Here is a 57671-nt window from a genome sequence, read left to right as displayed (position 1 = left end):
CCCAGCCGGGACCCTCCGCCCCCGCGCGACCAGCAGGAAGTCACTCCGGCTCGCCACGGCGCCGAGGGCCAGGCTCCCGACGCCCGCCGCCCTGAGGACACCGGGCGACAGCTCCAGGCCGGGGCGTGCACGCGCCCCGGGAGTCACGGCGGGCCCGGGCTGTCAGCCCTGGCCGGGCTTCCGGTCCCGCAGCAGGACCAGGGTCGTGGCGCCGATGCCGACCAGGCCGAGGGCGAGGACCGTGATCATCGGGGTGATGCCGGAGCCGCCCGTCTCCGCGAGGTTCGTGTCGACGGTGGTGCCGCCCACCGTGGCGGGGCTCGGTTCGCTGAGCGTCTGCGTCACGGCACCGCCCGCGTCGCTCTGCGTCCGGCAGTCGAGGACCCCGGTGAATCTCTTCTCGTAACCGTTCGGCGCCGTGATCGTGAAGTCGTACGCCTGGTCCTCCTGGAGCGGGACCGTCACCGTCGCGGACTTCCCGGCGTCGATGCCGTGCTCGACGCCCATCAGCTCGAAGGTGAACGTCGCGTCGCCCTGATTGGTCGCGGTGATGTCCACCGCGCCCTCGGCACAGTTCTTCTGCGCCGACAGTGCCGGTATCGCACCGGTCTCCGCCCAGTTCGCGCTCGCGGCCGCGGCGACCGTCGACTCGCTGGAACCGGCGAGGATCTGCGTCTGGCTTCTGCTCTCGGAGGTGAAGGCCCGGCCGACCGGCACGGTGGTGGAGGCCTGCACGGTCAGGTCGGCGGACCCGGCCCCCGCGTCCTCGGGCACGTCGAAGAAGACCTGGCTGCCGTCCGCCGCCGACGTGACGACCTTGCCGTCCTTGTCGACGATCCGGACCTTGGTCGTGGCGGCGTTCGCGGGCGGTGTCACCGTCACCGCGGTCGCATTGGTGTGCACGGTCACCGGGCCGAGCCGCTCACCGGGGTGACCGGACACGGCGGGCGGGTCGAGGGCCAGCGAGGCCTTCGGCTCCGCCACGTTCCGCGCGCTCTTCTCCAGGTAGTCCGCGAGCTTCTCCGCCTGCGGGTCGACCGCGTCGACGTCGGCACCGTCCGAGTAACGCCAGATGGCCACCTGGGTACCGGCCGCCGCGTCGCTCTCGGTCAGGCCCTTGGTGCCGGCCTTCGCGGAGAGCGCCGCGAGGTCGTTCACCTGCGGGTAGGAGTGCTGGAGGATCCAACTGATCCTGCCCGCGCTCTTGTTGGCGCCCAGCGAGGTGCCGCTCCACGCGGTCTCGTGGTACTTGGCGTCCCGCTGGGTGGGGTTGCGGAGATCGACGCAGTACGTCTGGAGGGTGCCGCCGCCGTCCACGGACATCTCGAACAGGCCCGCGGAGACCTGCTGGTCGCCGGTGTCCCCGTGGATCACGGCGGTGCCGTACGTCTTGAGCCCGCCTATCGTCGCCGTCGCCCCGCCCTGGGTCTGCGGTGTCTCGTCGGCGACGGCCGGGCCGGCACCGGCCAGCACTCCGGCGGCGACGAGTCCGCACGCCCAGGTCGCGGCGACGAAGCGCACGGCGCCCCGGCCGCGCAGGGACAGCGCGGAGAACACAGACAACGCAGGTGACACGGAATTCCCCTTCGAGCAGGACCCGTCGGCGTGGGAGCGCGGTCCCACCAGCAGAATCAGAGCACCGGGAACTGTGCCCGAGCTATGCCCGGCATCCTAGGGACGCGGGCGCACCGCCTTCTCCAGTCGGGTCATCGGATAACCGATCCGACTCGGAATCGTTATCCCCAAGATCGCCTGCGAGCAGGGCTTATCGACAAATCCACCGGGTCTTTCGGAGCGCATTCATCGATAAGCCGCAGTTCGATCAGCCGGGGGCATTCGCTGACATCACGTCACCACGAGGCTGTCCGCGAGCTGTTGATCGGGAAGCCGCCCGTCGACGGAGACAGCGTCCTCGACGGAATCGGCGGTCGAGTCGGTCGCATCGTCCGAATCCCCCGCCGGTGTCTCCCAGTTGGGCTCGGGACGGGGCGGAGAGGCCGCCGACTCCTGCCTGTTGGCCCGGCGGAAGGCCGAGGTGCCGCGCGCCAGGTCGTGGCCGATGGCGACGGCGTCGATGTCCGCCGAGGCCCGGTTCGACTGCCCCTCGCGCACTTCCGTCCGCACCTTCAGCCGGCCCTGGACGACGACGGGGTCGCCGACCGACAGCGACGCCGCCACGTTCGTGGCCAGTTGGCGGTTGGCCCACACCGTGAAGAAGCTGGTGTGTCCGTCCGTCCACACGCTCTTCTCGCGGTCGAAGTAGCGCGCGGTCACCGCCAGCCGGAACCGGGCCGACGGTCCCGCCGGCAGGTCCCGGTACATCGGCTGGGTCGCCACATTCCCGACCGCGCAGATCGTGGTGTCGTTCATCGCTCGTCCCTCCCTGACCCGGCCCCGCGGGGCCGAGCTGAAACGCGTACGGGCCCGTCCCGTACGGCTGCGGTCAGACTGCCTCCGCCGAGCCGGGCCCGCCGATCGCTGTGGACCACCGCCCACCTGTGGAAAACATCGTCACCCGCACGAGGGAACGACGTTCGGACCTCGGTTCACCCGGCCCCGATGCCCGCCCCCGTGACCCGCGCGTACTGCTCCCGCACCTCCCGGTACCGCAGCAGCTCCGCGGCCAGCGGGTCGAGCACCCGCGCCCGTCCGCATCCCGCCGCCGCCTCCCTCAATCGGCGTTCCGCGTCGAGGCCGTAGCGACGGGCGGGGCCGCGGGCCGCCATCCGACAGCTCCACTCGACGAGCGGGCCGCCGATGATGCCGGCCACCATCAGCAGCACCGGCACGCCCAGGTTCGGTGCCATGAAGCCGATGATCTGGCCCACCAGCCAGAGCCCGCCGACGACTTGGAGGATCGTCATGGACGCCTGCGCGAGGACCGCCGCCGGCCACCAGCCCGGCCGCGGCGGCCGCCCCACAGGCAGCCCGGCCCGCGCCGCCAACTCGTCCAGCGCCTCGGGCAACCCCTGGGACCCGCGTACGGCCGCCTCGCGCACCGCCTGCGCCCACGGCGCCGGGAGCCCGCCGGAGGCCCGGTCGGCGACCGTACGGACCGCCTGTTCGACGCGTTGGCGTGCCGTGGCCTCCTCGTCCGCCTGCGCGCTGATCGGCAGTCGGCCGGTGGTGGGTTCGCGCCGGTCGTTGTACCAGCGCCACAGCCGCAGCCAGGGTGTGCCGCAGGCGCGGTTGGCGTTGCGCAGCCAGGCGCGTTCGGCGGCCTCGCCCGCCGCGGTGGCGCCCACCGAGTCCGCGAGCCGCGCGGCGAACTCGTCCCGCGCCTCCTCGCTGAGCCCGGTGCGCCGCCCGGTGGCGTAGACGGGCCGCAGTCGCCACGCGGCGGCGTCCACATCGGCCGAGATCCGCCGTGCCGCGGCCCCGCGGTCCCCCACGAACTGGCCGAGAACCTCGCGCAGTTCGGGGATGCCGTCCCCGGTGAGCGCGGACAGGGAGAGCACGGTCGCGCCGGGTTCGCCGTACTCCCCCAGGGCGATCCCGTCCTCGTCCAGGAGTCGCCGCAGGTCGTCGAGGACCTGGTCGGCGGCTTCTCCGGGGAGGCGGTCGATCTGGTTGAGGACGACGAACATGACCTCCGCGTGGCCCGCCATCGGCCGCAGATAGCGCTCATGGAGGATCGCGTCGGCGTACTTCTCCGGGTCGACGACCCAGATGACCGCGTCCACGAGCGCGAGCACCCGGTCCACCTGTTCGCGGTGCGCGACGGCCGCCGAGTCGTGGTCGGGCAGGTCCACCAGGACGAGGCCGCGCAACTGGGCCTCCATCTCGGCGCTCTGGAGGGGGCGTCGGCGCAGCCGTCCCGGGATGCCGAGCCGGTCGATGAGGGTGGCCGCGCCGTCGCTCCAACTGCACGCGATGGGCGCGGCGGTGGTGGGCCGTCGTACGCCCGTCTCCGAAATGGCCACTCCGGCGAGCGCGTTGAAGAGCTGCGACTTGCCGCTGCCGGTGGCGCCCGCGATGGCGACAACGGTGTGCTGCCCGGAGAGCCTGCGTCGCGCGGCGGCCTCGTCGAGCACCCGCCCCGCCTCCGCGAGGGTGCCGCTGTCGAGCCGGGTGCGGGAGAGCCCCACGAGTTCGCGCAGCGCGTCGAGACGGGACCGTAGCGGCCCGTCGTACGCCAACGGGGCCGGGACGTGCGCGGCCTGCGCGGCGTGCGCGCTGTGCGCGGCCTGCGCGCGGGAGGCCCTGATCTCCACGGCGGCGGCCTGCTGCGCGGCGGTGGTCTCGTTGACCCGCCGCGCGATCAGCCCGTCGTCCCAGGAGCCGGTCGATTCCTCGGGGTCCGTCGGGTCCGCGGACGCCTTGGACTCCGTACGACCCGAGGTGTCGGCGTCGGCCCGCACACGCGCGTGGTCGTCGGCGTCCTCCGGGGCACCCGTCTCCTCCGCGGCCTCTACAGGGAGGCCGTTCGCGGGAGTCGCCTCGGAATCGCCCTCTACGGGTGAGGCGTTCTCGGGGTGCTCGTCCTGGGCGGCGACCGCGTCCCCGGCGTGCGTGACGTGGTCCATCTCGTCCGTGTGGTCCTGGTCAGTGACGGCAGTCACCGGTCACCTCTCCTTCTGCAGTACGGACAGCGCGGCGATGAGTTCGGCCTGGGGTTCGGGGTGCACCTCAAGGGCGTCGAGCGGGGCTAGCCGCCGTTCGCGCTCGGTGTGCACGACCCGGTCCAGATGGTCGTTGAGCAGCCGCCCGGCCCGGTCGCGCAGCCGCAACGCGCCGTGGGCGCCGATCCGTTCGGCGAGCCCCTCGCCTGCGGACCGCGCCCTGCGGCCGCCCAGCAGCGCGGTGGCGACCAGGGCGGCGACCACCTCGGGATCGGGCGCGATGCTCCGGTCGAGGTCGGCCACCTCCTCCTCGGCGTACTCCTCCAGCTCGCGCCGCCACCGTCGTACGGCCATCCCGATGCGGTGCTCGGCGCTCTCCAGCGACGGATCGCGCCCGGTGAGTTCTGGGGCGCCCGCGGCCGGTTCGCGGCGCCAGGCGTCGTCGACGCGCTCGTCGGCGGCCGTGACGGCGCACAGCAGCAGTGCGGCGAGGCTCTCCGCGAGGGCGTCGAGCAGTTCACCGGCGGAGCAGTCGAGCGGGAAGGCGCGCCAGCGCTTCAGCGCGTCCCCGGCGAGCACGGCCCCGGCCTGCAACCGCCCCCGCACGCGCGCGTGCTCGCTGTCGTACGCCCCGTCGACGGCGGCCGTGAGCCGGAGCGCGGCGGCGTACTGGGCGGCGGCGGCGCTGGCCAGTTCGGGCATCCGGGACTTGAGCGAGTCGAGGACGCCGTAGGCCGTGCGGGCCATCGCCTGGTGCCGGGCGCCCGGGTCCTGGGTCTGCTGCACGAGCCAACTCCGCAGGGTCGCCACGGCACTGGCCGGAAGCAGCCCCCCGCCCCAGGCGGACTCGGGCAGTTCGGGCACCGTGAAGCGGGGTACGTCGCCGAGGCCGGCCTTGGCGAGCAGGGCGCCGTACTGCCGTGACACCTCGGACACCACCTGGTGGGGCACCCGGTCGAGGACGGTGACCAGGGTCGCGTTGTGCTCCTTGGCGGTGCGCAGCAGATGCCAGGGCACGGCGTCGGCGTAGCGGGCGGCCGTGGTGACCATGACCCAGATGTCGGCCGCGCAGATCAACTCGGCGGCCAGCACCCGGTTGTCGGCCACCAGGGAGTCGATGTCGGGCGCGTCCAGGAGGGCGACTCCGCGCGGAAGGGTGTCGGCGGTCTCGATCCGCAGCACGCGCATACCGTCCTCACCGGGGAGGAGCAACTCGTCCCCCGGGTCCTGATGGGGCACCCACACGCGCGTGAGGTCGGGCAGCACCCGCATGCCGCTGAACCAGTGATGGTCCTCCGGGTGGCAGACGAGCACCGGTGTGCGGGTCGTCGGCCGCAGCACACCGGCCTCGCTGACCCGGCGCCCGACAAGGGAGTTGACGAGCGTCGACTTCCCCGCACCGGTGGAGCCGCCGACCACCGCCAGCAGCGGTGCTTCGGGTTCTTTCAGGCGGGGCACCAGATAGTCGTCGAGCTGGGCGAGCAGTTCATCGCGATTGGCACGCGCGCGTGGAGCCCCCGCCAGGGGCAGCGGGAAGCGTGCGGCGGCGACACGGTCGCGCAGGGCGGAGAGTGCGTCGAGCAGCTGAGGCCGTACGTCCAAGGTCACCACATGTGAAGAATGCCCAATTTTGGGGGAATTCTGAAGCATATGAGCATGTCTGCGCGCCGACGGAACACAACGGACGGAAGGGATGACTGGGGCATGGGCACAGTCCAGGCATAACGAGTGCACAACACCCGTGGCGCGGGGCACCAAAAGCGATGCACGATTCGTACCTGCCTGCGATTATCAGGACCGCTTCACTGAACCTCCACATCGAGCCACGGAGGTGAAGCAACAGGGACAAGGACCCGGGAGCCCTATCCTTGTCCCCGGCAACGTCACGGACCGGCCCACACCCGGGCACACCACGACCGAGGCCACACACCCGGCCCCCGTAGCTCAGTGGATAGAGCAGGCGCCTTCTAAGCGCTTGGCCGCAGGTTCGAGTCCTGCCGGGGGCGCTCTGCGTACATCCCGCGTCCGCCCTCCCCCCGGGAGGGCGTTTTTGCTGGTCAGGGGCATGATAGCGAGCGCAGGGTAGCGGTGACGTAAGGCCGGACCGACCCCCAGGTCACGAGGTCGGCAGTCCGGCCGGGAGCAGTTCCAACACAGTCCCTCCGCGCCCCACACGGCCCCGCACCCTTCTGGAGCAGGGCAAAACGGCATTCAGGCCGTCGGGGGCCCGTAGAGGTGCACGGGCCGCTCCGACCTTCGCCCAGGTCGCCGGGCGGATCGGGACAATGCTCCGGAACCGGGTCCTGGTCGCACACAACACCCGGTCCGACCACGACTTCCTGGCCTACGAGTTCACCCGCGCGCGGATGCGGCCGCCGATGCCCCGGCGGCTCCGCACTTTGGCTTTAAATCGTCAGGCGGACCCACCCACGAACGCCATGAAGTCGGGCACACCGGCCGCCCACCACGGCGTACCGCAACAGCGCGCGCACGGCTCGACCTGCCGTTGGCCGCAGGCGAGTTGCCCACCCCGCACTGAGTCGCAGTTCACGCCGAAGCCGCCCACACCCGGGCGGAGTCGACCGCCCGCGCCGCGAGCCGACACCCCGGTCCACAAAGGCCCGCCGCGCGACCACCGAAGGCGTACCGATCATCGACGAGCCCACGTTCCTAGGGCTGTTGGCGGACATACAGGGCGGAACGACGCATGAGGAGATGACGCCGTCCGCCTCAATCACGCGGCCAACGAAGGGAGTTCGGACCACCGAGCCCGAACCCACACCGGCACCTCCCACCCCGCCACTGCCCGTTCCCGCCAACGCATCGCCCCCGCGCACGACTTGACCGGCGGTCAGCCTGTCCACCAGCGTCACCGACACAGTCGTCCTGGCCGACAGCGAGCAGGACCGCCGTATGAGCCGCATCACGGCCCTTCAACTCCCCGTGCACAACGCGGATTGGCTCACTTCCCCGACGGCCACCACCCTGGGCACAACACCGGTCCGGCCGAAGGAACCGCACGTGATGCCAAGGAACGGCGTCACCGACCTGCCCACGCCATCCGGCACACCCGTACCGACGCCCGCACATACGGCGTCGACATCACCGACTGAGCCACGACACCGAAGGTGGAGCCCACGCGGAACAGAAAGCCCACCAGGGCGGGCCCGGCGAGGAAGTCGGCAAGGAAACCGATCTGCGCGTCCACTCCTCCCCGCCCCCTGTTTCCACCCGTGTTTCATCCCGGTTTCCGATACGCCCGGATGGATACGCAATGGTCAAGAATTGCCACCGAACGCTTGTGGGATTTCACAAGGGCGGCGGATCATTGGCCGAATCCCGCCCCTCCCCATCCCCGTCTTCGCCTCATCCCCACCCCCGTCCCCGTTAGTTTCTCCTCCCTCCGAACCCGCAGGAGCCCCGGTGGCCGCAGGTCAGATCGACTCCGAGCCGGCCGGCGCGCCGGCCGCAGCGCAGGTGGAGCGGCAGAAGCTGCGCAAGCACTTCGGCCGTTTCGACATCCTCTTCTTCCTCCTCTGCACGATCGTCGGCGTGGACACCATCGGCACGGTCGCCTCGTCCGGCGCCGAGGCCTTCACCTGGCTCATCATCCTGGCCGCGGTGTTCTTCATCCCCTCCGCGCTGCTGATCGCGGAGCTCGGCGCCGCGTTCCCCGAGGAGGGCGGCCCCTACATCTGGACCAGCCGGGCCTTCGGCCGCCTCGCGGGCGCGGTGAACAACTTCCTGTACTGGATCACCAACCCGGTATGGCTCGGCGGCACCCTCGCCGTCTCGGCCGTCACGGCGTACACGACCTTCTTCAACGACGGCAAGGACCTGAGCACCCCCGCCTTCTACGTCTTCGCCCTCGTCTTCATCTGGGTGGGCGTCCTCGCCGCGATCCTCTCCTTCGACGTCGGCAAGTGGATCCCCACCATCGGCGCCTGGAGCCGCTTCGTCCTCCTGGGCCTGTTCACGATCACGGTCGTCGTCTACGGCATCCAGCACGGCCTGCACGGTTTCGGCCCCGGCGACTTCTCCCCGACGTACGCGGGCTTCGTCGGCCTGGTCCCCGTCCTGATGTTCAACTACGTCGGCTTCGAACTGCCCAACACCGCCGGCGACGAGATGACCGACGCCCAGAAGGACGTCCCCTTCGCGATCTTCCGCAGCGCCGGCCTCGCCGTGCTCCTCTACGCCCTCCCCATCCTCGGCATCCTGCTCGTCCTCCCGGTCAAGGCCATCACCGGTCTCGGCGGCTTCCTCGACGCGATCCGCCAGGTCTTCACCGTCTACGGCGGTGACGTGGCCGCCGACGGCACCGTCACCAGCAGCGGCGCCGGCACGGTCCTCGGGGACATCGCCGCGGTCCTGTTCATCCTCACGGTGCTGTCCTCCGGCGTCACCTGGGTGATGGGCTCCGACCGCGCACTCGCCGTCTCCGGCTACGACGGCGCCGCGCCCCGCTTCCTCGGCGTCATCTCCAGCCGCTTCGGCACACCGGTCCGGGTCAACATCCTCAGCGGCCTGGTCTCCACCCTGGTCCTGGTCCTGGCCCACCAGCTCACCAACGGCAGCGCGGCGAAACTCTTCGGCGCCGTCCTCGGTCTCGCCGTGTCCACCACGCTGGTCAGCTACCTGGGCATCTTCCCGGCCCTGGCGGTACTCCGCCGCAAGGCCCCGGACGTCCCCCGCCCGTACAGGGCGCCCTTCCCCCGCACCATCAGCACGGTCCTCACCGTGCTCATCCTGTTCGCCAGCATCCAGCTGATCGCCCCCGGACTCGGCGACCACTGGTTCGGCGCCGACTACCTCCCGGACGGCTGGACCCACGCCGAACGCTGGAAGTACCTGCTGACGGAGCTCGTACCGCTCCTCGTCTTCATGCTCCTCGGCGTCCTCTTCTGGGCCCTGGGCAAGCCGACCCGCACGGCGGCCGCGGCCGGCCCGACCCTCGCCAAGAAGTAGTCCGCCCCGGGGGCGACCCGCCCTCACAGGTCGACCGGCGAGCCGTCCCCACCGTCCGCCGGTCGCACCCGGGTCAGCAACCGCTCCTCCATAACCGTCGCGTAGATCGCGGCACGGGTGGCGGCCGGATGGCCCGGTGGCCAGATGCCGCGGCGGAACACGCAGCGCCGCCCGCGGAAGCGCAGCACCGTCGTGGCGGCGACGGCCCCGCCCGGGTCACCCGGCACGGCCTCGCAGGTGAGCGACTCCAGGACAGCGCCCCGCCGCTCGCACAGATCCCGGACGGCCCGGAGGGCGAACCGCAGGAACACGTCCGTGTACTCCCGCGGCCCGCCCCGGTCGGCGTGGTCGTCAGTCACCGCAGTTGTGCGTCGCGGAGTCCGTCGAGGCCAGGACGACGTCACCGGCACCGGCGGGGAGGACCAGGTGCACGCCGTTGACCTTGAGTCCGGCGTCGGCGCCGGTCGCGGGAAGCTGTTCGTTCACGATGAGCCGGCCACCTCCGACGAGCGGGATCTCCGTGTTCGGGTCGCTCGACACGGTAACCGGAACTCCCGCGATCCTCAGGGTCAGCGTGGTGCCTCCCTCGGCCCTGCCGCACCGGCTCGTGGAGGTCGCGGTGAGGCCGGACACCTCGATGAGCGGCACCCCGGGCAGTCCGACGCGTGCCTGCGCCACGGTCGAGGACGCCGTGACCGTGCCGGGCGCGAGCGTCGTGGTGACCTTGGGGCAGAGCTTCCGCACCGACACCAGGAGCGAGGTGTACGAGGCCGAGCACGGGGTGTCGGTGGTGATCGCGTCCGCCGTACGGACGGTCCCGGTGTCGGGCTGCGGCGTGACGTCCAGCAGCGGTACGCCGACAAGGTCGACGTGCGCCGAGACGCCGTAGGAACGGCCCGTCGCGTACTGGAGCTTCAACTGGGCGGAGGTGTCCGACGCCAGGTAGCCGGCGTCCCCGGCGAAGGAGGCGCGCAGCGCGACGGTGGCGGAGGCGTTCAGCGGCTGGTCGACCGGGTCGACGGTGCAGGTCGCGATGCCCGTGTCGCTCGTGGTGCCGGTGCACGTCTGCTGGTCGTCACCCGTGCCGAGGACGAAGCCGACACTCCGGCCCGGTACCGCGTCGCCGGCGAAGTCGGTGAGTCTCGCGGCCAGCCGGGCCGCAGTTCCGTTGGCGAGCCGCTGTACGCCGGTGTAGTCGAGCTCGGTCGGTGAGGTGAGGCCGAGGCCGGCGGAGGTGCTGGACGGGTTGTAGTCGTCGTCACCGGCGAAGGAGGCCGTCACGGGCGCCGTGTTCGCCGTGCCCTGCGGCTGGTCGACGGGGTCGATCGCGCAGGTGGCCGTGCCCGACGCGGCGGTGGTGCCGGTGCAGGTCTGCTGCGTACCGCCCGTGCCCAGGGCGAACCGTACGGAACGGCCGCCCACCGGCGTTCCGAAGTCGTTGGTCAGCTTCGCCGAGAGACTCACCGGCGATCCGTTCACGGCCGTGCCGGTACCGGTGTAGGTGAGGCTCGTGTCCACCTTGTGGGGCTGCTCGGGTCCGGTGCAGTCCGCCGCCCGGAAACAGGGAAGGAAGTAGTAGGCGGTGATGATGCCGAACGGCCTTCCGTCGCCCGAGCGCGGATCGTTCCGGGTGACGTAGACGACGACCAGGCTGGCCTCGTCGTTGGTGCAGATCACCCGGTCGTCCGGCGCGGGCACGCAGAAGCCCGCGGTGCCGACCGTCTCCTGGATGTCCTCGTGATCGGGCACGACACCGTGCTGGAGGATGTGACGCCTGCCGAAGCCGTCCACCGGAGGGTTGCCCTGCGGGTAGTCGTCCTGGCCCTCGCGTAACGGGATGTCGTTGCCCAACGCCCCCTGGAAGGTGTCCACAACAGTCCAGTCGATCATGTTCGGATTCGGATCGCCCGGGTCGGCGGACGCGGTGACGGGTACCGCGAGAGCCCCCAACAGGCCCAGAACCAGGGCGAGTACGGCGGACGCCAGGCGTCTGCGTGTCCGGCTTCCGGTGCGGACGGGCGCGGTTGGGTGGTCATGAAGGACTGGCACGAACATCCCCTTCCTCGTGACAGGACCGGACCACCCACCCTGCCGCCCGATAAGGGGCATGACAAACCATCGACACCCGGCGGCGTGTCACGACGTAAGGTCGATCCCCTCCACCGGGCAGGCCCAGGCAGCCCCCCGGCAGACACCGGAAGGAACTTCCGTGCCCCTGCGCTGCGTTGTCCTGGACGACTATCAGAACGTGGCGACCGACTTCGCCGACTGGTCGCCGCTCAAGGACACCGTGGAGGTCGTGAGCCTGCGCGAACACCTCGACGACGAGGGTGAGTTGGCCGCCGCCCTCGCCACCGCCGACATCGTCGTCACCCTGCGCGAACGCGTCCCCTTCCCCGCCTCGCTCCTCGCCCGGCTCCCCCGCCTGAAGCTGCTCATCGCCTCCGGCATGCGCAACACGGTCATCGACTACGCCGCCGCGAAGGCGCACGGCGTCACCGTGTGCGGTACGGCCAGTTCCCCGACCCCGCCCGTCGAACTGACCTGGGCCCTGCTGCTGGGCCTCGCCCGCGGCATCGTCGAGGAGAGCAACTCCCTGCACGGCGGCGGCCCTTGGCAGCGGACGGTCGGCGCCGACCTGCACGGCCGTACCCTCGGGCTGCTCGGCCTCGGCAAGATCGGCAGCCGCGTCGCACAGGTGGGCCTGGCCTTCGGCATGCGCGTCACGGCGTGGAGTCAGAACCTCACACAAGAGCGCGCGGACGAGGTCGGCGTACAACTCGCCCCGTCCAAGGAGCAGTTGCTCGCGGACAGTGACTTCGTCTCCGTCCACCTCGCCCTCGGCGACCGCACCCGCGGTCTCCTCGGCCCCGTCGAACTCGCCCTGCTCAAGCCCACCACGTATCTGATCAACACCTCGCGCGCGGCGATCGTCGACCAGGACGCGCTGCTCGCCGCCCTGCGCGAGGGCCGGATCGCCGGCGCCGGGATCGACGTCTTCGACAGCGAGCCCCTCCCCGCCGACCACCCGATGCGCACGGCCCCACGCCTGCTCGCGACACCCCACCTCGGCTACGTGTCGCGGGCCAACTACACGACGTACTACGGCCAGGCCGTCGAGAACATCCAGGCCTACCTGGCGGGTTCGCCCGTACGGCAGCTGCCGTAGAACCCATGGTCCGTACGGCAGTTGACGCCGAACCCGCGCGTCAGGCCGCGGCTGTCGACAGCCGGTAGATGCCCTCGCTCCGGCGCAGGTGGTGGAGGTCCACCAGGTAGCGCCGGAGCGTCACATGGTCGACCTCGCCCTCGTCGCACCAGGCGCGCAGCTTCTCGTTGACGATGCGCTCGGGGTACTCCATACCGGGGGTGAAGGTCTGCTCGGCGATGTGCTGGAGGACTACCTGCTTGCGGGTCCACTGGGCGGGGAGGCGGATCAGCCGGCCGCCCCGTACGAAGGTCCGCAGGATCATGTCGGTGTGCTCGTCGCCGGTGGCCGGGCCGTCCTCGGCCGGTTCGTCGCCCTCGCGGGCCAGCTGCTTGAACAGGTCGTAGTCGACGCGGAGTTCACCGTCGTCCATGGTCTTCACCACGCCCTGTTCGCGCAGCCGCAGCAGGGCGACGGCCGTGCCCCTCGGGGTCAGGCCCGCCACTTCGGCGACCCGCTCGGAGGTTTCCGCGCCCAGGGCCACCGCCGCGAAGGCGCGCACCCGGTTCTCCTCGGCGAACAGACGGATCAGTTGGTCGGTTGCCATGTCCGGAGGCTAATGGACACCCGCCCGCCGGGGGCAACGATTTTCCGCCGTCGAACATCCGCGCCCGGCGCTCGAAGCCGTGTTCACAAAGGGTGATCCCGGCGTCGGCGCCGTTACCAGCCATGCGCCGCCGCGTTGAACTCCAAGTGCGGTGGCGAGTCCTGCCGTCGCACTCATCGAACCAAAGGAGAACGTGATGTCTCGCATCGCGAAGGCGGCCGTTGTCGCCCTCGGCACGGGTGCCGTGGCGCTCGGTGGCGCCGGCCTGGCCATGGCGGACGCGGGCGCGCAGGGTGCGGCCGTCGGTTCGCCCGGCGTCCTGTCGGGCAACGTCGTGCAGGTCCCGGTCCACATCCCGGTCAACGTCTGCGGCAACACCATCAGCGTGATCGGCCTGCTGAACCCGGCCTTCGGCAACACCTGCGCCAACGTGAGCGGCCACGGCCACCCCGGCCACCCCGGCCCGGGCTACGGCGGCAACGGCTACGGCCACTGATCCGACCGCACACGCGGACGGACGTACGTACGCGAAGAGCCCCGGCACCTCAGGCGCCGGGGCTCTCCCCGTGTCCGGACATCCACGACCGGTCAGCCGTGGCGGTACATCGGCGTCACGCGTACCGGTAGATACCGCTGACGTCCTCCAGCTGCTCCGGCGTCACGTCCCACGGCGGCATCCGCTCCTGCCGTGCCACGACCCGCCCCTCCTGGTCGTCGCCCGCGCCCGGCGGCTTCGCCGGCAGATAGCGGGCGCCGCGGTGCCTGCTCTGCCAGCGCGACCACTGGAGGTCGACGAAGGCGTGGTGCAGCCAGAACACCGGGTCGTTGACGGACGCGCCGCCGAGCATCACGCCCCCGACCCACTTGTGGACCCGGTTGTGGTTGCGCCAGGACGCGCTGCCCGACCCGGTGCCCCACCCTTCGAGCCGGTTGCGGAACCCCGTGCGACACGTCGAGTCCCAGGGTGAGATGTCGTAGACCGGGTCGGCGAGCGCCCCGTCCAGGTCGCTCTTCGTCGGCAGCCCGATCGGGGCGCCGGCCCGGCCCAAGTCCCTTGTGAGGTAAGGCTCGTCGGTGATGTTCTCGGTGATCTTCCACTTGCCCGCCGCGTAGGCGAACGGCCCGGTCGTCACCTGGTGGTCGGAGCGCCGCCCGGTGCCGCCGAGCAGGTCCTTGGTCCAGGGCAGGGCGGTCGCGGAGCGGTCCCGCGTCCAGTCCCAATAGGGCACCGTCACCGAGGAGTCGACCCGGCGCAGCGCCCGCTCCAGGTCCAGCAGGAACTGCCGGTGCCAGGGCAGGAAGGACGGCGCCATGTGCGCGGAGCGCAGTCCGTACTCCCCGTCGGGCACGAAGTACTCGATGTGGGTGCGCACGAACTCGTCGTACTCGCCCCGCCGTTTGACCTCCAGCAGCGCCGCCACGAACCGCCGCTTCTCGGCGCTCGTGAGTGTGCTGACGTCCTTACGCGTGTACGCCATGGTCTCCCCTCATGTGCATCGGACCGTTTGCCTCGCTCAACTCCCGGCCCGGGCTCAGCTGGTCGACCGCCGCGCGGGTCGCCTCCAGGGCGGTGGGATACGAGCGGTAGTGGTCGACCATGCTCAGCCAGGTGCCGTCGGCGCGGCGCATCAGATGCAGCGGCCGCCCGTCCACCGTGACCTGCCACCCGTCCTTCAGCACACCGTGGATACGACGGCCCCGGTACGTCTCGTCGAAGGCGGTGTCCCCGGGGTCCTCGCCGGAGCGCGTGGGCCGCGAGGCCGCGACGACGGGCACGAGGGCCACGGCGAGCACGGCACCGAACACCCCGCGCAACGCCTCCCGCCGCGTCCTGCGCACCGGCCCGGGTCTGACCGACTCCCGGCCCACGGGTACTCCACCGACGCTCACGCTCATGGCCCAACTCCCTCGTCCGTACGGCTCGTTCGAGGGGCTAACCGTCCGGCGGCCCGTGCGGTCACCGTCCGAAGTCCCCAGGGCAAGCGGAAGGGCCCGGGTCGCACCACCCGGGCCCTCTCGTCCTACGACCGTCCGCGCTCCTGCGCTACGGCTACAGGCCCGCCCCCGTGACCACGTCCGCGCCCGGCACGGTCTGCAACACCGGTGCCAGGACGCCCAGTTGGGGCGCCTTCAGGTCCGGGAGGCCGAAGTTGTCGGGGTTGGGCGGGGTCAGCGGCACGTCCAGCGCCAGGCCCGGGGCCATCGTGCGCAGGTCGGAGGCCGGCGTGCTGACGCCGACGTGGTCGAAGCCGTCGCCGAGGACGTGCGGCAGCGGTGCGCGCAGGCCGAGGCCGGGCAGGCCGCCGTGGACCGGAAGTTGGGGAATGGCCCGCTCCGGGATGAGCCGGCCCTCGACGTACCGCGGGCCCTCGGGCGAGCCCGGCATGGGCACGGGCACCTCCCCGCCCAGCTTGGGGAGTTCCATGCCGAGGGCACTCTCCGCGCCTTCGAGCGGCACGGGCACGGGGACCGTGCCGATCGCGGCGGCGGGGGTCGCGACGGCGGCGCCGGTCGCGGCCGCCACGGCCGTGATGACGGCGGCGATGGTTCCTCGGGTGGTCGACTTCATGGAGTGCGGTCCCTTTCGGAATTCGGAGGCTCTGCGTGCTGACCGGGTAACGAGGCCGGGGCGCGCATCAGTTCAAGATTCCCCCGAGTGCCGTAGTAGTCAGCTTTCCGGAATTCCCGCCGACGGGCCGGGATCTGCTTCCCGTCAGCGGGCCGGAGCCGTCAATTCCCGCCCGCTGTCCAGTCGTTGATCCAGCCGTTGATCCGGTCGTCAGCCGCGCAGGCTGCGGGCGGGCAGGATGATGTGCGCGGCGGCGTTCAGGGTGTCCTCGGAGCCGGCGAACTCGGCCAGCGCCTCGGGGGTGACGGGCTTGCCCGGCTCGGCCTCGGGCCAGGGGCGGGTGGTGAACACGAGGTAGGCGAAGCCGCGTTCGCCGACCGCCGCGAGCCACTCGGGCGGCGGCACGCACTGGGCGTTGAGCTGCGGCATGTTGAGGACGGCCTGCCCGGACTCGACGAGCATCGTGATCGGCAGGCTGGGCCTGGTGGCGCCGTCGACGACGTTGCCGCCGACCGGGAGCCCGTTGTCGGTCAGCAGCCGTTCCACGGCGGCGGTGGCGGCCTCGGGGCCGTCCGCGGCGTCGCCCAGGGTGTAGGCGAGGAGATAGGGCATGTCCCCGTCGGGGGCCTCGCCGCTCCACGCCAGGACGACGAGGGTGCCGAGGTCGGCGACGCGGAAGGGGCGCGTTTCGCTTGAGGTTGAGGTCACCGCGCGACCTTATCGACGGGCCGGAAGGCCACCGGCCGCGTTCTCACCCGTCCGGCCGATGGCGCGGGCACCCCGCCACACGAACGAGGGACGCCTCGCGACGCCCCTCGAACACCACCGGAGGAACTCAGCTCTGCAACGGCAGACCGCCGAGCAGCGGGTTGTGCTGGTTCAGCGCGGCGGTCGCGCCCTTGAGGGTGTTGAGCGCGGAGCCCTTGTTCTCGGTGTCGAGCGCGTCCGACTGGTGCTGGAGCGGCATCACGTCGGCGGGCTGGAGCCGGCCACTGGTGAGGGTGTTGACGGCGCCGGTGAGGCTGGTGGGCGTCACGTCGGCGGGGCTGTAGGCGAACGCGGGCGCGGCGGCACCGGCGAGGGCGAGGGACCCGGCAACGACAGCGGCAGCCTTCAGGGACTTCATCGTGTTCCTTTCTTCGGCAACTCATGTCACCAGAGCGAATTCTGTCGCCGTGTGTAACGAGTTCCGGCCGGGGCGGAAACCCCGTGCGCAGAAACTTTCTGCTGCCCACTCGAATGCGGCCTGTGTCTCATCGGCGTTTCCCATCCTCATATGAAAAGGCCGTGGAACCGAAAAGGCCGCCGGGCCGACCCCCGGAAAGGGACCGGCCCGACGGCCGTTCTGCGACCGCTCTACGGCTGTTCTGCGACTGCTCGCGTCAGACGCCCGGAACCGCCGGTACCGCGGGCACCGCCGGAAGCGAGGACGTCGACGGCAACGACGGCAGCGCGGGCAGGCCGGGCAGGCTCGGTGCGGGCAGACCGCCGCCGAGCAGCGTGGCCGCGACCACGTTGACGAGGCCGGTCACGACACCGGTGACCGCCGGGACGACGCCGGCGACATTGCCGGAGGTGACCGCCGCGAGCAGCGTGGCGACCGCTTTCTGCAGGGAGGCGAGGGCGTCACCGGCGAGGTCGGCGGGCGCCTTGGCCTTGGAGTCGTCGGCGCTCTTGAGCGAGGGCAGCGCGGGCACGGCGGGAACCGCGGGGGCGGCGGGCACGGCAGGCGCCGCGGGGACCGCCGGAGCGGCCGGCGCCGCCGCGGTGATCTTGGCGACGGCCGCGGTGACCGCGTCGCCCAGCGACTTCGCCTGGTCGGCGGAGAGCTGGCCGTTGTCGGCCTTGAGCGCCTGGGTCAACAGGTCGGTGACGGGGGTGAGCACGCTGCCGAGGTCGCCGAGGCTCTTGACCGGGGCGAGCAGTGCGTCAGCGTTGGGGACCGGCGCGCTCGACGCGGCGTGGACGTGCTTCCGCGCCGAGTCGTTGTCGGCGGCGACGGCCGCGGGGCCGGCGATTCCGATCAGGACAGTGGCACAGAGCACGGAGGACGCGACGCGCCGTGCGGGCAGACCACGCATGGGTGATTCCTTTCGGTGGTGCTTCGGATCTTGAGCCCACCGTGAAAGCGCTCACCACCATCTGCAACCGGTCGGACGCGCCGGGTGACCGTCCGTCAGCCGTGCAGTCGACGTCGTGCCTGGTGAGGGCCATGTCAAGACCGAAGCGCCGGACCGGGACCACTACCGCCCATTCGGGGCAACACCGCCGAACGCCGACCGGCCGTCCCCCCGTGGAGACCCCACGGGAGAACGGCCGGACGAAGTGATGCGCGCGGACGTCAGTCGTTGACGCAGGTGTTGCCGAAGGCCGGGTTCAGCAGGCCGATGACGTTGACGGTGTTGCCGCAGACGTTGACCGGGATGTGGACCGGAACCTGCACGACGTTGCCCGACAGCACGCCCGGGGAGTGGGCGGCCGCGCCGTGCGCGTCGCTGTCGGCGGCGGCGATGCCGGCGGTGCCCGCCATGGCGGCGGCGGCAACGGAGGTCAGGACCAGGCCCTTCGCGATACGCGACATGGAGAGGTGCTCCTTGGGGTTGAAACAAACATCCGGGCGGGGATGCCCGGCGCTGTGTCAACGCGCGGCACCCAAAGGGGTTGTGCCGCCAATGGGGTGATCTACCAGAGGGCCCAACTTCACCATTCCGACACACTTGTTGCGTTTCGCCGGATTAATCCGGACAGCCACTACAGTTGCGCACCTCCCGAAGTACCCCTATAGCCATCACATCGCACATAGGGGCCGTACTTCCCGAAAGGGCACCTCCGGTCATGCGCAATTCCCTGGGTCCATTGCTGCGCCGGGCGTCGACGGGCGCGATCGCCCTCGTCACGATCTGGGCCCCGGCCGCCTCCGGAGCATCCGCCCCGCCCGCCGAGGCGACGCGTGTCCCCTTCGCCCAGCGCTACCACGCGCTCCAGCACGGCGGCATCGTCCGCGCGGCCAACACCTCCATCAGCTGCCGCGCCAACTCGGCCGCGTGCCCGGCCGTACGAGAAGGACAGGCAGCGGTCAACAGCGACTTCGACATGTTCTACGTCGACGTCGACAGCGACCCGAACACCTACAACTCCTCCCGCGCGGAGGTCCGGCTGCCCGAGGGCGCCCGCGCCACGTACGCGCGCCTGTACTGGGGCGGCAACCTCCGCGTCGGCGAGCAGAAGCCGCCCAAGGACAACGGTCGGGTGCTGATCGCGGAGCCCGGCGGCGAGTACAAGGCGGTGCTCGCGGACACCGTCGTCGGGCACCGCGTGGCGGGCGGCGCGGACGCGTTCCAGGCCTCGGCGGACGTCACCAAGCTGGTCCGGCAGAGCGGCTCGGGCCTCTACACCGTGGCCCAGATCAACACCGCGATGGGCAAGTCGGCGGCCGGTGCGTGGGGCGGCTGGACGCTCGTCGTGGCGTACGAGAAGCCGCAGGAGCCGCTGCGCCGGCTGGAGTTGTGGGACGGCTTCGACGCGATGGACTCCCGTACCGGCGCGGAGATCCGGATGCGCGGGGTGCGTGTGCCCGCGCACGCCGGGGGACGCGCGGGCGTGGTGGCGTACGACGGGGATCGCGGCCGCACCGGGGATTCGCTCACGCTCTCGACCGGTCGTACGAACGCCACCGCGCTCGGTGACGGTGCCAACCCCCGTGACGACGTGCTGAATTCCACGATCAGCGACCCGGCGGCGGCGCCTTCGAAGCGTGCGCCCGCGTATGCGAACACGCTCGGCTACGACTCCGACGTGTTCGATCTCGGCAAGGCGCTGCGTCCCGGCGGTGACCAGCTGGCCTTCCGGCTCGTTTCCCACCGGGACGCGGCGTGGTTCGGGGCGCTCTTCGTCGCCGTCGACGCCCAGCAGTGAGGCGCGTTCCCGCCCGCAGTCCCGAGCGCCACCCGTGAGCGAGGAAACCGCGCAATGCACCCACCAGCAACCGACCCTCGGCCACGGGTACTGCACCTCGCCCAGCCCGTGGACGCCGGGGTCGCCCGTGTCGTCATGGATCTGACGTGGGCCCAGCTCGCGTCCGGCCTGCACGTCACGGTCGCCTGCCCCGCCGGCGGCAGCCTCGCGGACGGGGTCCGGGCGCTCGGCGCCGACGTACGCCGGTGGGAGGCGACCCGGTCACCCGGTCCCGCGCTCGTCTCCGAGGTACGGCGGCTCGCCCGGGTGGTCGCGGAGGTGCGGCCCGATCTGGTGCACGCGCACAGCGCGAAGGCCGGACTCGCCGGACGTCTCGCCGTGCGGGGGCGGATCCCGACCGTGTTCCAGCCGCACGCCTGGTCGTTCGAGGCGGTCGGCGGGGTCACCGCCACGCTCGCGACCGGCTGGGAGCGTTGGGGCGCGCGGTGGGCCACCCGGACGGTGTGCGTGAGCGAGGCGGAGCGTACGACCGGGCTGCGGGCCGGGGTCCGGGGCCGCTGGAGCGTGATCCCCAACGGGATCGACACCGAGCGCTTCCACCCCGCGGCCGTGGACACCGTACGGGCCGGCATCGAGCAGCTCGCCGGGGTCGACCCGGCTGCTCCACTGGTCGTCTGCGTCGGGCGGCTGTGCCGGCAGAAGGGGCAGGACGTCCTGCTGACGGCGTGGGACGAGGTGGTCCGGCGGGTGCCGAAGGCGCGGCTGGTGCTCGTCGGCGACGGGCCCGACCGGGCCGCGCTGCGTCAACTCGCCCCGGATTCCGTGCTGTTCGCGGGGTCCGTCCCCGATGCCGTGCCCTGGTACCAGGCCGCCGACCTGGTGGTCCTGCCCTCGCGCTGGGAGGGCATGGCGCTCGCCCCGCTGGAGGCGATGGCCTGCGGGCGTCCCGTCGTCGTCACGGACGTGGCCGGCGCCCGCGAGAGCCTGCCCCTCGCTCTCGACACCGGCTTGAGCGCCTCGGAGGCGGGCCAATGGAAGAGGTGCCTGGTCCCGGCCGAGAACCCCGCGGTGCTGTCCGGGGCCGTCGCCGAGCTGCTGCTCGACCCGCTGCTGCGCGAGTCCCTCGGCCACCAGGGACGCCGGTACGTCCAGTCCACGCACGACGTGCGGCACTCCGCCGAGGCGGTCGCGGCGGTCTATCGCGATCTCCTCGGCGGCAAACCCGTCGTGCCCACCGAGTGCAGGGAGTCCATCCACTCGTGACTGCGGAAAGCACCGTCCCCTCCCCCGGCGGACAGCCACGGGACCACGGATTCTCGAACGTCTCGGTCATCCCCCGCCGCACCGGCGGCGGCTTCCGGTTCCCGGTCCGCCGCCCGCCCGCGCGGCCGACCTCGCCGCTGCCGCTGCTCGGCGCGGATCTCGCCGCCGCCCTGGTGGGCGCCCTCGCGCTCACCGGCGGTCAGCGCAGACCGCTGCTGGTGGCCCTGTTGATCGCCGGGTCGATACTGCTGCGCCCGCATCTGCCCCGGGCCGTACCGCGCGTCCTCGACGAACTGCCCGCCGTCTGCGGCCGGATCGCCGTCGCGTGGCTCGCCCTCGGCACCCTCACCGCGGCCTACGCCCCCGACCGCGCGCTCTCCCTGCGCACCCTGCTCCTGGGCTTCGCCCTTCAATCGGCGGCGAGTTGCGTGGCCCGCGGCGCGGTGCACCGACGCCGCCGCAAGGCACTCGTCAACCACCCCCGCACCGCCCTGGTGATCGGCCCGGCGGCGACCGCGCAACGTGTGGCGGCGGCGGTGCTACGACACCCGAGGTGCGGGATCGAGCCGGTCGGCATCGTCGCCGAACACCCGGACGGCTCCGAGGGGTTGCCGGTCCTGACCACCGGCGAGGAGGTCGAGCGGGCCCTCATCCAGAACGGCGTCCGCGCCGTCCTCACCGTGCACCCCTCCGTACGGTCCGAACGCGGGCCGCTGCTGCGGGCGTTGGCGGAGTCGGGCTGCGCGGTCTGGGAGGTCGACGCCGACTCGCCCTCGTACGAGATGCGTGACCAGCTCGCCGGATTCGCCTGCCGCAGGCTGGAGTTGGGGTCGCGCCACCCCGGCAGCCTCGGCAAGCGGGCCCTGGACGTACTGGCGTCCGGCACCCTGCTCCTCCTGGTCAGCCCCTTGCTGCTGGTGTGCGCGGTGGTCCTCCGTCTCACCGACGGGCGCGGTGTCGTCTTCCGCCAGGAACGCATCGGCAAGGACGGACGCCCCTTCACCCTGCTGAAGTTCCGCACCCACCGCCCGGTCGACGAGCACGAGGCGGCGACCCGCTGGAACATCGCGCGCGAGCCGCAGATGAGCCGCTTCTGCCGCTTCCTGCGCCAGACCTCCCTGGACGAACTGCTCCAGCTCTGGAACGTCTTCCGGGGCGACATGAGCCTGGTCGGCCCGCGCCCCGAACGCCCGTACTTCGTCGCGCAGTTCAGCCAGACCTACCCCGGCTACGCGGCCCGCCACCGGATGCAGACCGGCATCACCGGCCTCGCCCAGATCCACGGGCTGCGCGGCGACACCTCGATCGAGGACCGCTGCCGGTTCGACAACGCGTACATCGACAACTGGTCGCTGTGGCAGGACATCTGCATCCTGGCCCGCACGGTGACCGCGCTCGTACGTCCGACCGGGAGCTGAGCCGTGAACCACCGAGTCCGCATGAACGCCCCTGTCCCGCCCGTACGTCCGACGGGGAGCTGAACCGTGCTGCGCCGCGTCCGCGTGTTCGCCCCCGTCCTCCCGGTCATCGCCGTGATCGCCCTGCTCGGCCTGCCGCTCACCCCGGGCGAGGGCGGCGCGGGCCCGGCCGACGCGGTCTCCGGCCTGGTCGTGCTGTACTGCGGCATCCGGCTCCTCCGCGACCGCAGCCGCCCCCTGACCCCAACTGCCGTAGCCGTCATGGGACTTCCGGTCCTCGGCCTGTCTATCGCCGCGATGGGCGCGTCCTCACCGGGCGCGGGCCTGAGCGGCCTGGGCCGCTACCTCCAGATCTTCGTACTGGTCCCCGCGGCGGTCGTCCTCCTGATCCGCGACCGCCGCGACTTCCGCCTCCTGGCCTGGTCGTTCGTGTCCCTCGCGCTGTGGCAGGGCGCGATCGGCGTCAAGCAGTACGTCACTGCGACCGGCGCCTCCTACCAAGGCGAGGACATCCGCGCGGTGGGCACCTTCGGCCCGACCGACGTGATGGGCATGGCGACGGTCGTGTCCTTCGGCCTGATCTGCGCGCTGGCCCTGGCCCTGGGCCGAAATGACGCGCGGCAAAGGGCAGTTGCCGCCGCCTGCGCCTTCGCCCTGCTGATCCCCCTGGCCCTCTCCTTCAGCCGAGGCGCGTGGATCGCCACGGCCGCGACCTGCGCGATCCAACTGGCCCTGGCCGGCCTGCGCCGCGCTCTGAAGGTGGCGGCCGCGGTGACGGCGGCCGGCATCGTCCTGGTGGGCGGCTTCGGCGTCGGTACGGCGATGCTCCAGGAGCGGATCGACAGCATCACCCAAGTCACCGACGCCCCCGACCAGTCGGTGATCGACCGCTACACGATGTGGGCGGCGGCAACAGCGATGTGGCGCGAACACCCGCTGACCGGCGTCGGTTTGAAGGGCTTCCCCGAACACCGGGACGGCAACGCGTCATTGGCCCTCTCCTCGGGCAGCGACACGGAGGGAGCGGGCGCCGCCTTCCTCAAACAGCCCCTCCTCTCCCCCCACAACATGTACCTCCTGGTCCTCAGCGAACAGGGCCTCCTCGGCCTGGTCACCCTGGCAGGCAGCTGGCTGGCCCTCCTGGTCTGCGCCCTGCGCGGCCTCTTCCGCGTCCACCGCGCCAAACTCCCGGGCCTGGACTGCGCGTTGGTCTCCACCGGCCTCCTGACCTGGCAACTGATCGACTTCATGTACGCGGACATCGGCGGCCCGTCGACGGTCCTGACGGCGGTCGTCTTCGGGGTGGCGGCGTGGTGGTCACTGGTCGGAGCGACGGCTGAGAACCGGCCGGCGGCGACAACTCCGATGCCGATCACCGCCGAAAGGGCCATGTCCCAATGACGGTGAAGCCTCCGACACAGGCCGGCACCACCCCCCTCAAGGGGCGCGGGGAACTGCGCGACCAGCCCCCACGGCGCAGCACCCACCCACCCACCGACACCACGCAGATCCCCACCCCAACCCCCTCGCCAGAACACACCCCGGCCTCAGAACCCCGCGGCTTCCTGGCCAAAGCCGCACTGATCACCGCCGTCCTGTCCATCACCGGCTCCCTCCTGGGCCTCGCACGAGACCAGGCCCTGGCCCGCCTCTTCGGCGCCGGCAGCGAAACAGACGCCTTCCTCGTCGCCTGGACGATCCCGGAATTCGCCGCCACCCTCCTGATCGAGGACGGCCTCGCCTTCGCCCTGATCCCGGCCTTCAGCATGGCCCTCGCCCGCAGAGCCCAAGGCGCCCCCGGCGACCCGGTCCGCTCCCTGGTAGCAACGACCCTCCCCCGCCTGACCCTGGCCTTCATCGCGGTATCGGCCCTCCTCATCGGCACAGCCCCCTACCTGGTCGAAGCCCTGGCCCCCGGCCTCCCCAACCCCGCCCTCGCCATCAGCTGCACCCGCATCACCGCCACCTGCGTGCTCACCTTCGGCCTCGCCGGCTACTGCAGCGCGGCCCTCCGCGCGCACCGCCACTTCGTAGCCCCGGCGGCGATCTACGTGGCGTACAACATCGGCATCATCGCCGGGATGTACGCCTTCGGCGCCCACTGGGGCGTCCGCTCGGCGGCCCTCGGCGTGGCCGGCGGCGGCGTCCTGATGGTGCTGACCCAACTCCCCGCCCTGTGGCGCCAGTTGACGAGCCACAAGCCCACCACCCCGGACACGGGCCCCGCCGAACCCCGCCCGATGAACCTCGCCCTGATGGCCACCGTGCTGCTCTTCGCACTCTGCCGCCAGTCCCAGGTCCTCATCGAACGCTTCCTCGCCTCGCACCTCCCGGCCGGCGCCATCTCGCACCTGAACTACGCGCAGAAGGTCGCCCAGATGCCGATGGTGCTCTCGCTGATGCTGTGCACGGTCACCTTCCCGGTGGTCGCGCGGGCGCTCGCCGAGGGCGACACGGAGAAGGCCCGCGACCGCGTGGAGCGCGACCTCGCGCTCGCCGCCTGCCTGGTACTGCTCGGCGCCGCCGTGGTGATCGCCTGCGCCCCGCAGATCATCCAACTCCTCTTCCAGCGCGGCGCGTTCACCGCCCACGACACCGCCGCGACGGCCGGCGTGATGCGCGTGTACGCCCTCGGACTGCTCGGCCAGACCCTGGTCGGCGTCCTGGTCCGCTCCTACTTCTCGGCGGGCCGCCCCACCTGGTACCCGGTCGGCGCGATGGCCGCCGGCATCGTCGTGACCACCTGGATCGGCGCCTGGGCGGTCGGCCCCTGGGGTGTCATCGGCATCGCCGTCGCCAACGCCACCGGCATCACCTTCACCGCGCTGCTCCTGCTCTACGGCTCGGGCTCGCGCAGTGTCCCGCTCCGCACCCGGCAGGTCCTGATCGAGCTGAGCCGGCCGGTGCGCGCGGCCGTGGTCGCGACGATCGCGGGGGCGTTCGTGGCCCACGCGCTGCCCTCGCCGCTGCTCGGTCTCACCGTCGGCTGCACGACCGTCACCGTCGTCTTCGTCCTGCTCGGCTGGGCCCTGGGCGCCCAGGGCTTCGCACCCGCACTGGAAACCGTACGCTCGATCACACGAAGGCTCTCGCATGGCCGCTCCCGTTGATTCCCCGACCACCGGCAGACGCGCCACGGGCCCGGTCCCGTGGGTGGCGATGTACCACTCCGTGGGCGACTGCTCCGACGACCCCTACCGCATCACGGTCACCCCCGACCGCCTTGAGCAGCAGCTGAGTTGGCTGCGCCGGCGCGGCCTGCGGGGCGTGTCCATGGCCGACCTGATCGCCGCCCGCGCCCGGGGCGAGGGCCACGGCCTGGTCGGCCTCACCTTCGACGACGGGTACGCGGACTTCGTCACCAACGCCCTTCCCCTGCTGGCCCGTTGGGACTGCGGCGCCACCCTCTTCGTCCTCCCCGGGCGCCTCGACGGCGACAACGCCTGGGACCCGCTGGGCCCGCGCAAACCCCTCCTCACCGCCGACGGCATCCGCCAAGCGGCCGCCGAGGGCGTGGAGATCGGCTCCCACGGCCTGACCCACGTCGACCTCACGAAGGCGGACGACGCCACCCTGCACGCCGAGGTCGCCGAAAGCCGTTCCCGGCTACAGGAGTTGGTCAACTCCCCGGTCGACGGCTTCTGTTACCCCTACGGCACGATCGACGCCCGCGCCGTCGACGCCGTACGCGAGGCCGGTTACGCCTACGCCTGCGCCATCGACCCCGGCGACCTCAACGGCCCGCACGCACTCCCCCGCGTCCACATCGGCCAGAACGACACCGCCGTACGCCTCTTCCTCAAGTACCGGCTGCACCGCCTGCGCCGGCGTCCGGTGGAGGGCCTCGCATGAAGGCCCTGCACATCATCACCGGGCTCGGCGTCGGCGGTGCCGAGCAGCAACTGCGGCTGCTCATCCGGCACTTGCCGGTCGACTGCGACGTCGTGACGCTCACCAACCCGGGCGCGGTCGCCAACGGCCTGACCGCCGACGGGGTCCGCGTCCACCACCTCGGCATGACCGGCAACCGCGACCTCGCCGCCCTCCCCCGCCTGGTCGGAATCATCCGCACCGGCCGCTACGACCTCGTCCACACCCACCTCTACCGCGCCTGCGTCTACGGCCGACTCGCCGCCCGGATCGCGGGCGTGAAGGCGATCGTCGCCACCGAACACTCCCTGGGCGACTCGCAGATGGAGGGCCACGGCCTCAGCACCGGGGTCCGCGCCCTGTACCTCGCCAGCGAGCGCCTGGGCCGCTCCACGGTCGCCGTCTCCCCCACGGTCGCCGAACGCCTGAAGCGCTGGGGCGTGCCGGGGCCGCGCATCGAAGTGGTCCCGAACGGCATCGACCTGGCCCGCTTCCGCTTCGACCCGGCGCAACGCCTGCGCACCCGGCAACGGCTCGGCCTGCCCGAGGGCGCGTACGTCGTCGGCGGCATCGGCCGCCTCGCCGCCGGGAAACGCTTCGACGTCCTGATCCGCGCCCTGGCCCAACTCCCCTCCGACTACTGGCTGTTGCTGGTAGGCGGCGGCACCGAGGAGAACCTCCTGCGCCGTACGGCCCACGAGTACGGGGTCGCCGACCGGGTGCTGTTCACCGGCGAGCGCCCCTACACGCCCGACGGCTCACCGGGCCCCGACCTGCCCTCCCTCACCGCCGCCATGGACCTGCTCGCCTCGCCGTCCCCCGAGGAGGCCTTCGGCCTGGCGGTCGTAGAAGGTCTGGCGTCCGGGCTGCCCGTGCTCTACGCCTCCTGTCCCGCCATCGAGGACCTCCCCCCGCAGGCCGCGACCGCCGCCCGGCGTGTGCAGGGCGGCCCCGAGGTCTTCGCCCGCGCGCTGGCGGCGGCCCGCGCGCAGGGCCCGCGTCCGCGCACCGCCCCGGACGCCGCCCACCACTACTGCATCACCCGCAGCGCCGCCCAACTCATGGACGTGTACGCGGCCGCGGTCTCCACCTCGTCGCCGTCCCCCGCACCCCAGGGAGCCAGTTCCTCATGACCGAGATCCGACAGCACCTCCCCCTCAGCCGCGCGAAAGCCCTCCCGGCCTGGTCCCTCCTCGCGGCCGGCGCCGTGGCCGGCGGCCTGCTCGGCGGCGCGTACGGCGTCGTCAAGAGCCCGACGTACACGGCGACCAGCTACGTCATCGCCGTCCCCACCGACAAGGCCGACTCCGCGACCGCGCTCGGTTTCGCGCAGGCCTACGGCCGGGTCGCCACGCAGCTCGCGGTGCTCGGGGACGCGCAGGTGTGGGCGGGCGTGCCGGTGAAGACGCTCCAGTCGAGCGTGCAGACGGCGACCTCGCCGGACGCGCCGATGGTCGCCGTCACGGCCACCTCCTCGCGCGCCGACCTCGCCGCCGACATGGCCAACGCGGTGTCCCGCTCGCTGACCGTGCACGCGAACGACGCGAAGGCCTCGACCCACGTCGAACTCCAGACCTTCGCCCGCGCCATCAAGCCCGCCGCGCCCACCTCGGCCTCGGCCGCGGTGACCGGCCTGGTCGGCGCGAGCGCGGGCGGCCTGCTCGGCGGCCTGCTGCTGCTCGTCCGGCCGCGCCGGACCACCGAGGAGACCGGCCGCCCGGCCTCCGTGCCCAGCCCGGCCACCGCGGCCGACGTGCTGTGACACCGGTGTACTCGACCGAACTCGTCACCGACGCCCAGGAGTTCGCCGAACTCTCCCCGGCCTGGGGCCGGTTGTACCAGAAGTGCGGCGCGGCGACCCCGTTCCAGTCCCACGCCTGGCTGCACTCCTGGTGGCTGTCGTACGGCCGAACGGGCCGCCTGCGTCTGCTCGTCGTCCGCGACGGCCGCGAACTGGTCGCCGCCGCACCCCTGATGCTCGTACGACGCCCGGTGCCCTCGCTGGTCCCGCTCGGCGGCGCGATCTCCGACTACGGGGACGTCCTGCTGGACGACGACCACGGCGACCCGGCCGTCGCCGCGCTCACCGAGGGCCTCGCGTCCGCCGCCCGCACCGCGCTGATCGACTTCCGCGAGGTGCGCCCCGGCGGCGCGGTCGAGCGCGTCTACGACCGCTGGCGCGGCCCGCGCCGCCGCGTCCACGACTCGCTGTGCCTGGAGCTGCCCGCCGTACCGATGGACGAGCTGGTCGCCCGGCTCCCCTCCTCCAAGGCCCAGCGCGTCCGCGCCAAGCTCCGCAAACTGACCGCACTCGGCGTCGAGCGTCACGTCGTACAGCCGGACGGGGTGGACTCGGCGCTACGGCGGCTGCTGGAGCTGCATCAACTCCAGTGGCAGGGACGGAAGGTGACGTCCGAGCATCTCCAGACCCGGTTCTGCGAGCACCTGGTGCGCTCGGTCGGGCCGATGGTGCGCTCCGGGGACGCCGTCGTCACCGAGTTCCGGCTCGACGAGGACGTGGTCGCCGTAGATCTGACGTTGTTGTCGCCGCGGCTCGCGGGCGGTTATCTCTACGGCGCGCATCCGCGGCTGCGGGAGCGGAAGGCGGATGTGGCGGTGATGCTGCTCGACGCGTGCGCCGAGCACACCGGTGTCGACGGGCCCCGCACGCTGAGCCTGCTGCGCGGGGACGAGCCGTACAAGCATCACTGGCGGCCCGAACCGGTCGTCAACCAGCGGCTGTTGCTGGCCCGGCGGCGGACGGCGCCGCTGATGGGGGCGGTCGTCTGCGATGTCGCCGCGCGCCGGCGGGGCAAGGTGCTGGTGCGGAAGTGGAAGGAACGCGGTGGCGACGGACCGTGAGCGGCCCGCCGCCACCTCTGGTTCAGCGGTCGCGCTGCCACCAGTCGAACTTCACGCACAGCTTCCCGCCGAGCCAGTACTCCACCCAGTCGCCCAGCTCGACCGGCGAGCAGTTGGCCGGGTGCGCCGGGGTGGGCGGTGCGGTGGGCGTGGTCGGCTTGGTCGGTTCCGGGGTGACCGGGGCCGTGGGTGTCACGGGTGCCGTGGGCTCGGTCGGGGTCGTGGTCGGGTCCTCGGTGCGGCCGAACAGGACCGAGCGGTAGACCTGGGACGACTTCGGGTTCTCGGAGCACTGCCACACACCGTGCGGGCAGTAGTCGGTGACCGTGTTGTACAGCGGCTTGTGCTCGTCCATCCAGGCGAGCATGCGCTTCATGTACTCCGCGTTGTCGCCGTTTCGGAAGAGTCCCCATTCAGGATAGGAAATGGGCTTGCCGTGGGATTTGGCGAAGTCCACATGTGCCTGAAGTCCGTAGGGCTCTTTCACCTGTTCGTCGAACGTCAGCCCGGACGGCTGGTCGTACGAATCCATTCCGACGATGTCGACCGTGTCGTCCCCCGGATAACACTGCGTCCAGGGAACGGCGTCCCGGCCACGGGTCGGATCGAAGTCGAACCGGAATTTCTGGCCCGGCACCGAGCGCATCGTGGTGACGATCCTGTTCCAGTACTTCTTCCAGGCCTCCGGGTCCGGCCCGCAACGAGAGGTGTACGTGGTGCCGTTCATCTCCCAGCCGAGCACGATCACCGTGTCCGGCACCTTCAGGTCGACCAGCCGCTCGGCGAGGGCCTTGAAGTGCTGATCGAACTGACCGGCCGCGCCCTGCTGGAGCAGCTGCCGCACCTGCCAGTCGGAGACACCGTCCTCGTTGTGCTCCTGCATCGGCACGTTGAGGACGAGCATCCGGTCGGACTTCTCGGTACGCCAGTCCGCCCACACGTCGAGGAGACCGGGGGCGCCCTCGATGTCGCTCCAGTGGTTGCCGGGCAGGTAGGTGTGGCCGACGCGCAGTTCGGCACCGCCCAGCCAACTGCTGAGCGCCGCCATCCGGGCCACGCCCCGGGCCCCGGAGTCGAGGAAGGCCCCGAACGCGGGAGCCTGCTTCGGCTCGGGGGTCTTGGTGGGTTCTACGACAGCCGGGGTGGTCGCGGGAGCAGGCGGATCGGTGACCCGCGTCACCCCCGCCGCGAACCCGGGACCCGACGCGAAAGCCGCCGACGCGGCGACCGTAGCCGCGATGAAGGCCAGCCGGGCGGTTCGGGACCGTCGCTGCTGTGGGGCCATGCCTGCTCCTCTCTCCACTCTCGTACTCCGTGCCGACTTTGCTTTTCCTTCTACTGACACTCAGTCATATGAATATGAATTACGCCACCGCCGTTACGGCTTCCGAGTTCCTCCATCGCCCGCACGGGTGAACCGACCGAAGGAAACAGTCCGTGTCGCTGCTCGACATCCGTGTCCCCGCAGTTCTGTTGCGGATCGACCGGAATCCCTTTCACCACGGAACGCTGGGTGCCGTGCGTTCGCTGGGCCGGGCGGGAGTGGAGGTGCATGTGGTCGCCGACTCCGCCGGAAGTCCCGTGCGCAGCTCCCGCTTTGTCTGCCAGATGCATCCCCCGCCGGCGCCCGGCGCGTCTCCCGGCGAGATCGCCGGCGCGCTCCGGCGGGTCGCGGCGCGGATCGCGCGTCCGGCCGTACTGATCCCGATGGACGACGCGAGTGCCGTCGCAGTCGGCCGGCTCGGCGATGAACTCGCCCCCTCCTATCTGCTGCCGCAGCAGCCCGGCGCGCTGTCCGAACGGGTCGCGGACAAGGCCGAACTGGCCGCCCTGTGCGCGGCGGCGGACATCCCGCACCCGGTGACGCTGATCCCGGAGAGCCCGGCGCAGGCGGCGAGCGCCGCCTGGCAACTCGGGCTGCCGGTGGTCGCGAAGTGGAGCCGGCCCTGGCTGGTGCCGGCCGGGACCGGGCTGCGCAGCACCGTGGTGGTGCACAGCGCGCAGGAGGCGCGCGAGCTGTTCCTGCGCGCCGACGAGGCGGGCAGCCGACTGCTGTTGCAGGCGTTCCTGCCGTCCGGCTCCGACCGCGACTGGTTCTTCCACGGGTACGCCGACCGGTCCGGTGCCGTGCGCGGCGGCGGATCCGGTCGCAAGCAGCGGGCCTGGCCGCGTGGCGCGGGGCTGACGGCGGTGGGCCGCTGGACGCCCAACCCGCAGGTGCAGGCGCTGGCCGAGCGGCTCACCGCCTCGCTCGGCTACCGCGGCATCTTCGACCTGGACTTCCGCCGCTGCGGCACGACCGGGAGCTATCACCTGCTCGACTTCAACCCGCGGCCCGGCGCCCAGTTCCGGCTCTTCGCCGACTCCGCGGGCCTGGACGTCGTCCGCGCCCTGCACCTGGATCTGACCCACCGTCCGCTGCCGGACGGGTCGCCGCGGCCGGGGCGGTCGTTCGTGGTGGAGAACTACGCGCCGCTCAGCGCGCTGCGCCCGGCGCTCGGCGGACGCGAGCTGGCCTGGCACGCACCGGACGACCCGGGTCCGGGCCGCGCGATGTGGGGCCTGTGGGGCCTGCATGTGCTGCGCAAGGTGCGGGAGCGGCTGGGCGGACCGGCCCCGGTGGTGCGTACGGCGGAGGCACGGGTGGTCCGGCAGGCGGGCGAGAGTCACCCCAACGGGCCTGCCAAACCAGCCGAGTTGAGCAAGTTGACCGAGTTGACCGATGACGAGAAAGCGAGCAGCTGCTGATGTACGACCTGCTGGTGGTGGGCGCGGGCCCGTACGGCCTGTCCATCGCGTCCCACGCCGCGGCCGCGGGGCTGAACCTGCGCGTCTTCGGCCGGCCGATGGCGTCCTGGCGCGACCACATGCCCCGGGGCATGTTCCTCAAGTCGGAGCCCTGGGCCTCCAACCTGTCCGATCCTGAGGGCCGTTGGCCGCTCGACGTGTACTGCGCGACCCAGGGCGTGGAGGCCCGGCACGGGGAGCCGATCCCGGTCGAGATGTTCGCCTCGTACGGCCTGTGGTTCGCGCGCAACGCCGTCCCGGAGGTGGACGAGCGGACGGTGGAGCGGATCGCGCCGGTGCCGGGCGGCTTCGAGGCGGTGACCGACGACGGCACGGTGCTGCACGCCCGGACCGTCGCCCTCGCGGTCGGTGTCATGCCGTTCGTCGAAATCCCGTCCGCGCTCAGGGGGTTGGGCCGGACCCTCGTCTCGCACAGCAGCCACCACAGCACGCTGGACGACTTCCGCGGCAAGGACGTCACGGTGATCGGCGGTGGCCAGGCGGCACTGGAGACGGCGGCCCTGCTCGCCGAACAAGGCACGCGGGTACGGGTGTTGGCACGCGCCGACGAACTCTGCTGGAACGACGTGCCGCCCGCGTGGGAGCGCCCGTGGTGGCAGTCGGCCCGCTCCCCGCACAGCGGCCTGGGCCCCGGCTGGCGCAACTGGTTCTACTCCGAGCGCCCCGACCTCTTCCGCCGTCTCCCGGAGTCGACCCGGGCCCGGATCGCGGCCGACGCCCTTGGTCCGGCCGGTGCTTGGTGGGTGCGGGACCGGGTCGAACCGGCGGTGGAGGTGCTCCTCGGCCACGAGGTCGCGGCGGCCGACGTGGTGCCGGGCGGGGTCCGCCTGGAGACGGTGGGCCGGGAGGGCGGTACGCGGATCCTGGACACCGAACACGTCATCGCGGCAACGGGGTTCAAGGCGACGGCCAACCGACTCGGGCTGCTCTCCAGCGAGTTGAGGGGTTCCCTGGCCACGGTGGGCGACGGTTCCCCCGAGGTCGGCCGGGACTTCGAGTCCTCGCACCCCGGCCTCTTCATGGCGGGCCTGGTGACGGCCTCGGGCTTCGGCCCGGCGATGCGCTTCGTGCACGGCGCCACGTACACGGCGGGCGCGCTGGTGCGGGGAGTCGAACGCCGGCTGCACTCGGAACCGCGCGGCGGCATGATCCCGGCCCCGGGACGACGGAGCACGCCGGCCTTCGTACGGCGCTGACGGCGAGGGCGGCGCAGGTGTGCCGGGCGGTGACGTCCGGCACCCCGTGCGTATTACCTACGGGACACGGCTCGGCCTCGCCGGTAGAGGATCATGCCACCCGCGATCAGCGCGGCACTGGCACCGGACGTGGCCAGCATGGCCTCACTGCCGGTGTGCGCCAGAACGGGCGGCGGGGTGTGCTCCCCACCGGTGGGCGGAGGCGTGTGGTTGCCGCCCGCGGGGGGAGGCGGGGTGTGGTTGCCACCGCTGGGAGGCGGCGGCGTGTGGTGCCCGCCGGTGGGAGGCGGCGGGGTGTGATGCCCACCGGTCGGAGGCGGGGTGTGGTGGTGACCGCCGTGCGGAGGCGGCGGGGTGTGGTGCCCACCCGTGGGGGGAGGCGGGGTGTGGTGTCCGCCGGTCGGAGGCGGCGGCGTGTGGTGCCCACCCGTAGGAGGCGGCGGGGTGTGGTGGTGCCCACCCGAAGGGGGCGGCGTGTGGTGATGCCCACCCGTCGGAGGCGGCGTGTGGTGGTGACCGCCGTGCGGAGGCGGCGGCGTCTCCTCACAGTCCTCCGGAGTGCCGTGGCCCGAGTCCCCGGAGCCGTAGCCGGAGTGATCGCCGGAGCCGTACCCGGAGTCGTCTCCATAGCCATGACCGTGCCCGTAGCCGTAGCCGTGGCCGTGGCCGTAGTAATGACCGTGGCCATAACCCGAGCCGTAGCCGTAGTCATCGCCCGAGTCGTCGTCGGAGTCCCCGTACGACGGCTCGGTCCACCGCTCGTGGCCGCCGTGCTCACCACCGTGCCGGTGCTCGCTCTTGACGCCGGCACAGGAGTTGCCGAACGTCGGGTTGAGCCCGGACACCCCGTCGGCGGTGTTGCCACAGGCGTTGACCGGTACGTCGACCGGGACCTCAAGGCTGTTGCCGGACAGGACGCCCGGCGAATCCTTGGCAGCGCCGCCGGTGTACGAATCGGCCAGGGCGGGGCTGCCGCACAGGGACAGAATGCTCGTCGCGGCGGCCGCCGCGACCATTCCCTTACCCAGGGTCTGTCGCAATCTCGTTGTCTTCCTGCTTGAAGTGGGAAAAGCCGGCCTTGGAAACCTGTCCAAGGCCGGCCATGAAACAGCCGGAACGGCTGGGGGTGCTACGTCGTCAGTCGTTGACGCAGGTGTTGCCGAACGCCGGGTTCAGCAGGCCGATCACGTCGATCGAGTTGCCGCACACGTTGACGGGGATGTGCACGGGAACCTGGACCACGTTGCCCGAGAGGACACCGGGCGAACCGACGGCCGCACCCTCGGCACCCGCGTCGGCGAAGGCCGGGGCGGCCATACCGAGAGCCATGATCGCACCAGCGACAACAGCAGCGCTCTTCTTCATGAACGTTCCCTTCTCTGCGGTCATGCCCACCATGACCTGCAGCCTGTAAAACGAGGGATAGACGCAGGAAGAAACTCAAGAACGCGTGTCAGCTGACAATTCACTCGATCGTCCGCACCGAATTGACGCGATGGCCGCACGGATGCAGAAACGCTTCTCTTCAAGGGAAGACAGGAAGAGGACGGCTATGCGAAACGGCCGGGGCGGCCCCCACGGAGATTTCCGTACGGGCCGCCCCGGCCGCTTTATTGACGGACGGTCAGCTGCCGATCGCGCCGTTGCCCGACAGGACCGGGATGTTGTCCACGAGGTGCGACAGCGGCTCGTCACCCTTGGCCTGGGTGGAGTTCTCGGCGCACTGCTGGTTCTGCGGGGCCGAGAGGACCGGCACGTCCTGGAGGACGGTGACCGGCACCAGTACGCCCACGATCGAGGCCGCGTTGGCCTTGACCGGCACGCCGAGGCACAGCTTGTTCAGGGCGCCCTGGGCGACCGAGAGCTGGGGGCTCATGTCGCCGGTCGTCTTGGCGTTGCCATAGGCCTGCTCGGCACCGTTCCCGTTGACCGTGGTGACGCCGTTGTCGTTGCCGATGGCCAGCGCCTGCGGGGCGGCCGTCGCCGAGACGCCGACGACGGAAGCCGCGACAGCCGTCGCAGCCATTGCCTTCTTGAGCATTTCTGCGGTCCTTTCCTGGCAGAGACACAATTCCTGCTCCCCCATCAACAGAGGTCGGCCGGATTGGTTGCGTGGCTTCACCCGGTTGGATTCATCTGGGCCATTGGAGTGAATCGGAGCAACCATGCGGCCCGGTGCCAGTTGTTCAGGTCGCTCCGGTGGACGGGGTTACTCCAGAAGGGACCACGCAAGTGATCAAGAAGGTTATGGCTGCTGCGGCTGTCGCCGCTTCCGTCGTCGGAGCCTCGGCTGCCGTCGCCGCCCCGGCGATGGCGATCGGTAACGACAACGGCGTCACCACGGCGAACGGCAACGGCGCCGAGCAGGTCTACGGCAACCAGGCCACGTACGGCAACATGAGCCCCCAGATGGCGCTCATCCAGGGCTCGCTGAACAAGCCCTGCATCGGCCTGCCGGCCAAGGCGAACCTGGCCTCGCTGGTCGGCCTCGTGCCGGTCACCGTCGCGCAGGACGTGCCGATCCTCTCCGCGCCGCAGAACCAGCAGTGCACCGAGAACTCCACCCAGGCCAAGGGCGACGAGCCGCTGTCGCACATCCTGGACAACATCCCGGTCCTGTCGGGCAACGGCGCTGCGGGCAGCTGACCTCGCGGACGTGCACAGCGGGCCGCCGATCTCTCGGCGGCCCGTTGGCCTGCCTCGCCGGGACGCGCGGAAGGCGGCCGAGGAGCTCGGGAAGCTGCGCGCGGCCCGTCCGCTGGTCCCCCCGCGGACAGCAGCCCCTGCCGAGCGACCCGCCGCGGATCACCCGCCGCGTCCCCGGGCGAGGAAGCCACCTTGCTTACACGCGAGCCGACTTATTGCTCCATACGGGGCAAAGGCCGCAACCAAACCAGTCATCACTCAGTTGATCATCGCGCGGCTCCGCAACGGGAGTCCGTCCTCCGAAAGGGTTTGAACATGAAGAAGCTGTGGGCGACCGCGGCTGTTGCCGCCTCCCTCGCCGGTGCCACCGCCGCTGTCGCCACCCCGGCGATGGCGATCGGCAACGACGACGGCGTCACCACCACCCAGGGCAACGGCGCCGTGCAGAAGTACGGCAACCAGGAGACCAAGGGCGACATGAGCCCCCAGCTCTCCCTCGTCCAGGGCACCCTGAACAAGCCCTGTGTCGGCCTGCCCGCCAAGGTCAACGCCGCCTCCCTGGTCGGCCTCGTGCCGGTCACCGTCCTCCAGGACGTGCCGATCCTGTCGGCCCCGCAGAACCAGCAGTGCACCGAGAACTCCACCCAGGCCAAGGGCGACGAGCCGCTGTCGCACATCCTGGACAACATCCCGGTCCTGTCGGGCAACGGCGCCGTGGGCAGCTGACCTCAGCACCACGCACCACAAGAGCGGGCCGCCGAGCACTTCGGCGGCCCGCTCTTCGTGTTACGACCGTTTCGACTTCGCGTACAGGGCCTCGATGTCCTCCGCGTACGCCGCCGTCACCACATGCCGTTTGAGCTTCAGGGACGGGGTGAGGAGGCCGTTGTCCTCGGTGAACTCGCCCTCGATCAGAGCGAAGGCGCGGATGGACTCGGCGCGGGAGACGGCCTCGTTGGCGTGGTCGACGGCCTTCTGGACGTCGGCGCGCAGGCGGGGATCCTCGACGAGGTCGGCGAGCGAGGTGTCCGCGGGGATCTTGCGGACCGCGAGCCAGTGGGCGAGGGCCTCGGGGTCGAGGGTGATCAGGGCTGCCACGTAAGGGCGGTTGTCGCCTACGACCAGGCACTGGCCGACCGGGGCGCGGCTGCGCAGGCGGTCCTCCAGGACGGCCGGGGAGACGTTCTTGCCGCCGTTGGTGACGAGGATGTCCTTCTTGCGGCCGGTGATGGTGAGGTAGCCGTCCTCGTCGAGGGCGCCCAGGTCGCCGGTCGCGAACCAGTCGTCCCGCAGTACGGCGTCGGTGGCCGCCGGGTTGTTCCAGTACGCGCCGAAGACCACCCCGCCCCTGATGAGCACCTCGCCGTCGTCGGCGATGCGGATCGTGGTGCCGGGCACCGGGAGGCCGACCGTGCCGGGGCGGGGCCGCAGCGGCGGGACGACGGTGGCGGCGGCGGTCGTCTCGGTGAGGCCGTAGCCCTCGTAGACGATGATTCCCGCGGCGGAGAAGAAGAGGTTGAGGTCGCGGTCGAGCGGGGAGCCGCCGCTGATCGCGTAGCGCAGGCGGCCGCCGAGTTCCTTGCGGATACGGCGGTACACCAGCAGGTCGTAGAGGGCCCACGCGGCATAGAGGGCGGGGCCGGGGCCCTTGCCGGTGCCGAGGAACTTGTTCAGGTAGGCCTCGCCGAAGCGGACGGCGATGCGGTCGGCGCGGTCGAAGGAGGCGGCGCGGCCCATCTTCTCGGCGGTCGCGCGGCCGGCGTCGTGGATCTTCTCGAAGAGGTACGGCACGCCGACGAGGAACGTGGGCCTGAACTCCTTCAGCGCCGGGCGGAGTTCGTCGGGCTTGATGCTCGGGCAGTGGCCGATCTCGATGCGGGCCATCAGGCAGGCGATCTGGAGGGTGCGGCCCATGATGTGCGCGAGCGGGAGGAAGAGCAGCGTCGAGGCGACCTGGCCGGTGATCTCCGTGAAGAGGGGGTGCAGCAGCTCGACCATGTTGGCTGCCTCGGCGTGCAGGTTGGCGTGGGTGAGGACGCAGCCCTTGGGGCGGCCGGTGGTGCCGGAGGTGTAGCAGATCGTCGCGATCGTGTCCGGGGTGAGGGACGCGCGGCGCTTGGTGATCTCGTCGTCGGGCAACTCCTCGCCCAGAGCGGTGAGTTCGGCCATGGCTCCGGCGTCCAGCTGCCAGACGCGCGGGGGTTGGGGGTGGCGGGCCGTGCCGGTGGTGACCGTGTCGGTGTTCTCGGCGGTCTCCGTGACGACGAAGCGGGTGCCCGAGTCCCTGACGATCCACTCCACTTGTTCGGCGGACGAGGTGGCGTAGATCGGTACCGTCTGGCCGCCGGCCGCCCAGATCGCGAAGTCGAGGACCGTCCACTCGTAGCGGGTACGGGACATGACCGCGACCCGGCCGCCCGGTTCGAGGCCCGCGGCTAGCAACCCCTTTGCCGTGGCGGTGACTTCGCGGGCGAAGGCGGTCGCGGTGACGGGGTGCCAGGTGCCGGCCTGTTCGCGGCGGAGGACCACGGTGTCGGGGGCCTCCGCCGCGTTGGTGAACGGGAGGTCGGCGGTGCTGCCGGTCGTCGGGCGCGCGGCGAGCGGCAGTGTGCCCGCCTCCCGTACGACACCCCGCTCGTCCCTGGTGAGTTGGACCCGGGTGCGGGCCGCCAGGTCGGTGCGTTGCCGCGCCCGCTTCAGGTCCTTGCGTACGCCCATGACGACTCCCGGTCGACGGTGACTGGGACGTCAACCTACTCGCAAGTAGGGGAAGGTCAATGGGGCCTGTGCGGTTCCGGTGGGTTCAGTCGGTTCGGCGGGCCTCGTCGATCGCCTCTGCGAGTTGTCGTACGTCCGTGTCCTCCGTTTTCTTCGCCAACGTGTGGGCGCGGGTGGCGAGTTGACCGAGGCCGGGGTTGCCGGGCAGGGTGCCCGCGCTGTCCTCGGGCGAGCGGAGGGTGTCGGCGAAGTAGGCGGCCACGGCGGTGACTTGGAAGGTGTTCGGGGCACTGTTCAGTGAGTCGTGCAGGGCGTCGGTCTCCAGTTGGCCCGATTCCTCGTGCGGGGCGCGGGTGTTCGGGTCGAGCCAGCGGACGCTCGCGGTGGCGAGGTGGCCGTCGGCGCCGGGCCTGGTGCGGACGGCGTAGAGGGCGGTGACGGTGTGGCCGGGGCCGATCTCGCCGCCGTCGACGTTGTCGTTGCGGAAGTCGTCGTCGGCGACCTTGCGGTCCTCGTAGCCGATGAGGCGGAACTGGGCGACCGTCTCGGGGTCGAAGGCGACCTGGGCCTTGGCGTCGCGGGCTGTGAGGTCGATGTTCTGCGGGAGTTGGTCGACGAAGACCTTGCGGGCGTCGGCGCCGTCCGAGATGTACGCGGTGTGGCCGTCGCCCTTGTCGGCGAGTTTCTCCATCAGGGCGTCGCCGTAGTCGCTGCCTACGCCGACGCCGAAGAGGGTGATGCCGTGGTCGCGGCGTTCGTCCGCGATGCGGTCGAGGATCGAATCGGCGTTGGTGTCACCGGTGTTGGCGAGGCCGTCGGAGACGAGGACGACGCGGTTGGTGGCGCCCTTGCGCAGGCCCTCGGTGGCGGTGGCGTAGCCGGTCTCGACGCCCGCGCCGAGGTTGGTCGAGGACTGGGTCTCCAACTCGTCGATGGCGTCGTGGACTTGGCCGCGGTGGCCGTCGAGGCGGGTCATCGGGAGGACGGTCTCGGCCTCGTCGCTGAAGGTGACGAGCGCGACCGAGTCGTCGTCGCGGAGTCGGTCGGTCATGTCGTCGAGGGATTTCTTGGCGAGGTCCAGGCGGCCCGTCTCGCTCATCGAGCCGGAGACGTCGATGACGAACGTCAGGGCGGCGGGCGGGCGTTCGTCGGTGGAGTCGGCGGTGCGGGTGGCGAGGCCTACGCGGACGAGGGACCAGTTGGAGCTGTCGGTGCGGGCGCCGTCGACGGTGACCGTGAAGCCGTTGCCGTCAGGGCGTTCGTAGTCCTGGCGGAAGCTGTTGACGAACTCCTCGGGGCGGATCGTGGACGGGTCGGGGCGCCCGCCGTCGGCGAGGACGCGGCGGGCGTAGCCGTAGGACGCGGTGTCCACGTCGAGGGCGAAGGTGGAGAGGTAGTCGGGGGACGGGGCGACCTTGTCGGCGGGGGTGCCGGTCTCTTCGCCGTTCTGGTCCGCGCTCTGTCCGCCGTTCTGTTCGCCGCCGGAGGCGACGGGCGGGGCCGGTGCCGGGAAGCCGGTCCGGTTCGACGCGTCCGAATTGCTGGAGTTGCTGCCGCCGCCGCCCGCGCCGCAGCCCGTGAGCAGTAGGCCGCCCGCGGCGGTGACGGCGAGCAGGGTGGTACGCAGTCGCCGGGTGCGGTGGCGTGACCGCTCCCCCGGCAGCTCGCCCGGTCGTGTTCGGTTGGTCTCCATCTCCCGTGCCCCCTCGGTCCGTTGACGTCGACTTCTTGCGACTGTGACGGCGGAGGGGGCGGGAATGTGCGCTACGGGGAGTTGCGGAAGCGTCTCGAAGGGGTCGCGATCAAGGCCCGTCGAGACCGGGGGGAGATCCTCCGGTGACCTAGGACACGATGTCCTTGCGGGCGAAACCCCGGAAGGCCAGGGCGAACAGGACGATGGCGTAGGTAACGGAGACCGCGGTGCCCTGGATCATGCCGGACCACTCCGGATGGGGCTGTACGGCGTCCGCCCACGCGAACTGCCAGTGCGCGGGCAGGAAGTCGCGCCAGTGGCCGAGGGCCGTGACGGCGTCCAGGACGTTGCCGACGATGGTCAGGCCGACCGCGCCGCCGACCGCGCCCAGGGGTGCGTCGGTCTTGGTCGAGAGCCAGAACGCGAGCCCTGCGGTGACCAGTTGGGACACGAAGATGAACGCCACGACGACCAGCAGGCGTTGGGCCGCCGTGCCCGCGCCGATCGCGCCGCCGGTGGGCAGCTCCAGCGGTCCCCAGCCGTAGGCGGCGGTGCCGACGGCCAGGGCGACGAGCGGGAGCAGGATCATCGCGGCGAGGCTGAGGCTCAGGCCGACGACCAGCTTGGACCACAGGAGGCGGGCTCTCGGCACGGGTGCCGCGAGCAGATAGCGCAGGGAGGACCAGCTGGCTTCCGAGGCGACCGTGTCCCCGCAGAACAGGGCGACCGGGACGACCAGCAGGAAGCCCGCCGACACGAACAGGTTCACCGCGGCGAAGTTGGCGCCGGACGAGGTGGCCGTGTCCATCAGCGTCAGCTGGGAACCCCGGTCGCCCGGGGTGCCGCCGATCGCGAAGGCGGCGACCAGGATGAAGGGCAGCGCGGCGAGGATGCCGCCCATGACCAGCGTGCGGCGCCGCTTCAACTGCCGGACCAGCTCCACCCGTAGGGGCAGGGTGCGGCCGGGCCGGTAGCCGGAGGCCACCTCGACGGGCTCGGCGAGCGTGCTCATGCGGAACCTCCGATCAGGGTGAGGAAGGCGTCTTCGAGTCGGCGGTGGGGGCCGACCGAGGAGACGGGGACTTCCAGGCGGACGAGTTCTACGAGGAGGCGGGCTGCGGTGCCTGAACCTTGGGGACCTTGGGTGGGAGGTGGGGACGCCGTGCCCTCGGTGGCGGCACCACCCGGTGTGACTGCGGCAGCCGTGGCGGCGGCCGTACTCGCCCCGTTCGTCGGGGAGTTGGCGGACACCAGCGCATCATCCGGCGCCGGTGCCGGTGCGTCACCCGGCGCCAGCCGCACCAGCAAGCCGCCCTCCGCGCGGACCACCGACTCCACGTCCGTAAGCGCCGCGATCTTGTCCACCAGGAGGTCGGGGATGTCAGCCGCCAGGCCGACGAGGAGGGTGTCTCCGGAGCCGATGATCTCGGCGACCGGGCCCGCCTGGACGAGGCGGCCTCGGTCCATGACCACCAGGTGGGTGCAGGTCTGTTCGACCTCGGCGAGGAGGTGGCTGGAGACGATGACCGTGCGGCCCGCTTCCGCGTAGCGGATCATCACCTCGCGCATCTCGCGGATCTGGGGCGGGTCGAGGCCGTTGGTCGGTTCGTCGAGGATGAGGAGGTCGGGGAGGCCGAGCATGGCCTGGGCGATGGCGAGGCGCTGGCGCATGCCCTGGGAGTAGGTGCGGACCGCGCGGGCGAGTGCGTCGCCGAGGCCGGCGATCTCCAGGGCCTCCTCCAAGTGGGCGTCCTGGGGCGGGCGTCCGGTCGCCTGCCAGTACAGCTCCAGGTTCTCGCGGCCGGAGAGGTGCGGGAGGAAGCCCGCGCCCTCGACGAAGGCGCCGACCCGGGACAGCACCGGGGCGCCCGGGCGGATCGCGTGGCCGAAGACCCTGATCTCACCGGCGTCCGGTTTGATCAGGCCCATCAGCATGCGCAGGGTGGTCGTCTTGCCCGCGCCGTTCGGGCCCAGGAGGCCGAGCACCTGGCCCTTCTCGACGCGGAAGGACAGGTCCCGTACCGCGTACCGGTCCGCCGACTTCGCGTACCGCTTGCTCAAGTCGGTGATCTGGAGCGGGACTTCGGACAGTTCGGGGGCGGGGGGTGCCGTGGCGGTGCGTCGGCGGCCGGTCAGCAGCAGGGCCAGGGCGATCGCCGCGCCCGCCAGCGGGAGCCACCACACCCAGGACGGGAGCGTCGCCGCCGCGGTGGTGACGCCGGGGGCCGTCGGTACCTTGAGGTCGCTCTTCAAGGTGACGGTGTACGTCGCCGGGGCGGCCGGGGAGGCGTAGCCGAGGTCCGTCGAGGCGAGGACCAGGCGCAGGTGGTGGCCGCTCTGGACGTCGTGGTCGATGGCCGGGAGGGTGATCGTGACGTCCTTGCCGGCCTTGGTGCCGTCGACCCTGAGGGGGGTCACCAGCTGGGAGGGGAGCACCTGTTGGGTGCCGCCGGGGCCCACGTCGTAGACCTTGCCGAAGAGGACGGTGTCGTCGCTGGTCGACTTGACGTGGACGGTGACCGTGGGCGAACCGGTGATGCGGAGGCTCTTGGTGACGGGGGCCGAGTCGAACGCGGCGTACTGGCCGGGGAAGTCGAGGGACACCCCGATGCCCAGGGAGGACAGTTGCGAGAGGCCGCCCGTGCTGCCGAGGCCGGGCAGGGCCGAGATGGCGGGTGGGCTGGCGCCGGCCGGGTTGGTGAAGGACTGCTCGCGGCGGCCGGTCAGGGCGATCGTGCGCGGGTCGCTCTCCAGGCCGGGGTACGCGCTGCCGCTCGCGCCGCGCAGCAGGGCGGCGCCGTCCGTGGAGTCGACGCCTCCGGTGCGGGTGACGCGGAACGCCGGGCCGGTGTCGGTGTTCTTGTCGTCCTTCAGGTACCGGTCGAACCAGGACGTCACGCGTGCCTGGACGCGGCTCGTCTCCATGTCGCCGCCGTCGTGGCCGCCCGCGATCCAGTCGACGTCCACGGGGGCGCCGTTCGCGCGGATCGCCTTCTCGGCGGCGTCGGCCTGGCCGAGCGGGAAGAGGGAGTCCGTCTGGCCCTGGATCAGGAGGGTCGGCACGTTGATGTGCGTGGCCACGGCCGACGGTGAACGGGCTTCGAGGAGTGCGCGGGCCTGGGCGTCCGGCTTGCCGGACTCGGCGACCCGGTCGTACATCTGGCACAGCGCGGGCTCGAACTTGGCGCAGCCGCCACCGGAGTTGATGAAGATTCCGGCCCAGAGCTTCTTGAAGACGCCGTTCGGGAACAGGGCGTCCGCGAGGTTCCAGTACGTGATCGCCGGGGCGATCGCGTCGACCCGGTCGTCGTAGCCGGCGGCGAGGAGGGAGATGGCTCCTCCGTAGGAACCGCCTGCCATGCCCACGCGCGGGTCGCCTGGTTTGTCGAGTTCGACGTCCGGTTGCTTCGCCAGCCAGTCGATCAGCTTCGATACGTCCTTGACCTCGCCGGACGGGTCGTTCAGGCCGATCTTGCCGGTGGACTTGCCGAAGCCTCGGGCGGACCAGGTCAGTACCGCGTAGCCGTCCTTGGCCAGGTCTTGCGCTTCTTTTCGTACGTCTTCTTTGTTGCCGCCGAAGCCGTGGGCAAGGAGGACTGCGGGGCGGCGGGTTGATCCGCCCGTTGTGAAGTACGAGGTGTCCAGGGTGACGCCGTCGATCGCCATCATGCGGTCTGTCTGGTGGACCGGGGGTGTGGTGTCCGAGGCTGCGGCCGTCCAGGTGCCGGCGGCGGCGAGCACGACGACGGCTGCGGTGGCTGCCAGCCAGCGCCGGGGGTGTCGTGGTCGTCGTAGGCCTTGCAGCCCGGGCAGTCGAAGATCCATGTGTCAACGGTACGGGGCGTCTCTGACAGTTGGGGCAGACCCTGGGGTGAACCGGGGGTGAGGTGTGTACCGCGCTTGGTGTACGGCCAATAGCTCGGGTGGCGCTGTTTGCTGCCGAGTGCGGGTGCGCTGTGGCTGAGCGCGCAGTTCCCCGCGCCCCTAAAAGACCCCCTCTAGTTCTCCGGGATTGAGATCAGCCAGCGGGTCTCCCTGCGCGGGCGGAGATAGAACGCCCAGTAGAGAGTGGCCAGCGTCACTATGCCGCCCGTCCAGAGCAAGTAGGTCGTCTCCTGCTGGGTGAGGATGTAGGCCAGGACTGCGATCAAGAGGATCGGCATTCCGGGCCATAGCGGCATGCGCCACGCGTGCGTGTGCCTGTGTTGTCCGCGGCGGGAGAGCAGGGCGGCTACCGCGACCAGGAGGTACATGCCGGTCACCGAGACGCCTGTCACGCCGTACAGGGTGTCGAGGTTGACGAAGCAGAGGACCGCTCCGGGGATGCCTACGGCGAGCGTGGCCACCCAAGGGGATCCGAAGCGGCCCAGTTTCGAGAAGACCGTGTTGACCGGGTGGGGCCAGGCCTTGTCCCGGGCCGAGGCGAAGAGGACTCGGGAGTTCTGGATGACCATGACGATGCCGGCGTTGATGATCGCGAGGGCTACGCAGAGGCTGACGAAGGTGCCGACCGCGGAGTTGGACCAGGCTGTCACCATCGATCCGATGTCGCCGCCGGTCAGGGTTGAGAGGTCGTTCGCGCCCATCGTGATCGCGACCACCGGGACCAGGATGATCACCGTCGAGATCGCGAGGGTGGCCAGGACCGTGCGGGCTACGTTGCGGCGCGGGTTCTCCAGTTCTTCGGAGAGGTAGACCGCCGTCGAGAAGCCTTGCGTGACGAACAGGGCTATCGCCAGGCCCGAGACCACCAGCATCGCCGTCACCGTGTCCGTGTGGCCGCCTGTCCCGGCTACCTGCATCGAGGTCAGGCTGCCGAGGCCTCGTTGGCTGTGCGTGAAGCCGAGCAAGGCTACGACTCCTGCCGCTATGACCTCCAGGACCAGGAAGATGCCCGTGATCCACGCGTTGGCCCGCAGGTCCAACAGGCCTGCCAGCGTTGCCAGGAGCATCACTCCGGCGCCGGTCATGGACGGGTTCAGGTGGGCTATCGGGGCCAGGTAGTCCGCCGTGCCCATCGCTATCACCGGCGGGACGATCATCACGACCAGGAGGGAAAGGACGAAGACCAGCCAGCCCGCGAGCCTGCCCGCCAGGGTTGACACCATCGCGTACTCGCCGCCCGCGCTGGGGATGAGGGTGCCCAGTTCCGAGTAGCAGAACGCCACGGCGATGCAGAGGACCGAGCCGATCGCGATCGTGAGGGCGGTCGCAGTGCCGAGCGAGCCGAACAGGTCGGGGACGACCACGAAGAGCGTCGACGCCGGTGTCACGCAGGAGAGCGTGAGGAGCGTGCCGCCGACGATGCCGATGGAGCGCTTCAGCTGTTGCGGACGCCCGGAGGTGTCCGGCGCCTCGGCTACGGCTGCTCCGGTGGCTTCGGCGGTGGGGAGGGTGTCGGTCACGCGCTGATGGAACATTGACGGAAACCATCACGTCAATGGGTGTTCACCTACGGAATCCGTTGATCCAGTCCGGATGGAGTGCCGTATTCGGCACCCGGAGGCAGTACCGGTCCCGCATGCGAGCGCTACGGGAACCGCAGCCGTCGTAGGCGAAAAAAAGGGGCCGTCCGCGATCCGGACGGCCCCATGTGTCGAGCTTGGCGATTCTCAGTGGTTGCGCGGGAAGCCCAGGTCCACGCCCGACGGGCCGTCGGCCGGGTCCGGCCAGCGGGTCGTGACGACCTTGCCGCGGGTGTAGAAGTGCGTGCCGTCGTTGCCGTAGATGTGGTGGTCCCCGAAGAGGGAGTCCTTCCAGCCGCCGAACGAGTGGTAGCCCACCGGGACCGGGATCGGGACGTTGACGCCGACCATGCCGGCCTCGATCTCCAGCTGGAAGCGGCGGGCGGCGCCGCCGTCGCGGGTGAAGATCGCGGTGCCGTTGCCGAAGGGGGAGGCGTTGATCAGCGCCACGCCCTCGTCGTACGTGTCGACGCGCAGGACGCAGAGGACCGGGCCGAAGATCTCGTCCTGGTACGCCTTCGCCGTCGTCGGCACCTTGTCGAGGAGGGAGATGCCGATCCAGTGGCCGTCCTCGAAGCCCTCGACCGTGTAGCCGGTGCCGTCGAGGACGACCTCCGCGCCCTCGGCCGCCGCGCCGGTGACGTAGGACGCCACCTTGTCGCGGTGGACCGCGGTGATCAGCGGGCCCATCTCGCTCGTGGGGTCGTTGCCGGGGCCGATCTTGATCTTCTCGGCGCGCTCGCGGATCTTCTCCACCAGCTCGTCGCCGATCGAACCGACCGCCACGACGGCCGAGATGGCCATGCAGCGCTCGCCCGCCGAGCCGTACGCCGCGCTCACGGCCGCGTCCGCCGCCGCGTCGAGGTCGGCGTCCGGGAGGACCAGCATGTGGTTCTTGGCGCCGCCCAGGGCCTGGACCCGCTTGTGGTTCGCGGCGGCCGTGGTGTGGATGTAGCGGGCGATGGGCGTTGAACCGACGAAGGACACCGCCTTGACGTCCGGGTGGTCAAGGAGGCGGTCCACCGCCACCTTGTCGCCGTTGATGACGTTGAAGACGCCATCCGGGAGGCCTGCCTCGGCCAGCAGTTCAGCGATCTTCAGGGACGCCGACGGGTCCTTCTCGGATGGCTTGAGGACGAAGGTGTTGCCGGTCGCGATGGCGATCGGGAACATCCACATCGGCACCATGGCCGGGAAGTTGAACGGCGTGATGCCCGCGACCACGCCCAGCGGCTGGCGGATCGAGGAGACGTCTACGCGGCTCGCGACCTCGGTCGACAGTTCGCCCTTCAGCTGCACGGTGATCCCGCACGCCAGGTCGACGATCTCCAGGCCGCGCGCGACCTCGCCCAGCGCGTCGCTGTGCACCTTGCCGTGCTCGGCGGTGATCAGCTCGGCGATCGCGTCCCGGTTGGCGTCCAGCAGCGCGCGGAACTTGAACAGGATCGTGGTGCGCTTGGCGAGGGACGAGGTGCCCCAGGTCGCGTACGCGTCCTTCGCCGCTGCTACGGCCGCGTCGACCTCGTCGACGGTCGCGAAGGCGACCTTGGTGGTCACCGCGCCGGTCGCCGGGTCGGTGACCGGCCCGTACGTGCCCGACGCGCCTTCGACGGACTTGCCGCCGATCCAGTGGTTGACGATCTTCGTCATGCCCAGATGCTCCTTCACAGATGGCGGCGTCGGGTGGAGACGTGCCGTTCGTACAGCTCACGTGCCTTGACCGCGGACGATCGGGTCGCGGTCGCGGCCACAGGTACATCCCACCAGGCCTGCGCCGGGGGCGCGCCCGACACTGTGTCTGCGGTTTCGGTCTCCACGTAGACACATGTGGGAGTGTCGGCGGCCCGCGCCACGGCGAGTGCCTCGCGCAGGTCGCTGACGGTCTTCGCGCGCAGCACACGCATGCCGAGGCTGGCCGCGTTGGCGGCGAGGTCGACGGGCAGCGGGGCGCCGGTGTAGGTGCCGTCGTCCGCCTGGTGACGGTAGGCCGTGCCGAAGCGCTCGCCGCCCACCGACTCCGACAGGCCGCCTATGGAGGCGTACCCGTGGTTCTGTATCAGCAGGACCTTGATCGCGATGCCTTCTTGTACGGCGGTCACGATCTCCGTCGGCATCATCAGATACGTGCCGTCGCCGACCAGCGCCCACACCGGCCGGTCCGGCGCGGCCAGCTTCACGCCGATCGCGGCCGGGATCTCGTAGCCCATGCAGGAGTAGCCGTACTCCAGGTGGTACTGGTCGAACGACCGCGTCCGCCACAGCTTGTGCAGATCGCCGGGGAGCGATCCCGCCGCGTTGACGATGATGTCCGACGCGTCGACGATCTCGTCCAGTGCGCCCAGGACTTGGGGCTGTGTGGGGCGTACGTCGGGTTCCTCCGCCTCGTAGCAGGCGTCGACGCGTTGCTCCCAACGCTCCTTGTCCTCGCGGTACTCGGCGATGTAGGACGCGGTGACCCGGTAGGGGTCCGGGCCCAACTCCCCTGCCAGCGCGGTGAGTCCGTCGCGCGCGTCCGCGATCAGCGGCTGCCCGGCGAGCTTGTGGCCGTCGTAGGCACCGATGTTGAGGTTGAGGAAGCGGACGCCGGGGCGTTCGAAGAGGGTGTGGGAGCCGGTGGTGAAGTCGGTGTAGCGGGTGCCGATGCCGATCACCAGGTCGGCCAGGCGGGCGAGTTCGTCGGCGGTCGCGGTGCCGGTGTGGCCGATGCCGCCGACGTCCTGGGGGTGGTCGTGGTTCAGGGAGCCCTTGCCGGCCTGGGTGGAGGCGACCGGGATGCCGGTGGCCGACGCGAACTCCGCGAGGGCCGCCTCCGCGCGGCTGTGGTGGACTCCGCCACCCGCGATGATCAGGGGGCGCTCGGCCGCGCGAACTGCCCTTACCGCTTCGGCCAGTTCGGCCGGGTCGGCGGGCGGTCGCCTTACGTACCAGGTGCGTTCGGCGAAGAACTCGTCCGGCCAGTCGTACGCCTCGGCCTGAACGTCCTGCGGGAGAGCGAGAGTCACGGCTCCGGTCTCCACGGGGTCGGCGAGCACGCGCATGGCGTTCAGGGCGGCGGGGATGAGCGCTTCCGGGCGGGTGACGCGGTCGAAGTACTTCGACACCGGGCGCAGGCAGTCGTTGACCGACACGTCGCCCGCGTACGGGACTTCGAGCTGCTGGAGCACCGGGTCGGCGGGGCGGCCGGCGAAGGTGTCGCCGGGGAGGAGCAGGACCGGGAGGTGGTTGATGGTGGCGAGTGCGGCGCCGGTGACGAGGTTGGTGGCGCCGGGGCCGATGGACGTCGTAACGGCGTGTGCCGCCAGGCGATTCGACTGACGCGCGTAGCCGACCGCCGCGTGGACCATGGACTGTTCGTTGCGGCCCTGGTGGTACGGCATCTCGTCGCTGTACTCGATGAGTGCCTGGCCGAGGCCGGCCACGTTGCCGTGGCCGAAGATGCCCCAGGTCGCGTCGATCAACCGCCGCCGTACGCCGTCGCGTTCGGTGAACTGGACGGACAGGAACCGTACGAGTGCCTGTGCGACCGTCAGCCTCGTCGTCGAGGTCATCGGTAACCACCTGTGCTTTCAACGTGGTCCGGGTGGAAGCAGATCCGCCACTCCCTCGTTCCACCCGGCCCCGCCATGACGTTCAGGTAGTACATGTCGTGACCCGGCTGGGCGATCGACGGACCGTGCCAGCCATCGGGCACGAGCACGGCGTCGCCGGAGCGGACCTCCGCGAGGACGTCGGATCCGCCCTCACGGGAGGGGAATACGCGCTGATAGCCGAAACCGTTCGGGCCGTCGATCTCGAAGTAGTAGATCTCCTCCAACTCGGCTTCCTCGCCCGGCCGTTGTTCGTCGTGCTTGTGGGGCGGGTACGAGGACCAGTTGCCACCGGGGGTGATGACCTCGACGGCGATCAACTTGTCGCAGGCGAAGGCGTCGGCCGAGGCGAAGTTGCGGACGCGGCGAAGGCAGGTGCCGTCGCCGCGTCGTTCCACCGGAACCTCCGGCGCGGGGCCGTAGCGAGCGGGGAGTCGTCGCTCGCACTTCGCTCCTGCCAGGGCGAAGCGGCCTCCCGCGCCGGAGGCGATCTTGGCCTGGGCGTCACGGGGCACGTACGCGAAGTCGGTGACTCCGGCGAACACGCTTTCCCTGCCCAGGAGTTGGAACTCTTCGTCCGCAATTCGCACGGTACATCCACCGCTGAGCGGAAGCACGATCCACTCGCTGTCCCCGGTGGTGAAGTGGTGTGTCCCGCCCGGCTCCAGCTCGACGACCCGCAGACTGCTGTGGGTCCAGCCGGCCCGCTTCGGGTCGATGTCCACGGCGTACTGCGCGTTGCCGGCGGAGCCCTTGGGGACGTACAGCTCGGGAACGTACGGCTCGGCGGTCGTCATAAGGCGGCCCTCACAGCAGTCCTACGGCGGTGTCCACGGCGGCGGAGACGTCTCCGTCCGGCGGGTAGAGCAGCGAGCGGCCGACCACGAGGCCGCGCACGGTGGGGAGTTGGAGGGCGCCGCGCCACTTCTCGTAGGCGCCGTCCTGGTCGTCGCCGACCTCGCCGCCCAGCAGCACGGCGGGGAGGGTGGAGGTCTCCATGACCCGGGCCATGTCGTCCGGGTTCTCGGTGACGGGGAGCTTGAGCCAGGTGTAGGCCGAAGTGCCGCCCAGGCCCGAGGAGATGGCGATGGACTTGATGACGGCATCGGCGGAGAGGTCGTTCTTCAGCTTGCCCTCGTCGGTGCGGCGGCTGATGAACGGCTCGACGAACAGCGGGAGTTGGCGCGCGGCCATGTCGTCGATGGCGCGGGCGGTGGACTCCAGGGTGGTGAGGGAGCCCGGGTCGTCGTAGTCGATGCGCAGGAGCAGTTTGCCCGCGTCGAAGTTGAGGCGCTCGATGTCCTGGGCGCGGTGGCCGGTGAAGCGGTCGTCGAGTTCGAAGCTGGCGCCCTGGAGGCCGCCGCGGTTCATCGAGCCCATGACGACCTTGCCGTCGAGGGCGCCGAGGAGAAGCAGGTCGTCCAGGATGTCGGCGGTCGCGAGGACGCCGTCGACGCCGGGGCGGGAGAGCGCCAGGCAGAGGCGTTCGAGGAGTTCGGCGCGGTTGGCCATGGCGAACTTGTGCTCGCCGACGCCGAGCGCGCCGCGGGCCGGGTGGTCGGCGGCGACGATCATCAGCCGGCCGGCGTCGTTGAGGAGGGGGCGCCGGACGCGCCGGGCGGCGGCCTCGGCGATCGCCTCGGGGTGGCGGGAGCGGACGCGGACGAGCTCGGAGATGTCGACGCGGGGGCCGGTGCGGATGCCGGTACCCGTGCCGTTAGTGACTTCGTGGCCGGAGACGTCGTCCCCGGCGTCCTGGTCACCGTGCGCGTGCGCCACGCCGTCCCCGCCCTCGTACTGGCCCTCGTACTCGCCCCCGTGCTCGGCGCCCGCCACGCGGCCGGCCCTCACAGGACCGCTCCGGCGGCGATCGCGCCCTCGACCTCGGCGACGGTGGGCATCGCGGAGGAGCACTCCAGGCGGGAGGCGACGATCGCGCCGGCCGCGTTGGCGTGCCGCATGATCTTCTCCAGGTCCCAGCCGGACAGCAGGCCGTGGCACAGGGAGCCGCCGAAGGCGTCACCGGCGCCGAGTCCGTTGAGGACGGTCACGGGCAGCGGGGGCACCTCGGCGGTCGTACCGTCGCGGTGCACGGCCAGGACGCCCTTGGGGCCCTGCTTGACCACGGCGAGTTCGACACCGGCGTCCAGGAGCGCGCGGGCTGCGGCGTGCGGTTCGCGTACGCCGGTGGCGACCTCCACCTCGTCGAGGTTGCCGACGGCGACGGTGGTGTGGCGGAGGGCCTCTTCGTAGAAGGGGCGGGCCGCGCTCGGGTCCTTCCAGAACATCGGGCGCCAGTCGAGGTCGAAGACCGTCGTACCGGACTTGGCGCGATGCGCGAGGGCCGCGAGCGTGGCCGTACGGCTGGGCTCCTCGCTCAGGCCGGTGCCGGTGATCCAGAAGATGCGGGCCTCGTGGATCGCGTCCAGGTCGAGGCCGTGGGCGTCGATCTCCAGGTCCGGGGCCTTGGGCTGCCGGTAGAAGTACAGCGGGAAGTCGTCCGGCGGGAAGATCTCGCAGAAGGTGACCGGGGTCGGGTACTCCGCGACGGGCGTGACCCAGCGGTCGTCGACGCCGAAGTCGCGCAGCGCCTCGTGCAGGTAGGTGCCGAAGGGGTCGTCGCCGGTGCGCGAGACCAGGGCGACCTCGCGGCCCAGCCGGGCGGCGGCGACCGCGACGTTCGCCGCCGAGCCGCCGAGGAACTTCCCGAAGGTCGTCACCTGGGGCAGCGGCACGCCCGTCTGCAACGGATAGAGGTCCACCCCTAGCCGCCCCATGGTGATCAGGTCGTACGCCATCGACTTCCCTTCGCGCCCGCGCGTCCGGACCCCCTGAGGACCAAATGCGGAGCGGCTTCGTTTCGGCTCTCCACGGTTTGTAGTCCCGCGCCCCGAGCCCTGTCAATGTTTTGTCCAGACATTCGGACGAGATGGGGGCGGGTTGGGGGTAAGGGCTTGCACTGTGAGGGCCGGGACAGGTTGTTCGTCGGGTGCGGGTGCGTTGTGGCTGAGCGCGCCCACGCGGCGGAGCCGCACATCGATACAGCCCCGCGCCCCTATCGGGGCGCTCCAGTCAACGCGCCGCGCCCTTGCGCCCGCGTGCGCCTTTGCTTCACCTGTGTCACAAAAGCCCCCCTCGTGTCACACATATCGCGTGTACGCGGGTTTTGCGTCACACCCGGTCGACAGGCGCTTCCCGTCCCTCACTCTGCGTCGTTCACCCGGCACAGGCTTGTGATCGCCAGCGCAGCGCACGGCTCCCCCGACGGCCGCCCCCGGCCGCCGCCGCGGCGCGCGCAGGGAGGTGCACTCATGACCGACCGACGGCTCTGGTCGTACAAGGAAATCGCGGCCCACATCCGCGTCCAGCCCGACACCGTCCGCTCCTACCGCAAGCACGGCCTGCTGCCCCCGCCCGACCACGTGGAGAGCGGCAAGCCCTACTGGTACGCCGACACGGTCCGCGCCTGGGTCGCCTCCCGGCCGGGCAACCGGGGTCGCAGAGACGACTGAGTCGAGCGGGTGCGCGGACGCGGTACCGGGCGCCCGGTACCGCGTCCGCGGGCGGGCAATCCGGTTGCCGGCACGACCGGCCGCGGCCGAGGATCCCCGGATGAACCTCTCCGCCAAACCCGTCCTCACCGGCCAGAAGACCGTCCTCCGCCCCTTCACCGCGTCGGACGCCGATCCGATGTGGCAGTTGATCCAGGACCCGGAGGTCGTCCGCTTCACCTTCGAGCCGTCGACCGAACTCACCTTGGAGCGACTGCGTTCCGTCTACGGCGCCCGGGCCACCCAGTCCGACCGCCTCGACCTCGCCGTCACCGACCCCGCCACCGGCGAACTCCTCGGCGAGGTCGTCCTGTTCGAGTGGGATCCCGCCGCCCGCAGCTGCGCCTTCCGCACCCTCATCGGCCCCCGTGGCCGCGGCCGGGGCATCGGCACGGAGGCGATCCGCCTGATCCTCGGGTACGGATTCGAGCAACTGGGCCTGCATCGAGTCCAGTTGGAGGTCTACGGCAACAATCACCGGGCCCGGCGGGTGTACGAGAAGGTCGGGTTCGTGGTCGAAGGCGTGCGACGCGAGGCCCAGTCGCGGGACGGGGAGTGGGTCGACGAGGTGCTCATGGGCGTGCTGGATCGCGAGTGGAGCGTGCATCGCGGGTACCCCGAGGCCGCGTTCAACTCCACGGCTCGATGATCGTCACCCCCGCTCCCGGTGCCGTACCCATCGCGGCGAGCGCCGCCGGGGTCTCGTCCAGGGTGATCGTGGCGGTGGCCAGGAGGTCGGGGCGGAGTGCTCCCGCGCGGACCAGTTCCAGCATGGGCGGGTAGGTGTGGGCCGCCATGCCGTGGCTGCCGAGGAGTTCGAGTTCCAGGGCGATGGCGCGGGCCATGGGAACCGGGGTCGTGCCGGACGGGGAGGGGAGGAGGCCGACCTGGATGTGGCGGCCCCGTCGGCGCAGGCCGTTCACCGAGGCGGCGCAGGTCGCCGGGGAGCCCAGAGCGTCCAGGGACAAGTGGGCGCCGCCGCCTGTCAGTTCGCGTACCGCCTGTGCCGTGTCCGGGGTGCTCGTGCCGTCCACGCACTCCGTCGCCCCGAACTTCCTTGCCAGCGCGAGTGCTTGGGGTGAGATGTCGACCGCGATGACCCTGGCGCCCGCGGCCGCCGCGATCATCACCGCCGACAGGCCGACTCCCCCGCAGCCGTGCACCGCGACCCACTCCCCCGGCGCGACCCGGCCCCGCTGCACCACCGCGCGGAACGCCGTCGCGAACCGGCAGCCCAGGGAGGCCGCCGTCGCGAAGGTCATCTCGTCCGGCATCGCGACCAGGTTCACGTCGGCGTGGTCCAGGGCGACGTACTGGGCGAAGGAGCCCCAGTGGGTGAAGCCGGGCTGGGTCTGGCGCTCGCACACCTGTTGGTCGCCTGCGGCGCAGGCGGGGCAGGTTCCGCAGGCGCACACGAACGGGACGGTGACTCGGTCGCCGGGGTGCCAGCCCGTTACCCGGGGGCCCAACACCTCTACGACACCGGCGAGTTCGTGGCCCGGTACGTGGGGCAATGTGATGTCGGGGTCGTGGCCCTGCCAGCCGTGCCAGTCGCTTCGGCAGAGGCCGGTGGCTTCGACCCGGACGATTACTCCGTGGTCGGAGGGGTGAGGGTCTGGTACGTCTCGTACCTCGGCGGGGTCACCGTATTGCTCGAACACCACCGCTTTCACTTGGGCTCCCATCGCCGTTTTTGTCTGCGGGATCGTCGTGGCTGGTCGCGCAGTTCCCCGCGCCCCTTTCGGGGCGCTCATCCTCAGCCTCTCTTAGACCGAACCGGTCGTGAAAGCGTCGCAACGGACCCGGCGCCCACCAAGTCGCCCGTCCCGTCAGCTTCATCACCGCCGGGACCAGGAGGCTTCGGACGATCATCGCGTCCATCAGTACCGCGAGCGCGATGCCCAGGCCCAGCATCTTGGTGTTGGTGACCCGGGAGGTGCCGATCGCGATCATCACCACCGCGAGGATGACGGCGGCGGCGGTTATCAGGCCGCCTGTGCGCTGGAGGCCGTGGCGGACCGCCTCGTTGTGGTCGCCCGTGCGGTCGTACTCCTCCTTGATGCGGGAGAGCAGGAACACGCCGTAGTCCATGGAGAGTCCGAAGGCCACGCAGAACATCAGGACCGGGAGGGTGGTCTCTATGGAGCCGGTGCTGGTGAAGCCGAGGAGGCCGGAGAGGTGGCCGTCCTGGAAGACCCAGACCACTGCACCGAACATCGCCGTGAGGCTGAGCGCGTTGAGCAGGACCGCCTGGATCGGGATCAGGACGCTGCCGGTCAGGAGGAAGACCAGGAGCAGGGTGACGACGGTGATGAGGGCGGCGGCCCAGGGCAGGCGGGTGGCTATCGCGTGCTTGGAGTCGACCAGGACGGCCGCCGTGCCGGTCACCTCGGTGGTGAAGGGGGCGTCCGTGGCGCGCAGGTCGCCGACCAGGCGTTGGGCCGGGTCGTCGACGGCCTCGCCCTTGGGCAGCACCGTGAAGTACGCCGAGTCGCCCTTCACCAGGGGGCCGTCCACCCGTGCCACCTCGGGGAGTTGGGCGATCCGGGACTTGTACGCGCTGTACTGCGCCGGTGTCGCCCGGCCCTCGGCGAGCACTTCGAGGCCGCCGCCGGGGTTGCCCGGGAAGCCGTCGCGGATGTGCTGCTGCACGACGTGCGACTCGGCGCCCGAGGGCAGTTGGCGGTCGTCCGCCGTGCCGAACTTGACCCCCAGGAAGGGCAGTCCGAGGAGGACCAGGACGGCTGTGGTGGCGAGGGCGAAGAAGGGGGCCCTGCGCATCACCAGGCTCGCTGTGCGCGCCCAGCCTGTGCCCTCCTCGCCGGAGACCTTCGCCGGGCGGCCTCGCCGGAACAGGCGCCGTAGATCGAGGGAGTTGACCCGGTGGCCGAGCAGCAGCAGGGCCGCCGGGAGGAGGATCAGGGCGGCTGCCGCTGCCAGGAGGACCACGGCGATGCCCGCGTAGGCGAAGGAGCGCAGGAAGTACATCGGGAAGACGAGCATCGCGGCCAGGGAGACCGCGACCGTGAGGGCGGAGAAGAGCACCGTGCGGCCGGCCGTGCGCAGGGTGGTGGCGATGGCCGGCAGCGGGTCGGCGCCGGTGGCCAGTTCCTCGCGGAAGCGGCGGACGATGAACAGGGCATAGTCGATGGCCAGTCCGAGGCCCAGGGCCGTGGTGAGATTCATCGCGAAGACCGAGACGTCGGTGAACTCCGTGAGACCGCGCAGCACCGCGTTGGTCCCGAGGATCGCGACGATGCCGATGCCCAGGGGCAGCAGGGCCGCGATCGCGGAGCCGAAGACCATCACCAGCAGGAGCAGGGTCACCGGCAGGGCGATCATCTCGGCGCGTGCCAGGTCTTCCTTGATGATCGTCTGCATCTCGTGGCGGACGGCGACGATGCCGCCGACCTTGACGTGCACCGGGCCGTGCGTGCCCCGGAGGGTGGGTGCGATGCGGTCCAGGGTGTCGTTCGTCGCCTTCTCGTCGCCCGTGAGGTGGGCGGCGATCAGCGCCTCGTGACCGTCCTTCGCGCGCAGGGACGGGGATTTGGTCTGCCAGTAGGAGCCGACACCGGTGATGCCTCGCTCGCTCGCCAGGCGGGCCGTGAGGCGGTCGGCCTCTGCGGCGACCGCCGGGTCGTCCACCGAGGCGCTGCCGGAGTCGACGAGGAGCAGGAGGTTGGGCTGCGAGGCCGGGAACTCGCGCTCCAGCGCCTTGGTCGCGTACGTCGACCGGGCGTTCGGGTCCTCCCAGCCGCCGCTGCCCAGCCGGTCGGCGACTCCGCTGCCGGCGACCACGGCGAGCGCGGTGAGCACCAGGGCGACGAGCAGCGACAACCGGGGGCGGGCGGTCACGAAACGCGTCCATCCCCCGAGCCGCGGTGGGCTGTTGACTTCGGTCATCGTGCGGTGCTCCCCTTCACCTTGACCCGGCCACCGCGCAGAGCGGTGGCATGGGTCGGCCCTGCAATAGAATGGGAAACACGAGACACCGCTCGCGTTTCACCGGAACACCAGAATGCGAGCGACCGCTCGTGTTTGTCAACGTCGTTCGGAGAGCTGGGGATAACTCGTGCCCGTGGACCAGGAGAAGACAGGCCCCCGCCGCCAGGCCCGCGGCGAGCGCCGCATCGCCCAGCTGCTGGAGGCCGCCGCCTCCGTCTTCTGCACGACGGGCTACACCGCGTCCAGCACCAACGCCATCGCCCGCGAGGCCGGCGTCTCACCCGGCACGCTCTACCAGTTCTTCCCGAACAAGGAAGCGATCGCGATCGAGCTGGGCGACCGGCTGCTGCACGAGATGCGGGACATGTACGGCGAGGCGCTCGCCCCGGTCGACCCGTCGACCCCGCTGGAGGAGGCGGTCGGCGCGGTGGTCGACCGATTCACCGCGTTCAACTGCCGGCACCCGGTGTTCTTCGCCCTGATGCACGGCCCGGACCTCCCCGGCCGGCTCGCCGAGGACCACGACGCGCTGCACGCGAACCTGCACGCCGGGATAGAGGCGGTGATCGCGGTGTACCTGCCCGACGCCCCCGCCGCCGACGTCACCCGCACCGCCCGCATGTGCCTGGGCCTCTACAAGGCCGGCCTCGAACTGGTCCTCTCGCACGAGGGCGCCGAGCGCGAGGCCTACATCCAGGAGCTGAAGAAGGTCCTGATCCGCTATCTGGCGCCGGTTGTCGCCGAGAACCGGTCCGAGGACCGGACCGAGATCCAGGCCGAGAACCGGGCCCCGGGAGACCTCACCACGACTCGGCCCCGGACTCCCTGACGGCCCCCTCCGCCCTCACCCGCTCGCCCCGCAACCGCAGCGCGAGCA

51 protein-coding genes and 1 tRNA gene (1 of these 52 only partly in view) are annotated in these 57671 nt (G+C 71.2%); 20 read left to right on the top strand and 32 right to left on the bottom strand.

The annotated features are described in order from the left end of the window. Positions 1–162: 162 nt before the first annotated feature. The 4 genes from OG194_RS30555 to OG194_RS30540 all read right to left on the bottom strand — a co-directional run bounded on the left by OG194_RS30555 (position 163) and on the right by OG194_RS30540 (position 6173). Positions 163–1575 carry a Cys-Gln thioester bond-forming surface protein gene (locus tag OG194_RS30555; protein WP_442811651.1) on the bottom strand — a complete coding sequence of 471 codons (1413 nt, stop codon included), beginning with the start codon at positions 1573–1575 and terminating at the stop codon, positions 163–165. Between the two features lie 270 nt (positions 1576–1845). After that, positions 1846–2370: a single-stranded DNA-binding protein gene (locus tag OG194_RS30550; protein WP_327403999.1), complete on the bottom strand. Its 525-nt coding sequence runs from the start codon at positions 2368–2370 to the stop codon at positions 1846–1848. A 176-nt stretch (positions 2371–2546) separates the two neighbouring features. Next, positions 2547–4562, bottom strand: coding sequence for a YfjP family GTPase (locus tag OG194_RS30545; RefSeq protein WP_327403998.1), 2016 nt, complete (start codon positions 4560–4562; stop codon positions 2547–2549). Positions 4563–4565: 3 nt separating this feature from the next. After that, complete coding sequence (locus OG194_RS30540) at positions 4566–6173, bottom strand: dynamin family protein (RefSeq protein WP_327403997.1); 1608 nt, start codon at positions 6171–6173, stop codon at positions 4566–4568. A gap of 322 nt (positions 6174–6495) precedes the next feature. Here OG194_RS30540 and OG194_RS30535 point away from each other — a divergent pair. Further along, positions 6496–6568 (top strand) — tRNA-Arg (locus tag OG194_RS30535). A 1034-nt stretch (positions 6569–7602) separates the two neighbouring features. Here OG194_RS30535 and OG194_RS30530 read toward each other — a convergent pair. After that, positions 7603–7770, bottom strand: a complete 168-nt coding sequence (locus tag OG194_RS30530) for a hypothetical protein (protein WP_327403996.1) — start codon at positions 7768–7770, stop codon at positions 7603–7605. 215 nt (positions 7771–7985) lie between these two features. On the opposite strand from OG194_RS30530, the gene OG194_RS30525 reads away from it, so the two are divergent. Continuing rightward, complete coding sequence (locus OG194_RS30525) at positions 7986–9530, top strand: APC family permease (RefSeq protein WP_327403995.1); 1545 nt, start codon at positions 7986–7988, stop codon at positions 9528–9530. Between the two features lie 23 nt (positions 9531–9553). Here OG194_RS30525 and OG194_RS30520 read toward each other — a convergent pair whose 3' ends face one another. Continuing rightward, positions 9554–9889: a hypothetical protein gene (locus OG194_RS30520; protein ID WP_327403994.1), complete on the bottom strand. Its 336-nt coding sequence runs from the start codon at positions 9887–9889 to the stop codon at positions 9554–9556. Beyond that, on the bottom strand, positions 9882–11579 hold the full coding sequence (locus tag OG194_RS30515; RefSeq protein ID WP_327403993.1) for a choice-of-anchor P family protein: 1698 nt from the start codon (positions 11577–11579) through the stop codon (positions 9882–9884). Before OG194_RS30515 ends, OG194_RS30520 begins: the two co-directional genes overlap by 8 nt. A 160-nt stretch (positions 11580–11739) precedes the next feature. On the opposite strand from OG194_RS30515, the gene OG194_RS30510 reads away from it, so the two are divergent. Then, positions 11740–12699: a D-2-hydroxyacid dehydrogenase family protein gene (locus tag OG194_RS30510; protein WP_327403992.1), complete on the top strand. Its 960-nt coding sequence runs from the start codon at positions 11740–11742 to the stop codon at positions 12697–12699. A gap of 40 nt (positions 12700–12739) precedes the next feature. Here OG194_RS30510 and OG194_RS30505 read toward each other — a convergent pair whose 3' ends face one another. Then, on the bottom strand, positions 12740–13285 hold the full coding sequence (locus tag OG194_RS30505; RefSeq protein ID WP_327403991.1) for a DUF2087 domain-containing protein: 546 nt from the start codon (positions 13283–13285) through the stop codon (positions 12740–12742). Between the two features lie 196 nt (positions 13286–13481). Between OG194_RS30505 and OG194_RS30500 the strand changes: the two genes are divergently transcribed. Beyond that, complete coding sequence (locus OG194_RS30500; RefSeq protein WP_327403990.1) at positions 13482–13781, top strand: chaplin; 300 nt, start codon at positions 13482–13484, stop codon at positions 13779–13781. 115 nt (positions 13782–13896) lie between these two features. Here OG194_RS30500 and OG194_RS30495 read toward each other — a convergent pair whose 3' ends face one another. The 7 genes from OG194_RS30495 to chpG all read right to left on the bottom strand — a co-directional run bounded on the left by OG194_RS30495 (position 13897) and on the right by chpG (position 18435). Next, a complete protein-coding gene (locus OG194_RS30495; protein ID WP_327403989.1) occupies positions 13897–14763 on the bottom strand; it encodes a tyrosinase family protein in 867 nt (288 codons plus the stop codon). Next, entirely contained in the window at positions 14747–15181 is a 435-nt protein-coding gene (locus tag OG194_RS30490) for a tyrosinase family oxidase copper chaperone (RefSeq protein ID WP_327403988.1), read from the bottom strand. Before OG194_RS30490 ends, OG194_RS30495 begins: the two co-directional genes overlap by 17 nt. Positions 15182–15335: 154 nt before the next feature. After that, positions 15336–15854 carry a hypothetical protein gene (locus tag OG194_RS30485; RefSeq protein WP_327403987.1) on the bottom strand — a complete coding sequence of 173 codons (519 nt, stop codon included), beginning with the start codon at positions 15852–15854 and terminating at the stop codon, positions 15336–15338. Between the two features lie 210 nt (positions 15855–16064). After that, complete coding sequence (locus OG194_RS30480; RefSeq protein ID WP_327403986.1) at positions 16065–16562, bottom strand: DUF5949 family protein; 498 nt, start codon at positions 16560–16562, stop codon at positions 16065–16067. 127 nt (positions 16563–16689) lie between these two features. Further along, positions 16690–16980 carry a hypothetical protein gene (locus tag OG194_RS30475; protein ID WP_327403985.1) on the bottom strand — a complete coding sequence of 97 codons (291 nt, stop codon included), beginning with the start codon at positions 16978–16980 and terminating at the stop codon, positions 16690–16692. 256 nt (positions 16981–17236) lie between these two features. Beyond that, positions 17237–17935: a hypothetical protein gene (locus tag OG194_RS30470; protein WP_327403984.1), complete on the bottom strand. Its 699-nt coding sequence runs from the start codon at positions 17933–17935 to the stop codon at positions 17237–17239. Positions 17936–18195: 260 nt separating this feature from the next. After that, positions 18196–18435: a chaplin ChpG gene (chpG, locus tag OG194_RS30465; RefSeq protein WP_019065678.1), complete on the bottom strand. Its 240-nt coding sequence runs from the start codon at positions 18433–18435 to the stop codon at positions 18196–18198. A gap of 254 nt (positions 18436–18689) precedes the next feature. Here chpG and OG194_RS30460 point away from each other — a divergent pair, with 254 nt between their 5' ends. From OG194_RS30460 to OG194_RS30420, 9 genes are all read left to right on the top strand, one after another. Then, positions 18690–19769 carry a DUF3344 domain-containing protein gene (locus tag OG194_RS30460; protein WP_327403983.1) on the top strand — a complete coding sequence of 360 codons (1080 nt, stop codon included), beginning with the start codon at positions 18690–18692 and terminating at the stop codon, positions 19767–19769. 54 nt (positions 19770–19823) lie between these two features. Next, positions 19824–21032: a glycosyltransferase gene (locus OG194_RS30455; RefSeq protein ID WP_327403982.1), complete on the top strand. Its 1209-nt coding sequence runs from the start codon at positions 19824–19826 to the stop codon at positions 21030–21032. After that, positions 21029–22450, top strand: a complete 1422-nt coding sequence (locus OG194_RS30450) for an exopolysaccharide biosynthesis polyprenyl glycosylphosphotransferase (RefSeq protein WP_327403981.1) — start codon at positions 21029–21031, stop codon at positions 22448–22450. Before OG194_RS30455 ends, OG194_RS30450 begins: the two co-directional genes overlap by 4 nt. A 66-nt stretch (positions 22451–22516) precedes the next feature. Beyond that, positions 22517–23851 (top strand): O-antigen ligase family protein, encoded by a 1335-nt coding sequence (locus OG194_RS30445; protein WP_327403980.1) that lies wholly within the window; start codon positions 22517–22519, stop codon positions 23849–23851. Then, positions 23848–25560: a murein biosynthesis integral membrane protein MurJ gene (murJ, locus tag OG194_RS30440; RefSeq protein ID WP_327403979.1), complete on the top strand. Its 1713-nt coding sequence runs from the start codon at positions 23848–23850 to the stop codon at positions 25558–25560. The genes OG194_RS30445 and murJ overlap by 4 nt, the downstream gene beginning before the upstream one ends. Then, complete coding sequence (locus OG194_RS30435; protein ID WP_327403978.1) at positions 25544–26302, top strand: polysaccharide deacetylase family protein; 759 nt, start codon at positions 25544–25546, stop codon at positions 26300–26302. Before murJ ends, OG194_RS30435 begins: the two co-directional genes overlap by 17 nt. Next, positions 26299–27453: a glycosyltransferase gene (locus OG194_RS30430; RefSeq protein WP_327403977.1), complete on the top strand. Its 1155-nt coding sequence runs from the start codon at positions 26299–26301 to the stop codon at positions 27451–27453. Before OG194_RS30435 ends, OG194_RS30430 begins: the two co-directional genes overlap by 4 nt. Beyond that, positions 27450–28082: a lipopolysaccharide biosynthesis protein gene (locus OG194_RS30425; protein ID WP_327403976.1), complete on the top strand. Its 633-nt coding sequence runs from the start codon at positions 27450–27452 to the stop codon at positions 28080–28082. The genes OG194_RS30430 and OG194_RS30425 overlap by 4 nt, the downstream gene beginning before the upstream one ends. Beyond that, positions 28079–29182 (top strand): GNAT family N-acetyltransferase, encoded by a 1104-nt coding sequence (locus tag OG194_RS30420; RefSeq protein ID WP_327403975.1) that lies wholly within the window; start codon positions 28079–28081, stop codon positions 29180–29182. The genes OG194_RS30425 and OG194_RS30420 overlap by 4 nt, the downstream gene beginning before the upstream one ends. Positions 29183–29204: 22 nt before the next feature. Here the strand turns inward: OG194_RS30420 and OG194_RS30415 are convergent, their stop codons facing one another. After that, positions 29205–30467, bottom strand: coding sequence for a glycoside hydrolase family 26 protein (locus OG194_RS30415; protein WP_327403974.1), 1263 nt, complete (start codon positions 30465–30467; stop codon positions 29205–29207). A 152-nt stretch (positions 30468–30619) separates the two neighbouring features. Here OG194_RS30415 and OG194_RS30410 point away from each other — a divergent pair, with 152 nt between their 5' ends. Beyond that, positions 30620–31930: a carboxylate--amine ligase gene (locus OG194_RS30410; protein ID WP_327403973.1), complete on the top strand. Its 1311-nt coding sequence runs from the start codon at positions 30620–30622 to the stop codon at positions 31928–31930. After that, the gene (locus OG194_RS30405) at positions 31930–33186 is read left to right on the top strand and encodes an NAD(P)-binding domain-containing protein (protein WP_327403972.1); all 1257 of its coding nucleotides are present in this window, start codon (positions 31930–31932) and stop codon (positions 33184–33186) included. Before OG194_RS30410 ends, OG194_RS30405 begins: the two co-directional genes overlap by 1 nt. Positions 33187–33239: 53 nt before the next feature. Here OG194_RS30405 and OG194_RS30400 read toward each other — a convergent pair whose 3' ends face one another. The 3 genes from OG194_RS30400 to OG194_RS30390 form a co-directional block, all read right to left on the bottom strand. Then, positions 33240–34226 (bottom strand): chaplin, encoded by a 987-nt coding sequence (locus OG194_RS30400; protein WP_442811649.1) that lies wholly within the window; start codon positions 34224–34226, stop codon positions 33240–33242. Positions 34227–34323: 97 nt separating this feature from the next. Beyond that, positions 34324–34551 (bottom strand): chaplin ChpD, encoded by a 228-nt coding sequence (gene chpD / locus OG194_RS30395; protein WP_033284615.1) that lies wholly within the window; start codon positions 34549–34551, stop codon positions 34324–34326. Positions 34552–34810: 259 nt separating this feature from the next. Then, the gene (locus OG194_RS30390; RefSeq protein ID WP_327403971.1) at positions 34811–35227 is read right to left on the bottom strand and encodes a rodlin; all 417 of its coding nucleotides are present in this window, start codon (positions 35225–35227) and stop codon (positions 34811–34813) included. A 191-nt stretch (positions 35228–35418) separates the two neighbouring features. On the opposite strand from OG194_RS30390, the gene OG194_RS30385 reads away from it, so the two are divergent. Beyond that, positions 35419–35832: a rodlin gene (locus tag OG194_RS30385; protein WP_019056498.1), complete on the top strand. Its 414-nt coding sequence runs from the start codon at positions 35419–35421 to the stop codon at positions 35830–35832. A gap of 315 nt (positions 35833–36147) precedes the next feature. Then, positions 36148–36558 (top strand): rodlin, encoded by a 411-nt coding sequence (locus tag OG194_RS30380; RefSeq protein WP_327403970.1) that lies wholly within the window; start codon positions 36148–36150, stop codon positions 36556–36558. A 60-nt stretch (positions 36559–36618) separates the two neighbouring features. On the opposite strand, the gene OG194_RS30375 is transcribed toward OG194_RS30380, so the two are convergent. The 10 genes from OG194_RS30375 to iolC all read right to left on the bottom strand — a co-directional run bounded on the left by OG194_RS30375 (position 36619) and on the right by iolC (position 52093). Continuing rightward, entirely contained in the window at positions 36619–38550 is a 1932-nt protein-coding gene (locus OG194_RS30375) for an AMP-dependent synthetase/ligase (protein WP_327403969.1), read from the bottom strand. Between the two features lie 85 nt (positions 38551–38635). Beyond that, a complete protein-coding gene (locus OG194_RS30370; RefSeq protein WP_327403968.1) occupies positions 38636–40243 on the bottom strand; it encodes a vWA domain-containing protein in 1608 nt (535 codons plus the stop codon). Positions 40244–40391: 148 nt separating this feature from the next. Beyond that, positions 40392–41255, bottom strand: a complete 864-nt coding sequence (locus tag OG194_RS30365) for an ABC transporter permease (protein WP_327403967.1) — start codon at positions 41253–41255, stop codon at positions 40392–40394. After that, entirely contained in the window at positions 41252–44068 is a 2817-nt protein-coding gene (locus tag OG194_RS30360; protein ID WP_327403966.1) for a CocE/NonD family hydrolase, read from the bottom strand. Before OG194_RS30360 ends, OG194_RS30365 begins: the two co-directional genes overlap by 4 nt. 173 nt (positions 44069–44241) lie before the next feature. Then, positions 44242–45648 carry an APC family permease gene (locus OG194_RS30355; protein WP_327403965.1) on the bottom strand — a complete coding sequence of 469 codons (1407 nt, stop codon included), beginning with the start codon at positions 45646–45648 and terminating at the stop codon, positions 44242–44244. Between the two features lie 207 nt (positions 45649–45855). Then, a complete protein-coding gene (gene mmsA, locus OG194_RS30350) occupies positions 45856–47358 on the bottom strand; it encodes a CoA-acylating methylmalonate-semialdehyde dehydrogenase (RefSeq protein WP_327403964.1) in 1503 nt (500 codons plus the stop codon). Positions 47359–47372: 14 nt separating this feature from the next. Next, positions 47373–49256, bottom strand: a complete 1884-nt coding sequence (iolD, locus tag OG194_RS30345) for a 3D-(3,5/4)-trihydroxycyclohexane-1,2-dione acylhydrolase (decyclizing) (protein ID WP_327403963.1) — start codon at positions 49254–49256, stop codon at positions 47373–47375. Then, positions 49253–50092 carry a 5-deoxy-glucuronate isomerase gene (iolB, locus tag OG194_RS30340; RefSeq protein WP_327403962.1) on the bottom strand — a complete coding sequence of 280 codons (840 nt, stop codon included), beginning with the start codon at positions 50090–50092 and terminating at the stop codon, positions 49253–49255. The genes iolD and iolB overlap by 4 nt, the downstream gene beginning before the upstream one ends. 10 nt (positions 50093–50102) lie before the next feature. Continuing rightward, complete coding sequence (locus OG194_RS30335; protein WP_442811810.1) at positions 50103–50972, bottom strand: Cgl0159 family (beta/alpha)8-fold protein; 870 nt, start codon at positions 50970–50972, stop codon at positions 50103–50105. A 170-nt stretch (positions 50973–51142) separates the two neighbouring features. Further along, positions 51143–52093: a 5-dehydro-2-deoxygluconokinase gene (gene iolC / locus OG194_RS30330; RefSeq protein ID WP_327403960.1), complete on the bottom strand. Its 951-nt coding sequence runs from the start codon at positions 52091–52093 to the stop codon at positions 51143–51145. Between the two features lie 513 nt (positions 52094–52606). Between iolC and OG194_RS30325 the strand changes: the two genes are divergently transcribed. After that, positions 52607–52807, top strand: coding sequence for a helix-turn-helix transcriptional regulator (locus OG194_RS30325; protein WP_019065707.1), 201 nt, complete (start codon positions 52607–52609; stop codon positions 52805–52807). Between the two features lie 100 nt (positions 52808–52907). Continuing rightward, on the top strand, positions 52908–53495 hold the full coding sequence (locus OG194_RS30320; protein ID WP_327403959.1) for a GNAT family N-acetyltransferase: 588 nt from the start codon (positions 52908–52910) through the stop codon (positions 53493–53495). Here OG194_RS30320 and OG194_RS30315 read toward each other — a convergent pair. Together OG194_RS30315 and OG194_RS30310 are read right to left on the bottom strand one after the other, a co-directional pair. Continuing rightward, positions 53476–54519: a zinc-dependent alcohol dehydrogenase family protein gene (locus OG194_RS30315; RefSeq protein ID WP_327407254.1), complete on the bottom strand. Its 1044-nt coding sequence runs from the start codon at positions 54517–54519 to the stop codon at positions 53476–53478. The two genes, OG194_RS30320 and OG194_RS30315, sit on opposite strands and share 20 nt — an antisense overlap. Next, the gene (locus tag OG194_RS30310) at positions 54488–56752 is read right to left on the bottom strand and encodes an MMPL family transporter (protein WP_327403958.1); all 2265 of its coding nucleotides are present in this window, start codon (positions 56750–56752) and stop codon (positions 54488–54490) included. Before OG194_RS30310 ends, OG194_RS30315 begins: the two co-directional genes overlap by 32 nt. 169 nt (positions 56753–56921) lie before the next feature. Here OG194_RS30310 and OG194_RS30305 point away from each other — a divergent pair, with 169 nt between their 5' ends. Then, on the top strand, positions 56922–57623 hold the full coding sequence (locus tag OG194_RS30305) for a TetR/AcrR family transcriptional regulator (RefSeq protein WP_327403957.1): 702 nt from the start codon (positions 56922–56924) through the stop codon (positions 57621–57623). Here the strand turns inward: OG194_RS30305 and OG194_RS30300 are convergent. Continuing rightward, positions 57595–57671, bottom strand: the final stretch of a protein-coding gene (locus tag OG194_RS30300; protein WP_327403956.1) for a cation:proton antiporter. It continues 1129 nt past the right edge of the window; 77 of the gene's 1206 nt are visible here — the last part of the coding sequence; the start codon falls outside the window, past its right edge; its stop codon occupies positions 57595–57597. The genes OG194_RS30305 and OG194_RS30300 overlap by 29 nt on opposite strands.

The organism is Streptomyces sp. NBC_01288 (assembly GCF_035982055.1).
In the GTDB taxonomy this organism is placed as follows: Bacteria; Actinomycetota; Actinomycetes; order Streptomycetales; family Streptomycetaceae; genus Streptomyces.
The sequence above is the reverse complement of the archived record's forward strand: the minus strand, read 5'-3'. Positions and strand labels throughout refer to the sequence as shown.

Excerpts from the sequence above, each read along its gene's own strand:
- OG194_RS30550 (WP_327403999.1), bottom strand. The coding sequence starts at position 2,370 with ATGAACGACACCACGATCTGCGCGGTCGGGAATGTGGCGACCCAGCCG.
- OG194_RS30505 (WP_327403991.1), bottom strand. The coding sequence starts at position 13,285 with ATGGCAACCGACCAACTGATCCGTCTGTTCGCCGAGGAGAACCGGGTG.
- OG194_RS30500 (WP_327403990.1), top strand. The coding sequence starts at position 13,482 with ATGTCTCGCATCGCGAAGGCGGCCGTTGTCGCCCTCGGCACGGGTGCC.
- OG194_RS30495 (WP_327403989.1), bottom strand. The coding sequence starts at position 14,763 with ATGGCGTACACGCGTAAGGACGTCAGCACACTCACGAGCGCCGAGAAG.
- OG194_RS30490 (WP_327403988.1), bottom strand. The coding sequence starts at position 15,181 with ATGAGCGTGAGCGTCGGTGGAGTACCCGTGGGCCGGGAGTCGGTCAGA.
- OG194_RS30485 (WP_327403987.1), bottom strand. The coding sequence starts at position 15,854 with ATGAAGTCGACCACCCGAGGAACCATCGCCGCCGTCATCACGGCCGTG.
- OG194_RS30475 (WP_327403985.1), bottom strand. The coding sequence starts at position 16,980 with ATGAAGTCCCTGAAGGCTGCCGCTGTCGTTGCCGGGTCCCTCGCCCTC.
- OG194_RS30470 (WP_327403984.1), bottom strand. The coding sequence starts at position 17,935 with ATGCGTGGTCTGCCCGCACGGCGCGTCGCGTCCTCCGTGCTCTGTGCC.
- chpG (WP_019065678.1), bottom strand. The coding sequence starts at position 18,435 with ATGTCGCGTATCGCGAAGGGCCTGGTCCTGACCTCCGTTGCCGCCGCC.
- OG194_RS30460 (WP_327403983.1), top strand. The coding sequence starts at position 18,690 with ATGCGCAATTCCCTGGGTCCATTGCTGCGCCGGGCGTCGACGGGCGCG.
- OG194_RS30455 (WP_327403982.1), top strand. The coding sequence starts at position 19,824 with ATGCACCCACCAGCAACCGACCCTCGGCCACGGGTACTGCACCTCGCC.
- murJ (WP_327403979.1), top strand. The coding sequence starts at position 23,848 with ATGACGGTGAAGCCTCCGACACAGGCCGGCACCACCCCCCTCAAGGGG.
- OG194_RS30435 (WP_327403978.1), top strand. The coding sequence starts at position 25,544 with ATGGCCGCTCCCGTTGATTCCCCGACCACCGGCAGACGCGCCACGGGC.
- OG194_RS30430 (WP_327403977.1), top strand. The coding sequence starts at position 26,299 with ATGAAGGCCCTGCACATCATCACCGGGCTCGGCGTCGGCGGTGCCGAG.
- OG194_RS30425 (WP_327403976.1), top strand. The coding sequence starts at position 27,450 with ATGACCGAGATCCGACAGCACCTCCCCCTCAGCCGCGCGAAAGCCCTC.
- OG194_RS30415 (WP_327403974.1), bottom strand. The coding sequence starts at position 30,467 with ATGGCCCCACAGCAGCGACGGTCCCGAACCGCCCGGCTGGCCTTCATC.
- OG194_RS30405 (WP_327403972.1), top strand. The coding sequence starts at position 31,930 with ATGTACGACCTGCTGGTGGTGGGCGCGGGCCCGTACGGCCTGTCCATC.
- chpD (WP_033284615.1), bottom strand. The coding sequence starts at position 34,551 with ATGAAGAAGAGCGCTGCTGTTGTCGCTGGTGCGATCATGGCTCTCGGT.
- OG194_RS30390 (WP_327403971.1), bottom strand. The coding sequence starts at position 35,227 with ATGCTCAAGAAGGCAATGGCTGCGACGGCTGTCGCGGCTTCCGTCGTC.
- OG194_RS30380 (WP_327403970.1), top strand. The coding sequence starts at position 36,148 with ATGAAGAAGCTGTGGGCGACCGCGGCTGTTGCCGCCTCCCTCGCCGGT.
- OG194_RS30375 (WP_327403969.1), bottom strand. The coding sequence starts at position 38,550 with ATGGGCGTACGCAAGGACCTGAAGCGGGCGCGGCAACGCACCGACCTG.
- OG194_RS30370 (WP_327403968.1), bottom strand. The coding sequence starts at position 40,243 with ATGGAGACCAACCGAACACGACCGGGCGAGCTGCCGGGGGAGCGGTCA.
- OG194_RS30365 (WP_327403967.1), bottom strand. The coding sequence starts at position 41,255 with ATGAGCACGCTCGCCGAGCCCGTCGAGGTGGCCTCCGGCTACCGGCCC.
- OG194_RS30360 (WP_327403966.1), bottom strand. The coding sequence starts at position 44,068 with ATGGATCTTCGACTGCCCGGGCTGCAAGGCCTACGACGACCACGACAC.
- mmsA (WP_327403964.1), bottom strand. The coding sequence starts at position 47,358 with ATGACGAAGATCGTCAACCACTGGATCGGCGGCAAGTCCGTCGAAGGC.
- iolD (WP_327403963.1), bottom strand. The coding sequence starts at position 49,256 with ATGACCTCGACGACGAGGCTGACGGTCGCACAGGCACTCGTACGGTTC.
- iolB (WP_327403962.1), bottom strand. The coding sequence starts at position 50,092 with ATGACGACCGCCGAGCCGTACGTTCCCGAGCTGTACGTCCCCAAGGGC.
- iolC (WP_327403960.1), bottom strand. The coding sequence starts at position 52,093 with ATGGCGTACGACCTGATCACCATGGGGCGGCTAGGGGTGGACCTCTAT.
- OG194_RS30325 (WP_019065707.1), top strand. The coding sequence starts at position 52,607 with ATGACCGACCGACGGCTCTGGTCGTACAAGGAAATCGCGGCCCACATC.
- OG194_RS30320 (WP_327403959.1), top strand. The coding sequence starts at position 52,908 with ATGAACCTCTCCGCCAAACCCGTCCTCACCGGCCAGAAGACCGTCCTC.
- OG194_RS30310 (WP_327403958.1), bottom strand. The coding sequence starts at position 56,752 with ATGACCGAAGTCAACAGCCCACCGCGGCTCGGGGGATGGACGCGTTTC.